The sequence below is a fragment of the Planococcus alkaliphilus genome (genome assembly GCF_057031095.1).
In genome coordinates this window covers 2,708,543-2,766,213 of the sequence record NZ_CM168060.1, presented here as the reverse complement: position 1 = coordinate 2,766,213, position 57,671 = coordinate 2,708,543, and the positions used below count along the sequence as shown (strand labels likewise).

57 protein-coding genes and 1 pseudogene (2 of these 58 running past the window's edge) are annotated in these 57,671 nt (G+C 43.7%); 51 read left to right on the top strand and 7 right to left on the bottom strand.

Going from position 1 to position 57,671, the window contains the following annotated elements:
• Nucleotides 1–1,376: the 5' portion of a YifB family Mg chelatase-like AAA ATPase gene (locus AC2EXB_RS14620; protein ID WP_483604758.1), read on the bottom strand. It extends 121 nt beyond the left edge of the window; only the first 1,376 of its 1,497 coding nucleotides appear in the window; the start codon lies at nucleotides 1,374–1,376; its stop codon lies off the left edge, out of view.
• A gap of 173 nt (nucleotides 1,377–1,549) precedes the next feature.
• On the opposite strand from AC2EXB_RS14620, the gene AC2EXB_RS14615 reads away from it, so the two are divergent.
• From AC2EXB_RS14615 to AC2EXB_RS14595, 5 genes are all read left to right on the top strand, one after another.
• On the top strand, nucleotides 1,550–2,023 hold the full coding sequence (locus AC2EXB_RS14615; RefSeq protein WP_251475451.1) for a ParB N-terminal domain-containing protein: 474 nt from the start codon (nucleotides 1,550–1,552) through the stop codon (nucleotides 2,021–2,023).
• A 38-nt stretch (nucleotides 2,024–2,061) separates the two neighbouring features.
• Nucleotides 2,062–2,598, top strand: coding sequence for a DUF7713 domain-containing protein (locus AC2EXB_RS14610; protein WP_483602123.1), 537 nt, complete (start codon nucleotides 2,062–2,064; stop codon nucleotides 2,596–2,598).
• A 246-nt stretch (nucleotides 2,599–2,844) separates the two neighbouring features.
• Nucleotides 2,845–3,138 (top strand): type II toxin-antitoxin system RelB/DinJ family antitoxin, encoded by a 294-nt coding sequence (locus tag AC2EXB_RS14605; protein WP_251475447.1) that lies wholly within the window; start codon nucleotides 2,845–2,847, stop codon nucleotides 3,136–3,138.
• Nucleotides 3,138–3,428, top strand: coding sequence for a type II toxin-antitoxin system RelE/ParE family toxin (locus tag AC2EXB_RS14600; protein ID WP_483602122.1), 291 nt, complete (start codon nucleotides 3,138–3,140; stop codon nucleotides 3,426–3,428). Before AC2EXB_RS14605 ends, AC2EXB_RS14600 begins: the two co-directional genes overlap by 1 nt.
• Before the next feature lie 285 nt (nucleotides 3,429–3,713).
• Nucleotides 3,714–3,863, top strand: a complete 150-nt coding sequence (locus AC2EXB_RS14595; protein WP_483602121.1) for a hypothetical protein — start codon at nucleotides 3,714–3,716, stop codon at nucleotides 3,861–3,863.
• A 178-nt stretch (nucleotides 3,864–4,041) separates the two neighbouring features.
• Here the strand turns inward: AC2EXB_RS14595 and AC2EXB_RS14590 are convergent, their stop codons facing one another.
• On the bottom strand, nucleotides 4,042–4,677 hold the full coding sequence (locus AC2EXB_RS14590; protein ID WP_483602120.1) for a hypothetical protein: 636 nt from the start codon (nucleotides 4,675–4,677) through the stop codon (nucleotides 4,042–4,044).
• A gap of 265 nt (nucleotides 4,678–4,942) precedes the next feature.
• Here AC2EXB_RS14590 and solA point away from each other — a divergent pair, with 265 nt between their 5' ends.
• The 30 genes and pseudogenes from solA to AC2EXB_RS14440 all read left to right on the top strand — a co-directional run bounded on the left by solA (nucleotide 4,943) and on the right by AC2EXB_RS14440 (nucleotide 37,371).
• Nucleotides 4,943–6,094 carry an N-methyl-L-tryptophan oxidase gene (gene solA / locus AC2EXB_RS14585; RefSeq protein WP_483602119.1) on the top strand — a complete coding sequence of 384 codons (1,152 nt, stop codon included), beginning with the start codon at nucleotides 4,943–4,945 and terminating at the stop codon, nucleotides 6,092–6,094.
• 40 nt (nucleotides 6,095–6,134) lie between these two features.
• A complete protein-coding gene (gene nhaC / locus AC2EXB_RS14580; RefSeq protein WP_483602118.1) occupies nucleotides 6,135–7,637 on the top strand; it encodes a Na+/H+ antiporter NhaC in 1,503 nt (500 codons plus the stop codon).
• 343 nt (nucleotides 7,638–7,980) lie between these two features.
• Nucleotides 7,981–9,618 (top strand): ABC transporter substrate-binding protein, encoded by a 1,638-nt coding sequence (locus AC2EXB_RS14575; RefSeq protein ID WP_483602117.1) that lies wholly within the window; start codon nucleotides 7,981–7,983, stop codon nucleotides 9,616–9,618.
• A 17-nt stretch (nucleotides 9,619–9,635) separates the two neighbouring features.
• Complete coding sequence (locus AC2EXB_RS14570) at nucleotides 9,636–10,706, top strand: M42 family metallopeptidase (RefSeq protein WP_483602116.1); 1,071 nt, start codon at nucleotides 9,636–9,638, stop codon at nucleotides 10,704–10,706.
• 642 nt (nucleotides 10,707–11,348) lie between these two features.
• Nucleotides 11,349–11,555 (top strand): hypothetical protein, encoded by a 207-nt coding sequence (locus AC2EXB_RS14565; protein ID WP_483602115.1) that lies wholly within the window; start codon nucleotides 11,349–11,351, stop codon nucleotides 11,553–11,555.
• 510 nt (nucleotides 11,556–12,065) lie between these two features.
• Nucleotides 12,066–12,671: a competence protein ComK gene (locus AC2EXB_RS14560; RefSeq protein ID WP_483602114.1), complete on the top strand. Its 606-nt coding sequence runs from the start codon at nucleotides 12,066–12,068 to the stop codon at nucleotides 12,669–12,671.
• A gap of 78 nt (nucleotides 12,672–12,749) precedes the next feature.
• Nucleotides 12,750–13,783, top strand: a pseudogene (locus tag AC2EXB_RS14555) (SDR family oxidoreductase).
• A 282-nt stretch (nucleotides 13,784–14,065) separates the two neighbouring features.
• Nucleotides 14,066–15,658 carry a PucR family transcriptional regulator gene (locus AC2EXB_RS14550; RefSeq protein WP_483602113.1) on the top strand — a complete coding sequence of 531 codons (1,593 nt, stop codon included), beginning with the start codon at nucleotides 14,066–14,068 and terminating at the stop codon, nucleotides 15,656–15,658.
• A gap of 125 nt (nucleotides 15,659–15,783) precedes the next feature.
• Nucleotides 15,784–16,431 carry an aspartate/glutamate racemase family protein gene (locus AC2EXB_RS14545; RefSeq protein WP_483602112.1) on the top strand — a complete coding sequence of 216 codons (648 nt, stop codon included), beginning with the start codon at nucleotides 15,784–15,786 and terminating at the stop codon, nucleotides 16,429–16,431.
• Entirely contained in the window at nucleotides 16,428–17,990 is a 1,563-nt protein-coding gene (locus tag AC2EXB_RS14540; protein ID WP_483602111.1) for an OPT/YSL family transporter, read from the top strand. The genes AC2EXB_RS14545 and AC2EXB_RS14540 overlap by 4 nt, the downstream gene beginning before the upstream one ends.
• Nucleotides 17,991–18,002: 12 nt before the next feature.
• Nucleotides 18,003–19,052 (top strand): DUF917 domain-containing protein, encoded by a 1,050-nt coding sequence (locus tag AC2EXB_RS14535; protein WP_483602110.1) that lies wholly within the window; start codon nucleotides 18,003–18,005, stop codon nucleotides 19,050–19,052.
• A 13-nt stretch (nucleotides 19,053–19,065) separates the two neighbouring features.
• The gene (locus tag AC2EXB_RS14530; protein ID WP_251475423.1) at nucleotides 19,066–20,007 is read left to right on the top strand and encodes a DUF1177 domain-containing protein; all 942 of its coding nucleotides are present in this window, start codon (nucleotides 19,066–19,068) and stop codon (nucleotides 20,005–20,007) included.
• Nucleotides 20,004–20,672 carry an AroM family protein gene (locus AC2EXB_RS14525; RefSeq protein ID WP_251475421.1) on the top strand — a complete coding sequence of 223 codons (669 nt, stop codon included), beginning with the start codon at nucleotides 20,004–20,006 and terminating at the stop codon, nucleotides 20,670–20,672. Before AC2EXB_RS14530 ends, AC2EXB_RS14525 begins: the two co-directional genes overlap by 4 nt.
• A gap of 41 nt (nucleotides 20,673–20,713) precedes the next feature.
• Nucleotides 20,714–21,574: a DMT family transporter gene (locus tag AC2EXB_RS14520; RefSeq protein WP_251475419.1), complete on the top strand. Its 861-nt coding sequence runs from the start codon at nucleotides 20,714–20,716 to the stop codon at nucleotides 21,572–21,574.
• Nucleotides 21,571–22,482 carry an aminopeptidase gene (locus tag AC2EXB_RS14515; protein WP_483602109.1) on the top strand — a complete coding sequence of 304 codons (912 nt, stop codon included), beginning with the start codon at nucleotides 21,571–21,573 and terminating at the stop codon, nucleotides 22,480–22,482. Before AC2EXB_RS14520 ends, AC2EXB_RS14515 begins: the two co-directional genes overlap by 4 nt.
• A gap of 225 nt (nucleotides 22,483–22,707) precedes the next feature.
• Nucleotides 22,708–23,769: an S-layer homology domain-containing protein gene (locus tag AC2EXB_RS14510; RefSeq protein WP_483602108.1), complete on the top strand. Its 1,062-nt coding sequence runs from the start codon at nucleotides 22,708–22,710 to the stop codon at nucleotides 23,767–23,769.
• 91 nt (nucleotides 23,770–23,860) lie between these two features.
• The gene (locus AC2EXB_RS14505) at nucleotides 23,861–24,238 is read left to right on the top strand and encodes a PLC family EF-hand domain-containing protein (RefSeq protein ID WP_251475412.1); all 378 of its coding nucleotides are present in this window, start codon (nucleotides 23,861–23,863) and stop codon (nucleotides 24,236–24,238) included.
• 453 nt (nucleotides 24,239–24,691) lie between these two features.
• Nucleotides 24,692–25,786, top strand: a complete 1,095-nt coding sequence (locus AC2EXB_RS14500; protein ID WP_483602107.1) for an NAD/NADP octopine/nopaline dehydrogenase family protein — start codon at nucleotides 24,692–24,694, stop codon at nucleotides 25,784–25,786.
• 93 nt (nucleotides 25,787–25,879) lie between these two features.
• Nucleotides 25,880–26,089 (top strand): hypothetical protein, encoded by a 210-nt coding sequence (locus tag AC2EXB_RS14495; RefSeq protein ID WP_235196964.1) that lies wholly within the window; start codon nucleotides 25,880–25,882, stop codon nucleotides 26,087–26,089.
• 291 nt (nucleotides 26,090–26,380) lie between these two features.
• Entirely contained in the window at nucleotides 26,381–27,199 is an 819-nt protein-coding gene (locus tag AC2EXB_RS14490; RefSeq protein ID WP_251475405.1) for a transporter substrate-binding domain-containing protein, read from the top strand.
• A gap of 110 nt (nucleotides 27,200–27,309) precedes the next feature.
• Nucleotides 27,310–27,966 (top strand): amino acid ABC transporter permease, encoded by a 657-nt coding sequence (locus AC2EXB_RS14485; protein WP_251475403.1) that lies wholly within the window; start codon nucleotides 27,310–27,312, stop codon nucleotides 27,964–27,966.
• Entirely contained in the window at nucleotides 27,963–28,685 is a 723-nt protein-coding gene (locus AC2EXB_RS14480) for an amino acid ABC transporter ATP-binding protein (protein ID WP_235196961.1), read from the top strand. Before AC2EXB_RS14485 ends, AC2EXB_RS14480 begins: the two co-directional genes overlap by 4 nt.
• Before the next feature lie 166 nt (nucleotides 28,686–28,851).
• Nucleotides 28,852–29,187, top strand: a complete 336-nt coding sequence (locus tag AC2EXB_RS14475; protein ID WP_251475400.1) for a hypothetical protein — start codon at nucleotides 28,852–28,854, stop codon at nucleotides 29,185–29,187.
• A gap of 185 nt (nucleotides 29,188–29,372) precedes the next feature.
• Nucleotides 29,373–29,915, top strand: coding sequence for a DUF2179 domain-containing protein (locus AC2EXB_RS14470; RefSeq protein ID WP_235196959.1), 543 nt, complete (start codon nucleotides 29,373–29,375; stop codon nucleotides 29,913–29,915).
• A 277-nt stretch (nucleotides 29,916–30,192) separates the two neighbouring features.
• Entirely contained in the window at nucleotides 30,193–30,618 is a 426-nt protein-coding gene (locus tag AC2EXB_RS14465) for a hypothetical protein (RefSeq protein ID WP_483602106.1), read from the top strand.
• Between the two features lie 70 nt (nucleotides 30,619–30,688).
• Nucleotides 30,689–31,477, top strand: coding sequence for a hypothetical protein (locus AC2EXB_RS14460; RefSeq protein ID WP_483602105.1), 789 nt, complete (start codon nucleotides 30,689–30,691; stop codon nucleotides 31,475–31,477).
• Between the two features lie 64 nt (nucleotides 31,478–31,541).
• Nucleotides 31,542–32,204 carry a hypothetical protein gene (locus AC2EXB_RS14455; RefSeq protein ID WP_483602104.1) on the top strand — a complete coding sequence of 221 codons (663 nt, stop codon included), beginning with the start codon at nucleotides 31,542–31,544 and terminating at the stop codon, nucleotides 32,202–32,204.
• Nucleotides 32,201–32,740: a signal peptidase I gene (gene lepB / locus AC2EXB_RS14450; protein WP_483602103.1), complete on the top strand. Its 540-nt coding sequence runs from the start codon at nucleotides 32,201–32,203 to the stop codon at nucleotides 32,738–32,740. Before AC2EXB_RS14455 ends, lepB begins: the two co-directional genes overlap by 4 nt.
• A gap of 449 nt (nucleotides 32,741–33,189) precedes the next feature.
• Nucleotides 33,190–35,631 carry a transcriptional repressor LexA gene (lexA, locus tag AC2EXB_RS14445; protein ID WP_483602102.1) on the top strand — a complete coding sequence of 814 codons (2,442 nt, stop codon included), beginning with the start codon at nucleotides 33,190–33,192 and terminating at the stop codon, nucleotides 35,629–35,631.
• A gap of 288 nt (nucleotides 35,632–35,919) precedes the next feature.
• Nucleotides 35,920–37,371 (top strand): amidase family protein, encoded by a 1,452-nt coding sequence (locus AC2EXB_RS14440; protein WP_483602101.1) that lies wholly within the window; start codon nucleotides 35,920–35,922, stop codon nucleotides 37,369–37,371.
• A 52-nt stretch (nucleotides 37,372–37,423) separates the two neighbouring features.
• On the opposite strand, the gene AC2EXB_RS14435 is transcribed toward AC2EXB_RS14440, so the two are convergent.
• From AC2EXB_RS14435 to AC2EXB_RS14420, 4 genes are all read right to left on the bottom strand, one after another.
• Nucleotides 37,424–38,248: an aldo/keto reductase gene (locus tag AC2EXB_RS14435; RefSeq protein ID WP_483602100.1), complete on the bottom strand. Its 825-nt coding sequence runs from the start codon at nucleotides 38,246–38,248 to the stop codon at nucleotides 37,424–37,426.
• 250 nt (nucleotides 38,249–38,498) lie between these two features.
• The gene (locus AC2EXB_RS14430; RefSeq protein ID WP_483602099.1) at nucleotides 38,499–38,897 is read right to left on the bottom strand and encodes a DUF2512 family protein; all 399 of its coding nucleotides are present in this window, start codon (nucleotides 38,895–38,897) and stop codon (nucleotides 38,499–38,501) included.
• Between the two features lie 97 nt (nucleotides 38,898–38,994).
• A complete protein-coding gene (locus tag AC2EXB_RS14425) occupies nucleotides 38,995–39,837 on the bottom strand; it encodes an ABC transporter permease (RefSeq protein WP_235196937.1) in 843 nt (280 codons plus the stop codon).
• A 15-nt stretch (nucleotides 39,838–39,852) separates the two neighbouring features.
• On the bottom strand, nucleotides 39,853–40,830 hold the full coding sequence (locus AC2EXB_RS14420) for an ATP-binding cassette domain-containing protein (protein ID WP_483602098.1): 978 nt from the start codon (nucleotides 40,828–40,830) through the stop codon (nucleotides 39,853–39,855).
• A 372-nt stretch (nucleotides 40,831–41,202) separates the two neighbouring features.
• Between AC2EXB_RS14420 and abc-f the strand changes: the two genes are divergently transcribed.
• The 16 genes from abc-f (at nucleotide 41,203) to AC2EXB_RS14340 (ending at nucleotide 57,443) form a co-directional block, all read left to right on the top strand.
• Nucleotides 41,203–42,831, top strand: coding sequence for a ribosomal protection-like ABC-F family protein (gene abc-f, locus AC2EXB_RS14415; RefSeq protein WP_483602097.1), 1,629 nt, complete (start codon nucleotides 41,203–41,205; stop codon nucleotides 42,829–42,831).
• Nucleotides 42,832–43,111: 280 nt separating this feature from the next.
• Nucleotides 43,112–44,107, top strand: a complete 996-nt coding sequence (locus AC2EXB_RS14410) for a GNAT family N-acetyltransferase (RefSeq protein ID WP_483602096.1) — start codon at nucleotides 43,112–43,114, stop codon at nucleotides 44,105–44,107.
• A 139-nt stretch (nucleotides 44,108–44,246) separates the two neighbouring features.
• Nucleotides 44,247–44,408: a hypothetical protein gene (locus AC2EXB_RS14405; RefSeq protein ID WP_235196933.1), complete on the top strand. Its 162-nt coding sequence runs from the start codon at nucleotides 44,247–44,249 to the stop codon at nucleotides 44,406–44,408.
• Nucleotides 44,409–44,589: 181 nt separating this feature from the next.
• Nucleotides 44,590–45,414: a sugar phosphate isomerase/epimerase family protein gene (locus AC2EXB_RS14400; RefSeq protein ID WP_235196932.1), complete on the top strand. Its 825-nt coding sequence runs from the start codon at nucleotides 44,590–44,592 to the stop codon at nucleotides 45,412–45,414.
• A 1-nt stretch (nucleotide 45,415) separates the two neighbouring features.
• Nucleotides 45,416–46,318, top strand: a complete 903-nt coding sequence (locus tag AC2EXB_RS14395) for a sugar phosphate isomerase/epimerase family protein (RefSeq protein ID WP_483602095.1) — start codon at nucleotides 45,416–45,418, stop codon at nucleotides 46,316–46,318.
• A 92-nt stretch (nucleotides 46,319–46,410) separates the two neighbouring features.
• A complete protein-coding gene (locus AC2EXB_RS14390) occupies nucleotides 46,411–47,175 on the top strand; it encodes an IclR family transcriptional regulator (protein WP_483602094.1) in 765 nt (254 codons plus the stop codon).
• Between the two features lie 153 nt (nucleotides 47,176–47,328).
• A complete protein-coding gene (locus AC2EXB_RS14385) occupies nucleotides 47,329–47,976 on the top strand; it encodes a bifunctional 4-hydroxy-2-oxoglutarate aldolase/2-dehydro-3-deoxy-phosphogluconate aldolase (RefSeq protein ID WP_483602093.1) in 648 nt (215 codons plus the stop codon).
• 15 nt (nucleotides 47,977–47,991) lie between these two features.
• Nucleotides 47,992–49,014: a 2-dehydro-3-deoxygalactonokinase gene (locus tag AC2EXB_RS14380; RefSeq protein ID WP_483602092.1), complete on the top strand. Its 1,023-nt coding sequence runs from the start codon at nucleotides 47,992–47,994 to the stop codon at nucleotides 49,012–49,014.
• Between the two features lie 21 nt (nucleotides 49,015–49,035).
• Nucleotides 49,036–50,019 (top strand): tripartite tricarboxylate transporter substrate binding protein, encoded by a 984-nt coding sequence (locus AC2EXB_RS14375; protein WP_483602091.1) that lies wholly within the window; start codon nucleotides 49,036–49,038, stop codon nucleotides 50,017–50,019.
• Between the two features lie 92 nt (nucleotides 50,020–50,111).
• Entirely contained in the window at nucleotides 50,112–50,555 is a 444-nt protein-coding gene (locus tag AC2EXB_RS14370) for a tripartite tricarboxylate transporter TctB family protein (protein ID WP_052650813.1), read from the top strand.
• 15 nt (nucleotides 50,556–50,570) lie between these two features.
• Entirely contained in the window at nucleotides 50,571–52,061 is a 1,491-nt protein-coding gene (locus tag AC2EXB_RS14365) for a tripartite tricarboxylate transporter permease (protein ID WP_235196926.1), read from the top strand.
• On the top strand, nucleotides 52,062–53,210 hold the full coding sequence (dgoD, locus tag AC2EXB_RS14360) for a galactonate dehydratase (protein WP_483602090.1): 1,149 nt from the start codon (nucleotides 52,062–52,064) through the stop codon (nucleotides 53,208–53,210). It begins immediately after the preceding gene.
• A 15-nt stretch (nucleotides 53,211–53,225) separates the two neighbouring features.
• Nucleotides 53,226–54,212 (top strand): 2-hydroxyacid dehydrogenase, encoded by a 987-nt coding sequence (locus tag AC2EXB_RS14355; RefSeq protein WP_483602089.1) that lies wholly within the window; start codon nucleotides 53,226–53,228, stop codon nucleotides 54,210–54,212.
• Between the two features lie 24 nt (nucleotides 54,213–54,236).
• Nucleotides 54,237–55,067, top strand: a complete 831-nt coding sequence (locus tag AC2EXB_RS14350; RefSeq protein ID WP_483602088.1) for an aldo/keto reductase — start codon at nucleotides 54,237–54,239, stop codon at nucleotides 55,065–55,067.
• Nucleotides 55,068–55,269: 202 nt separating this feature from the next.
• Nucleotides 55,270–56,493 (top strand): MalY/PatB family protein, encoded by a 1,224-nt coding sequence (locus AC2EXB_RS14345; RefSeq protein WP_483602087.1) that lies wholly within the window; start codon nucleotides 55,270–55,272, stop codon nucleotides 56,491–56,493.
• A gap of 527 nt (nucleotides 56,494–57,020) precedes the next feature.
• On the top strand, nucleotides 57,021–57,443 hold the full coding sequence (locus AC2EXB_RS14340) for a hypothetical protein (RefSeq protein ID WP_483602086.1): 423 nt from the start codon (nucleotides 57,021–57,023) through the stop codon (nucleotides 57,441–57,443).
• A gap of 77 nt (nucleotides 57,444–57,520) precedes the next feature.
• On the opposite strand, the gene AC2EXB_RS14335 is transcribed toward AC2EXB_RS14340, so the two are convergent.
• Nucleotides 57,521–57,671 carry the final stretch of a GNAT family N-acetyltransferase gene (locus tag AC2EXB_RS14335; RefSeq protein ID WP_483602085.1) on the bottom strand. 812 nt of this gene lie beyond the right edge of the window, so the window shows 151 of its 963 coding nt (coding positions 813–963); its start codon lies beyond the right edge, outside the window; the stop codon is at nucleotides 57,521–57,523.

Below are 57,671 nucleotides of genomic sequence, written 5' to 3'. Positions count from 1 at the left end.
CTCAAATTCTCCTGAAAACTGGCGGCTTCGATGCGTTCCAGTTGAGTCGCGCTGAACTGGACTTTCTCCTCAAATAACTTAACTGGCACAATGGCGTTCGTGTAATTCGCACCGTAGCGCAGCCGTTGCCGGGCTCGTGCCGTTGTTACGGTTTGCCGCAAGTCAACGGATGTCGCGGCAGTAGTTTGGTCTAAGACGCTTTGGCTTTTCATCGCTAGCACAAAATCGATGCGGTCGATGATCGGCCCCGTGATTTTCTGCATATACTTCAATCGTACTTTGTCGCCGCAGACGCAATAATTCTCCCGGGCACCGTAATAGCCGCAGGGACACGGATTCGTCGCTGCGATTAAATTGATGCTTGCAGGGAACTGGTCAGATCCTTCCACGCGATTGACCACCGCAAAACCGGATTCCAGCGGCTGCCGTAGCGTATCGATGACGCGGCGCGGGAAATGGCCCAGTTCATCGAGAAATAAAACGCCGCGATGCGCAAGCGACATTTCACCCGGTTTCGGATAGCGGCCGCCGCCGATGATCGCCCCTTCAGAAGAAGAGTGGTGCGGCGCGCGGAACGGCGGACGTTCGGACAGAGAGCGCGGCTGCTTCGCCAGCTGGTAGATGCTATAGACCTCGAGCACCTCGTCATGCGTCAAATCCGGCAAAAGCGTATGGAATGCATTCGCCAGCAGGCTTTTGCCGCAGCCCGGAGGTCCGCTCATCAATAGGTGATGGCCGCCAGCTGCCGCCAACAAAAGTGCGCGTTTTGCTTCAACATGTCCACGGATTGCTGAAAAACAGACATGAGGGATCTTCTCGGTTTCTTCGTAAACGGGTTCATTTTCAAGTAAAGACAGGTCATCATCAAAAAGGGAAGGTTTGCCTGCTAAATGGGCAAGTATCGAAGGCATGTCCGGCATGCGGATCAATTCAATATCCGCAGCTTTCGCAAAAAGGGAGATTTCAATAGGTGGAATGTAGATGCGTTTAAAGCCCAACAGAATCGCTTGGTGGATTGTCGGGATCATGCTGTGGAACGTCGTCAGCTGGCCTTTCAGTGTCAATGCGCCGATGAAACAGGTTTTATCCGGAATCTTCACAGGGTGTTTCGCCATTGCCTGCAGAACAGCCAGCAGCATCGCCGCATCATATGACGTGCCTTGTTTGCGGACATCCGCCGGCGACAAATGGATCGTGATTTTCTTCATATCGATATCTTCTTTGAGCGCATGCAGGCAATTCAAAATCCGCTCACGTGACTCCTTGATTGATGCATCCGGCAGACCGATAATAATGCACGACTCCTTATCTTCCCACACCGTCGCCTCAACTTGGATCACTTGTCCGGTAAGTCCGGACATTCCGACACTGTAAATGTAATTGCTTATGGGAATCCCTTCTTTCCTTTTGAACTGGCTTACTTTTTCATTGTAGGTGAAGTGAGAAGAATTGTCTAAATATTCTTTTGTTAAAATCGTGTTGTTCCCAGGGAACGAAAAAAGAAGATATGATATCCTATAGAAAACATAATGTGAAGTGAGGAGAAGTAATGAGGAAACTAAAAGAGAATCCGAATTTCAAACCGTGCGAACCGGTTGTGGGCGATGAAACTTTGGGCGGCTATCCATTCAGGTGGAATATCACACGAGCAGCAAGCTGGATTGAAGAAAATCTCGATCAAGTGGAACTGTCCGTTGTGCAGATCGGACCGCCGGGGCAAGGTGCAGACTCAGCGCATTTGGATGAAGACTTTATTCCGCAGGCGGATCTTTCGAAGCCGGTCATTATGGCTTGGATGCGCCCGGAGTTTTTCCGGTTGATCGACGGCAATCACCGCGTCGCAAAAGCGAGGCGACTCGGCATTAGTGGACTGCCCGCTTATTACCTGACCGAAGAGCAGCACCGTCAGTTCTTCACTTTAGCAGAAGCGGACCGTATCTACGTCGATTATTGGAATGATAAACTGAAGACGATGAAGAAAGACCGTGGAAGCTGGGGAGTCGTTGGGGAATCTAGAGTTTAAGTGGTTCGAGATTCAGAGGGTGAAAGGGGAAACTTGGGATGATGGTATGTGAAAGTTGCCATAAAGCGGAAGTCTCAATCCGGTTTGGAGAGGCGCAGATGTGCCTGGATTGCTATAACGGCGAGATGGCGGAAGAGTTGGCTGTGCAAGCGGAGAGCTACCCGGAAACGGTGTCTATCCGGGACAGCGAAGGGGAGCCCCATGTATTCTATTTGAAGAAGCGTTTGGATCCGGAAGGCATTTTCATGGAAGCAGTAGAGAAGGGAACCGGTCATTGCGCGTTTGAGATCGAGGGCGATTTGCACGGGAACCAAGGCGAGCTGCTGCTGGGATTGCTTGCGAAGATTGAGCGCGGGCTAGCCGAACGATTCATCCTGGGCGAGGAATTAGTGAGCGATCGCTTAGCAGAGACGATCGCCTATGATAAAGACCGGGAAGAGATTCCGCTCGTGGTAGTGGACGGCAAAACGTACAAGTGGGAAGAAATCGGCCAGATGCTTGCGAGGTTTGAAGGGTTTCAGCTGAAGCTGGAAATGGTCGATCCGCTGGATGAGATCCATTGGGAAGAAGACTGATGGGTGTCCTTTTTGGGAAAGAAGCAATTTCAAAGAATTCTAATCATACATAACAATTGCCTAAAATAACGCCCTTCCAGTGAACACAAGATTCACTGGAAGGGCGTTTTACTTTTTATGCAGCAACCGAGATTGGCATGAATTGTGCCTTTGCTTGAAAAAACAAAAAGCTTTTGTATTGCAGATGTATTGTAATTGTCATTACAAATAATTATAATTTAGTATAGGGAAAAGGAGGCGAGTGTCTTGTTAACGAAGACAAAAAAAGCCACTATTCAAGTGCGGATTGATGAAGATGTTAAAAGCCAAGCAGTAGAAGTTTTGAATGATCTCGGAATGGATGCAAGCACTGCCATTAACGTATTCCTGCGTCAAGTGATTGCAGAAAATGGCTTACCTTTCCAGCCGACGAAAGCTCGTTTTAATGAAGTGACATTAAAGGCGATAGAGGAATCAGATGCGCTGGTTAAAAGCGGTTTATCAAATCGCCAAAAATCAGTAGATGATCTTTTCGACGAAGTCCTTGAGGACCTGGAGTAATGCTAATTGCAAATTGGACAAGTCAGTTTAAGAAAGATTTAAAACGATTAAACAAACTCGGTAATGACTTGGAAGAATTAAAAAAAGTCATGAAGATGATTGAAGAAGAAGTTGAGCTGCCGGAAGAAATCTACCGTGCCCATAAACTGCGGCCTACAAAAGATTATAACGACTGTTGGGAGTGTCATATTGGCGGGCGCAATAGCGATTGGCTGTTAGTTTACAAATTTTACTCTTCAGAAGATTTAGTCGTATTCATTCGAACAGGAACACATGCTGATTTGTTTTGAAATGTTCAATTATTTGAAAAACAGTTCCTTTTAAAATTCACTTCCCTTGGAAAGAAACAATGCTCAAGAACGCTAACTATATATGGCAATTATTAAAAGATTCCCTTCCGGTGAACACAAAGTTCAATGGAAGGGAGTTTTCCTTTTCAAGCAGCAGCTGGGATTGTCGTAGGTTACGTAGATTCCTGGAAACAAAAATAGAACATGTTTAACAACTCATATACTGGGAATAGAGAATATACAAGCGAAAGCGCAAAAGAAATTTTAAATAATGGAGGCAGAACAATGAATCATGCAAATCAAGTGAAAGTGATGGAAAGCCGCAACACTGAGGTCATCTTTTTTAAAAGCCAGGAAGAATTCGCAAAAGCCTTAAGAGAAGGCACTGGATCAGCTGAAGAAAATGGTTTTGTAGTCGAATTGACAGAAGAATAATCAAGTGATGCAGCTCCTATAGGGAGCGCTTTTTTATTTTACGGAAAATTTACTTTAGGAAAGAACCGGTTCAAGAGAACATTAACTATACACGTCATTTTTATGAAAAAACTCCCTTCCTGTGGATGCTAGGTTCAAAGGAAGGGAGTTTGAGTTGTGCCGTTCCCTGGGACGAACTTTATAGATCACTCTCTATTCTGGCAGCTAATCCGTCCAGGTCGATCATAGTCAAATGTGAAATCACCCCATCAGGCGTACACAATGCCCAGCCGGTAAAATCATAAGAGCCGCCTTCTCTTCGCGTAGAATATTCTACTTCAGCAGTGAATTCAACCGCGCTGAATTCCTGATCTGTTTCTTCTACCGCCACTTTCTCCACATAAATAGAAACGGGATCCATCCAATAATCAAGATTATGTTGATGAAACTTGAAAACATCCGGAATCTCCCGATTGATGAACTCTACATATCCCTTTTCCGTAAAATAAGACCTGTAGGTTTCCCTGGCATATGCAAAAAATGCATCCACTTCAGGTCCGCTTTCCGTGTAGCCTGGATGGTCCACGCGTCCTTGGTTTTCTTTATCAAACTCTGCCATCATATCGTCAACTTCCTGTTTCATACGGGTCACTTCTCTGTCGGGGCCTGTAAGCTCCGATTCCACAACTTCATTCACAGCTGCTTCACAGCGGTCACTGCCGGATGCCGCTTTCGGCTCTGGCTCCTTCGGGTTGTTTGGGTTGCATGCGCTTACCATGAGACAAAGCATCATAAGTCCAGCCAGTTTCAACAAATGCCTAACTTGCTGACCCATCCTGTTTCCTCCTCCGTTACGTTCTTTCCCCGGTGTATACCCGATATAGAGAATCCATAGTGCGTGTGAAAAAAGAACAGTCTTTAGATTTCATGCAAAAGGTGGAATAATCGCGAATGTTGCCGTTTTATTATGGTGGCTGTTCTAAAATGACTATAGGTACAATTTTGAAAATTCATATTAAATTGACAATATTTTATTTTTCCGATAACGTTAAATAAATCATTGGAGTGATTTAGATTTGTAAAAAACGGAGGGGATGGAGATGGATGCAGAGGTCGGGATTATTGGATTAGGCACCATGGGCAGTATGGCTGCTTGGCAGTTGGCGAAAGAAGGGGTTTCGGTAATCGGCTTTGAACAATTTGGAATCGGCCATGACCGGTCGGCTGCAGGCGGCGAAACGCGCTTGTTCCGCACCGCTTATAAAGAAGGCGCAAAATATATTCCGTTGTTGAAGGATGCTTATCAGATGTGGAAACAGCTCGAAGCGGAATCGGGGAATTCCTTATTTCACGAAACGACCGGATTGATCATTGGCCATCCGCAGTTGGAGACGATGAAAAATGTGTTGAGAAGCATTCAAGCTTTTGACTTGGAACATGAAGTGCTTAGTCCAGACGAAGCGCAAAAGCGATTTCCCCAGCACGTAATCGGTACTGACGAAATCGTCATTGTGGATAAGAAGTCAGGCTTTTTGCGCCCACAATACGCCATTCAGTCTGCAGTTGAAATCGCAGAAAAGTTGGGTGCGAAAATTCATAGCCGTACATATGCGAAAGCGATTTTCCCAGATGGCGAAGGGGTGGTCATTCAAACGGAAGCGAAAGAATACAAAGTGAAAAAGCTGTTGATTACAGCGGGTCCTTGGACCGCCCAGTTCATTCCAGGAATTGAATCCAATCTGGAAGTTCGCCGCTTGGTAAATGCTTGGTTCTTGCCAAGAAACAAAGAGGCATTCACTGAACCCCATTTTCCAGTCTTTACGCGAGAAAGAAATGAAGATACATACTACGGGTTTCCGGCAGTGGACGGAGACATGGTGAAAATCGGTATTTTAAGTACGAAGAAACACAAGATTGAGCATGCGGGTTTATTGGATAAGAATGTCGGGGTGGAAGAGCTCGCGACGCTGCAAGCAATTCTTCGGAATGAAATGCCCGGCTTGTATAATGATCCGTCCCGGACGAGTGCTTATATGGAAGTTTACACAGATGACTACGATCCCATCGTCGGGGAAGTACCAGGGCATCCGAACGTCGTGGTGCTAACCGGATTTTCAGGGCATGGCTTTAAAATGGCGCCAACGATGGGCAAGATTGCGAAAGAGCTGCTGATGACCGGGGCATCCAATTTTGAGATTGGAGATTTTTCGCCTGAACGGTTTCCATCAGGACAGAAAGTAAAAGAAGAGTAACAGAAAGAAGGAAGAGAATTTTAAAAAGGGGAGATTTCGATTGGAGAAAAAACGGGAGATTAGGCAACCGACTTTTGCAGAATCCGTATTTGCATTTCTGCTTATGTTCTTTTTCGTCTTAGTGGGTTATTTGATAATGGGGATGCGCATTGAACTGATGATGGTGGCGGCTGCGGCTGGAGCTGGAGTCATGGCTTGGCGGCTCGGGTATACGTGGAGTGATTTGGAAGGGGCTATTTCACAGCGAATTGTCAGTGCGACGCCAGCCATCCTGATTATTTGGGTGATCGGGATCGTTATTGCCACCTTCATCTTCAGTGGTTCGATTCCGATGATGATTTATTACGGGATCCAATTGGTCAACCCGAAGTACTTGCTGATTTCCGCATTTTTAATGTGCTTGATTTTCTCGGTCGTCACGGGAACATCCTGGGGATCTGCCGGAACGGTCGGTGTGGCTTTTATGAGCATCTCGGAAGGGCTTGGCATTCCACTCCATATTACAGCGGGAGCCGTCATTTCAGGTGCGGTGTTCGGCGATAAGATGTCGCCTCTTTCTGAAACGACCAATCTAGCAGCTGCAACGGCTGGGGCCAATCTTTACGATCACATCAAGTCGATGATGTGGACGACAATCCCGGCAGGCCTCATCACGTTTGTCTTTTTCCTGATTGTCGGCAATGTAATCGGAGCGGGTGGAGGCGAATCTTCGGCGTCCAGTATTCAAATGCTCGACGGGCTCGACAGCATTTTTAATTGGAACCTCCTATTGATTCTTCCGCTCGTCATTATTTTAATCGGGGCCATACTGAAGAAACCGCCTGTACCGACGATGCTGTTGGGAGCGTTATCTGCGGTCATTCTAGGAGTGGTCTTTCAAGGATTTTCACTTCAGAACGGAACCAATGCCGCATTTAGCGGTTTTAATGTCTCGATGATTCCAGGTGCGGCAGAAGGCTCGATTTCGGATGGGGTCATGACGCTGCTGAACCGCGGCGGCATCATGTCGATGGTGAGTGTCGTCATCATCATCTACTGCGGCTATGCTTACACGGCGATCGTCAGTAAAGCAGGATTTTTGGAAACTGCACTCAATCCTCTATATAGCCGGGTGCAGAAGCGCGGTCCGCTTATGGTGACGACCTTGTTCACGGAACTTCTGATTTTATTGGTTTCCGGAACTTCCTATGCAGTCGCCATCCTCATTCCTGAAATGTTCAAGAAAGCTTTCTTGAAAGCAGGGATGCCGCCAAAAGTCTTGTCCCGCAGCATTGAAGATGTCGGTACGATGATGGCACCTTTTATCCCGTGGGGAACATCGGGGGCCTTTTACATTGCGACTCTCGGCGTTGCGCCGTTCGGATCTGGCGGTTACGCTATCTGGACGGTCTTGTCCTACACCACTCCGCTCATCGCGATCATCCTGGCATTCACAGGAGTAGGAATTTACAAGATGACGAAAGAGGAATCGAGCAAAGCGTTGGAGCTGTATAAGCGTTCGGATTCCGTGATTTCTCAACCTGCTGGGGATTCGACTGCTTGATTGTGGGTTACTGAATATCTTTATATTTTATGGGCCTCTTCTTCTCCTTTTTGCATCAAAGGAGGGGAGAGGCTTTTTTTATTCTTTGATGATTTTTATACATGGTTTTTGTATTTTACAAATAAATTGAACTTGTCATGAATAATTTCACAAAAGGAAATTATCTTCCGTTATTGGTTAATACAGGAGGAAAAGATAGAAAAGTAAGGAAAAGAATCCAGATTTTATTAGATTAATAAAATAAAATACTTCGGAAATCGTATTAATTTTCAAAATAATATGGATAATTATTCAGTATAGTTGTATTATTATAAACATTCACAACGAGAAAGGGGCAGACAAGATGAAGAAAAGGCTACATAGTTCATGGTTAATCGGATTGATTCTGGTTTTATTGTTGGCAGCTTGTTCCGGAAATGACGGAGCGAGCGAAACGGAAAGCGGAGGGGAACCTGCGGAAGGCGATAAGCAAGGCGGCACGCTTGTCTACGGACGCGGAGCGGATTCGGTTGGACTCGATCCGATCAATGTGACGGACGGCGAATCGATCCGGGTGACGCATAATGTCTTTGAAACATTGCTTGAGTATGATCAGAATTTGGAATTGCAGCCGAAGCTTGCGACGGAATACGAGTCGAGTGAAGACGGCTTGACGTGGACGTTCCAACTTCGTGAAGGCGTGAAATTCCATGACGGCACGGATTTTAATGCAGATGCAGTGGTGTTCAACTTTGAACGCTGGATGGATCCGGAAAACCCGTACCACCAGGGGGATTTTGCTTACTATCCGTTCTTGTACGGTGGGTTTAAAGGCGATGAGAATCACTTGATCGAGCACGTGAAAGCAAATGGTGATTATGAGCTGGAAATCAAATTGAAGCGCAAAACCGCTCCTTTCTTGAGTTACCTAGCGATTTCGATGTTCGGGATTGCAAGCCCGGCAGCGATTGAGAAATACGGCGAGGCCTTAAACGAAAATCCGGTTGGAACGGGGCCGTTCAAGTTTGAAAACTGGAACCGCAACGATACGATTACCTTAGCGAAAAATGAGGATTACTGGATGGAAGGCAAACCGCATTTGGATAAAGTCATTTACCGCGTCATTCCGGAAAACTCCGCGCGCTTGAATGCTTTGCAGACAGGTGAAATTGATGTGCTGGACGGGATGAATGCAGGGGATACAACGGTTGTCGAAGATGCGGACGGGTTTGAGTTGTTGAAACGTCCAAGTTTCAATATTGGTTATATGGCCTTTAATATGGAGAAAGAACCGTTTGACGATCCATTGGTTCGACAAGCGATTAATATGGCGATTGATAAAGAGGAGATCGTTGAAGCGTTCTATAGCGGACTCGCGGATACGGCGACTAGCCCGTTGCCTCCGTCCCTTTGGAGCTATGACGATTCGTTAGAGAAGTACGATTACAACGTGGAAGAAGCGAAGAAATTATTGAAAGAAGCCGGCCTTGAAAATGGCTTCAAGACGAAATTGTATACGATGAGCAACCCGCGTCCGTATTTGCCGGAGCCGATGAAGATTGCGGAAGCGATTCAAGCGGATCTAGCGGAAGTGGGTATCGAAGCGGAAATCGTGTCGATGGAATGGGCGACGTATCTGGATGATACGAGTGCCGGCAAGCACGACATGGCGCTTTACGGCTGGACAGGCGTTATGGCGGATCCGGACAACTTCCTGTACCCGAACTTGAGCAACACGAATATCAAGAAACCGGCGCAGAACATTGCGTTCTACGACAGCGAAGAGTTTACCGCGTTGATTACCGAAGCGCGCGAAACGATCGACCAGGATAAGCGGACAGAGCTTTATAAACAAGCGCAGCAACTCTTCCAGAAAGACGCGCCGTGGATGATGCTTGCCTATACGACGCCGCCGCTTGCGCAGGCGGATTACGTGGAAGGCTATGAGCCGCATCCGATGAGCAATGATTTACTGATAGATGTGTACTTGACGAACAACTAAGAGCTTGGAGTGGTTTTGTGTATCAATTGTTGAAGGAATTATGCGAACTCGTTGGGCCGAGCGGCTTCGAGCAGGACGTCCAGCGCTACATTTGGAATAAAGTCAAAGATCAAGCGGATTCAGTGGAAGTCGACGCATTAGGCAATGTCATTGCGAAACTCAATGCGACGGATGAAAGTATGCCGTCCGTTTTGCTTGCGGCGCATGCCGATGAAATCGGGTTTATCGTCAAAAAGGTGGAGGCGAACGGCACGCTTCGTTTTGAATTGCTAGGCGGATTCGACCCGCGCATCTTGCATGCGCAGTCGGTGAAGATCAAAGGTGTGGATGGATATGTAGATGGGGTGATCGGGACTTTGTCGACCCATTACATGAAATGGGACGACCCGAAACGGATTGCGAATCACAGGGAACTCTATATTGATATCGGTGCAGCGAATGCCGAAGAAGTGCTGGAAATGGGTGTGCGAGTCGGGCAGCCGATCAGCTATGGCAGTGAATTGAAGCGAGTGGGGCGCAACCGGGTAGTTGGAAAAGCGTTGGATGACCGAGCGGGTTGTGCAACGTTGATCGAATTGATTTCTTTATTGAAGGGAAATCCGGATCGTTTGCACGGAGATGTTTACTGTGTCTTTACTGTACAAGAGGAAGTGGGACTTCGGGGAGCTTCCGTCTTATCGCCGGCCTTCAAACCGGACTTTGCGCTGGCGATCGATACGACGCCGACAAGCGATACGTATGATGTGCTGATGACCGGCACACGGACGCTTGGTGCAGGTCCATGCATCAAAATTGCGGATAAGTCGTTGATCGCCCATCCGCTTGTGACGGGTTTGTTGGAGCGCGTTGCAGAGGAGAAGGCGATTCCGGTTCAAACGGAAATCTTCATGGGCATTGGCACGGATGCAGGAGCGATCCATATGACATCAACTGGCGTTTCATCCGGCGTCATTTCGATTCCGTCCCGCTATACGCATTCGCCAGTGGAGATTGTGGATTTGGATGATTTGGAAAATGGCGTGAAGCTCGCAGCGGAATTTATTTTTCATGCGGGGGAATTGGTTGGGAAGAACTTTTTGGATACGTGAGTAAATGAGAGAGCCGTTTCTGGGATCCGTTTGGGTTCTGGGGTTGGTTTTTTTGTTGTTGGTTGGGGTTGCGGGTAACTCAAGCGATTTAGAGGGAAACTCATGACGAATTCAAAGAAACTCGAGCGACTTTGAGAGCAACTCGCCACAAAAACCAATTGCCCAAAACCGGCTTTCCGCTTCGCGAAAAGCGGAAAAAGCAGTGCAGGTTGATTTGGAGGCAGTAAAGGGTGATTTCGTCAGTAAAAGGGGTGATTTCGCAAGTTAAAAGGGTGAATTCAGTATGAAAGGGGTGAATTCAGCAATTGTAAGAGGGATTCAAAGCGAAGTGAGACATACATCTCGTTTAATTTTGAGCAATCTAAGAATAAGAAGAATTAGACAAGTGCAAGAAGAAAAGCAGGTAGTGTAAGAAGAAATCAAATTAGTGTAAGAAGAAATCGGCTTAGTGCAGGAAGAAAAGAAATAGTGTCGATAGAAATTAAGTTTATGTCGAAAGAAGCTTATACACATGAATCGGAAAATTGATTTTAATCATATACTTCAATTTTCCAAGAACTAAAGATAACTATTCTTTGTAAAAATCGTTAAACAAAAAAGTCATTCCTACCGATATTTCTTATGAATAGTAGGAGGGATATTATGGAATTGGATTTTAGTCCGATGCAGCCATTCGTGGATGAATTGTTGATGAATCTTTTATTGATCGTGGGCATGCCTTTAATTGCGGCTGTCATATTAAGATACATTTTAGTGAAGTTAAAGCTGCCTATTTATTTCGCAGGCGTTTTATCATCTCTTGCATTTTTATTTTTGGCTTATAAAATTTTTATGACCATTGCGGCATAATAAAACGGTTCGGCATTTCTATTTAATAGAGATGCTGAACCGTTTTATTTATAGAAGAATTTCTGGAAAAATGTTGAGATTTTGATGACAAGCTGATTGGATGAATTTATTCAAAAAAGCGGTATTTGTGAAAATAGGGTAGAAAAATAGATTGGAAAAGCGAGCTTTTTTACGTGATCTCGTATGTATTTTCGAACACTAAAGAGAGCAGAAAATAAAATAGTTCAAATAGAAAAAATAGTTTTACAATAGTTCAAGATGACTATATACTTATCTCAGAAATAGGAAAAGATAGGAAGCGATGAGAGTTAAATTCCGTCGCTTCCTTGTATTTCCAGTGAGGGGTGAAAAATGAGAAAGAGCAGAAAAACAATAAGAAACCTCCGGGTGTGAAAGTCTGAGCGGACCATCACCCGGAGGCTGTTAGCTGGAGTATACCAACTACCTGTTAGTATACTCCTTTTTTATTGGATTGATAAAGGGTTTAATTCAAAAGGGGGAAATTTAGAGATGAGAATGAATAAAAATTATGCAATCACGCCCGACACGCTGATGATTGTGCCGCATTATAATAATGGAGATTTGCATTCGTTGGTGTGCGGGAAGGATGGTTACCTCGAGGCGGATAAAAGCCCTTATCAATTAATCGATACGAATTTTCTCTACCGGGGGACGAGCCTGCGTGGTGCGATGGAAGGTGCGCACGATATTCTTGGGAAAATCAGCATGTATCCGATCATCTTGGACTATGAAAAAGAAATTATCCTGCTTCCCTGCAAATCGCCGGCGCGGAAAGACTGCATCTGGTTTTCACTGAGCCATATCCATGCGACGGACAATTTACAGGACAAACATACATTGGTGACGCTGAGCAACGGCAGCACGATTGACATTGACATCAGCAAAGAGATTTTCGATAAAAAGATGCGGAAGGCGTATGAGCTTCAGTTCAAAATGGCTGTGAGGCGAAAGCTTGAAGAACTCGACGAATTGGCATCGGAAACACCGTATCATTTGTTCAAGATGGTGAACGGTGTGAATTACGAAGAGCGGACGATGACGAACTTGTCTTTTACGGCGAAGCTGGATTATAAAAAGCCGGCTGCGAAGAAATGAAACGGAATACCCTTTAATGTGCTTACCCTCCTCGAAATCGGGTAATAGACGACCATACAATTTTTAGGAGGGATCAGCATGAATGGAAAAACTTCAGCTCTTGCAAGCAGCCAAAAGGGTCTATTCAAGAAGCTATCCTTAAAGAAATTAGAAGATCAGGTTATCGTTATTACGGGGGCCTCAAGCGGTATCGGGCTCGTGACGGCGCGAATGGCCGCAGCTAAAGGCGCAAAAGTCGTCGTTGTTGCACGGAACGAAGAAGCGCTGAGGCAATTGACAGACGAGCTGACGGGTGAAGGGCATTCGGCAGTTTGGGTGAAGGCAGATGTCGGCAAGGAAGAAGACGTCAACCGGATTGCAGAAACGGCGATTCGGGAATTTGGGCGTTTTGATACGTGGGTCAACAATGCCGGCGTGTCAATTTTCGGAAAAGCGATGGATGTCACGATTGGCGACATGAAACGGGATTTCGATACGAATTTTTGGGGTGTCGTTTACGGTTCAAAAGCGGCCGTCAATCATTTCAAGGAACGCGGCGAACCAGGTGCCTTGATCAATATCGGGACGGTTTACGACGACCGGGACGTTGTACTGCAATCAACATATTCGGCAAGCAAGTTCGCAGTGCACGGCTTTACAGAAAATTTGCGGATGGAGCTCGAGAAGGAAAAAGCGCCGGTTTCCGTTACGCTCGTTCGTCCAGGACGGATCGATACGCTTTAAATGAACACGCACGCAGCTATCTTGAAAAGCAGCCAGCCCATATCGGCATGATGTACGCACCGGAAGCGGTAGCGGATGCCATTCTTTTTGCGGCAGCGCATCCGAAACGTGATATGTTCGTCGGTTTCCAGGCGAAGTTCGGCGCATTCGTTGGAAATGTCGCACCGCGCTTCATGGATAAATTCATGGAGCTGACAATGTTCCGCACCCAGCAATCGGAACGTCCGTCGCGATCGGTTGAAGACAACGCCTTGTACGAAGCGGGCTACGGCATGCATGAAAGAGGCACGAATACCGGCTGGGTCCGCTCGAAAAGTTTGTATGCGACAGCTGAAAAGCATCCGGTGATTGCGGCAGCGGTCCTCGCCGGGGCTGGATCGATGATTTGAAATGCGGCTTTTAAGAAGCGGTATTGAAGGGGAATCTTTGTTTATTGGTTTACAAGCAAATAAGAAATCTTAAAGTCCATTTCCGGAGAAGAGAATTCTCTGGAAATGGATTTTTTATATAAATTGGAAGGTAGGTATTATTTGGATATAATTAACAATTATTCTGAATCTAAAAAAGAAACTTACTTCTTCATTTTACTGGTAGTAATATTTAATTGATTAACTATATATACTACTTTTTATATTCTGATAAAATTATATAAATATAGAGGAGGGGTTCCGATGATCATGGAAGAAGCCTTACGGATTGGGGAGCTAGCGAAAGGGGTTTTGATTGCTGGGAAAGCTGGAGGGTCCAGAGAAATAAGGTCGATTGAAGTGATGGAAGTGCCGGAAGTGGTTTCTTGGATTAATGAAGGGATTCTGGTGATGACTGCTTTTTACTCGATCAGTGAAAATCCGGACAAGCAGGTAGAGGTGCTTCGAACATTAATTGACAAGAAAGCAGCGGGAATTGTCATCAAAATAGGGAGATTCGTGAATGAATTGCCGGAAGAAATGATTCGGCTAGCTGATGAATCTTCGTTTCCGATTATTGCTTTGCCTAAAAATGTGTCTTATATCAATGTATTAACGCCATTATATGAGCGGCTGTACGAAGAAAAGAAAACGAAAATCGACCAGTCGGTCAACCCGTTCAGTGAGTTTGATGATACTGATTTTCCTACGGTAAAGAAAGCACTTAACTTTTTAGAGAAGCTGACAGACTCACCCGTATATATCGAAGACATGGAAGGAAAGTTATTATATATATCCAATGGATTCCAGCCAGATAAATGGCGTAATTCAGTGTTATTGTTTTCTGAGCCTCGCTATGAACAGTACCCTAAAGTACTGGAACAATGGCGAATTGAATTTCAGACGAAGAAAATTATTGAATTCAAAATGGAGGGGCAGCGAAGCCGTTATATAATTCCGTTGGTTTCAAAAAACAATGTCTTTGGAACCCTCCATTTATTGCACAAGGGACAGACTGCCTTTGAGGCATTAACTTCCCATCACATCGCTCAAGTGGGCGTAAGCATGGCTGAACTGATACTGAAAGAACAGTTGAATTTTCAAAAAGATCGGATGCAGGATTTAGAAGCTTTAGAGAAGTTTACGAATGGAGAAAACAGCATCCAGCCAGATGAACGGGCGTTGGTGCTTTGCTTTAGGGGCCGGACAATGGATGCCAGCAATTACCCGGTGATGTCGCTGCTGGATTATTCCTGCCTGTGCCGGCACTGGCTTCAATTCTGCAGCAGAAAAGCGGAGAATGCCTCGACTCTCATTTTTGAAAAATATCAGCAGTATTATGCATTAATCGTCTGTAAAGAAGAACACTACCAAAAAATCATCCAGCAATGGATTGAAATTGCAGTGAAGAGCAACGAAGCATTTCCAGATAACGGCTTTCGACTTGCTATCAGCCAGCCGTTTAACCATTCAAAGAAATTTAACGGCAATCTCCGTTCAGCTGTTAAAACCATGGAAATTGGATTGAAAATCCAGCCGAAAGAACTCGTTTATTCGCAAGACAAACTAGGCGTGTACGAAATACTTTTTCAATTGAATGAGGAACCTCAAGTGAGGAATTATATTGAATCGGTTCTTGGAGAAATCAGCCAGGCCGATAATGAATTGTTTATTTCCTTGAAGACATATTTAGAGGAAAACGGAAACGTATCACGCACGGCGGAAAAACTATTTATCCATAGGCGAACGATGACCTATCGCCTCCAAAAAATTCAGGAACTGCTGATGATGGATTTAGATAATGCAGAACATCGGTTTATTTTACAGTTTTGCATCAAATTGAAAGAGTTAAATTAAAGGCGGATGACTCCGCCTTTTTGATTTGGTGAAAAAGTGAGCAATGGATAGGTGAATAGTTTTCCTAGTTATTGCATATAAATAAGTAGTTTAACTATTTATAATTTTTCAAAAGGGGTGAAATCATGTTAGGGATTATACGTGTACTAACAACAGATAATGAAGAGGTCTTGCAAGAACATGGGAAAAAAATCGAAGAAAAATCCGTCGCCAAGACGGTGACCCACTGTATCAGAAGTCAGCCGAATGGCATTTTTGACGATGCTTCTGAACGGGAAGCGATACCGAAAATAGTAGAGCTTGCGAAGGAAATGAGCAGAAAGTATAAATTGGATGCCATTACCATAAGCTGTGCTGCCGACCCGGCGTTAGAGGAAACAAGAGCCCAAATCGATTTGCCGATACTTGGAGCGGGGGTCAGCGGTGCCCATGCAGCTGCAATGGTCGGCAGTAAAGTGGGGATCGTCGGCATCACAGATGAACCGCCGAGCAGGATGAAAGAAGAGCTTGGCCAGCGGTTTTTCAAGCATCGATTTTCATCAGAATTGCGGAAAACCACTGATTTATTTAATGACGGAGCGAAAGAAGAGTTATTGCGTGTTGTAAAAAGTTTAATAGATGAAGGTGCAGATGTTATTTTATTCGCTTGTACGGGATTTTCGACCATTCGCTTAAAGGATTATTTGACTCTGCATATCAAAATCCCGGTTATCGATTTAGTTGAAGCGCAGGCTATCGCCTATCAATTGATAGGCAAGGAGGATTCTAAATGAAAAAAACCTTTGATTTGCCATTTATCTTATTTTCAATTGTGATTGCCGCTTTCGGGGCCATCATCGGGATGCAGTTGATTACTTCGCTTGGGATTACGCCGAATACTTCGATCATTGGAGCATTAATTGCGATGATGATTGCTCGAATTCCAATGCAGATGTTTTATAAATATCGTTCACTGGAAAACCAGAACTTGGTTCAGACGACCATTTCAGCAGCGACGTTCGGTGCGGCAAATAGTTTACTGATACCGATTGGACTGCCTTATGTCATGGGAATGCCGGAACTAATGGTTCCGATGCTAATCGGTGCAGGAATTGCCTTATTCATTGATGTATTCATTCTTTACAAAGTTTTCGATTCGAAATTATTCGGTTCAAATGAGCCTTGGCCGCCTGGAATCGCGACAGCCGAAGCTTTGAAAGCCGGAGATGAAGGCGGAACAAAAGCAAAGTACTTGGGTCTCGGGATTCTAGGGGGAATGATTGGTTCTCATTTCGGGATTGCGATGTCCGCTTTCGGAGTAGCTTTTATCGGAAACATTTGGGCGTTGGCGATGTTCGGCATCGGGTTATTGCTGAGAGGCTATTCTGTGCAATTATTTGGAATCGATTTGAACGAATTGTATATTCCCCATGGCATGATGATTGGCGCTGGAATTGTTGCCCTTTTGCAGTTCGTCATGACGTTGGTGCGGTCAAACAAAGAAAAAGTGAAACAGCATGTCGAAGGAGACCATGTCTATACACGTTCTGAAGCAGATGCCAAAAGAGGTTTCGGCATCGGTTTTGTGCTTTATCTTGGCGGTGCCGCTTTGGTGGCGGTCCTGGGCGGCATCGTAGCGGATATGCCGTTATGGCAAACGCTTTTGTTTGTCCTATTCGCAGCATTCGCAGCGCTTATCAGTGAAATCATCGTCGGAATTGCGGCAATGCATTCAGGCTGGTTCCCGGCCTTTGCCGTGACTTTGATCGCTTTGCTGATCGGAATGATGTTAGGCTTCCCGCCAGTGGCTTTAGCATTGTTAACAGGATTTACAGCAGCCACAGGTCCAGCATTTGCTGATTTAGGCTATGACTTTAAATCCGGTGTCATCATCCGTAAAGGTGCTGACATCGCCGCCGAGCTGCACGGCCGACGCCAGCAATTGAAAAGTTCCCTGATCGGTTTTGCCGTCGCAGTAGCAATGGTCAGCATCTTTGCCCAATCATTTTTCGAGCAGGATCTTGTGCCGCCGGTCGACCGTGTATATGCGGCAACTATTGAAGTGGGGTTGACGGGTGATGTCGGCATGCTATTGCTCCTATGGGCTATTCCAGGTGCCATCATTCAATTAATTGGTGGACCGAAAAGGCAATTGGGAATCATGTTATCAACGGGTCTATTAATTGTCAATCCGATTGCCGGTTGGGCAGTAATAATCGGAATTCTTATCCGCATTACGATTTTGAAAGTCAAAGGGCCGGAAGCGGAAAATGCGATGTATACAACAGCAGCAGGATTTATCGCTGGAGATGCTATTTACAGCTTCTTTACATCGATTTGGAAAGCAAGATAAGGGGGAGAAGAAATGGCAGCCAGAATTTTAACGATTGAAGATGCAGTAAACGCGGTGTACGGAGGATGTATCCTTGGCGGTGGAGGTGGAGGCTGGATCAAAGACGGCCTTGAAAAAGCGGAACTGATTTTTGAATCGGGCTCTCCACGCTTAGTATCAGTAGAAGAGCTGAATGATGATGATTTCATCGCGTGCGTTTCTCTTGTCGGTGCACCTTCCGCTAAAGAGCAGTTTGTGAGTGCTGAGCAAATGGTGGATACGGTGCTCCGTATGCAAAAGGAATTCCCTAAACCATTAAAAGCCTTGATGACAAATGAAAATGGTGCGGCAACAACGATTAACGGATGGCTGCAAGCTGCCATGACTGGATTGCCTTTTCTGGATGCGCCATGCAATGGGCGCGCTCATCCAACAGGTTCGATGGGATCGTTGAACTTATCGGAACTGGAAGGTTATGAATCGATCCAAACCTTTTCAGGTGGTGCCGGAGCGAAAAAAGTGGAAGGGGTCGTTACAGCTTCCCTTGATTTATCATCGAGTGCTATCCGCTCGCTATCCGTTCAAGCGGGTGGAATGGTTGGTGTATGTCGCAATCCGGTTGATGTTGCTTACATTAAAGAAAATGCCGCCATTGGCGGGATTACACAAGCTATTGAATTAGGAGCCGCATTCTTGGGAGCTCCTGAAGGGCCGGAGCGAATTGAAACGGCAGCTTCCTATTTGAAAGGACGCATCATCCATTCGGGCAAAGTAAGTAAATTTGAACTGAAAGCAATTAACGGTTTTGATGTCGGTTTTGTCCAAATTGATGATTTAGAACTGACCTTCTGGAATGAATATATGACCGTTGAAATGAATGGTGAACGCAGAGGGACTTTCCCGGATTTGATCATGACGTTTAATGCGGATACGGGAATGCCGATCGTCAGTGCAGAAATTGAAGATAATATGAATATCGCTGTAATCTCAGTGCCTAAGGAAAATTTGAAGTTAAGCTCTACAATGTTCAACTTAAAATTATTGAAAGCAATCGAACCGATCGTCGAAAAGAAAATCATCTAAGGGAGTGGAGCTCATGGCTTTAAAAGACACAATGGACGTCTTGGAACTATTGGACGATTCAAAAGCAAGTGGAAAAAATGTAGTGGAATTATTCAAAGACTTCGAATTTGCCGAAGCAACATACCAGACAGTCACAGGAGAAAAAGGGAACACAGACTTTGTGAAAATTCTTATTAAAGGAACGGAAGGTAAAGCGGGTGGGGGAAATGCTCCTACTTTTGGAGTGGTCGGGAGATTAGGCGGGCTAGGTGCAAGGCCGGCACGAATCGGTTTTGTATCAGACGGCGATGGTGCAGCAGCCGCTGTAACCACTGCTTTGAAATTGGCGAAAATGTCTGTAAGAGGCGACCGGTTACCGGGAGATGTCTATATTACAACTCATATTTGTCCGGATGCGCCGACTCAGCCGCATGAACCTGTCGATTTCATGGGATCTCCCGTAGATATCTTAAGCATGAACAAGTACGAAGTATTGCCTGAAATGGAAGCTGTGCTTTCCATAGATACGACAAAAGGCAATAAAGTCATCAATCACCGGGGCATTGCCTTATCCCCGACTGTAAAATCGGGCTATATCCTGAAGTTCAATAATGAATTGCTGCGCATCATGGAAATGACAACCGGCGAACTGCCTGTAACTTTTGCAGTGACGATGCAGGATATAACGCCATACGGTAATGATGTCTATCATATTAATAGCATCCTTCAGCCAGCTGTCGCAACCCAGGCCCCAGTGGTCGGCCTTGCCATAACGGCAAAATCAGCGGTTCCAGGGTCAGGGACAGGGGCAACGCATGAAGTGGATATTGCTCAGGCAGTCCGTTTTGCAATTGAAACGGCAAAAGAATTTACCCAAGGCCAGATTGATTTCTATGATAGGAATGAATTTAATCATCTTGAAAGCTTATACGGTTCTATGCGCCATCTCCAAACATACGGAGAAGCTGAATCATGACACGCTCAAAAGTTGGTGTTTTGACGATTGGACAGTCACCGCGTACTGATGTAACGCCTTCTATTCAGCGTATTTTAGGTGAGGGAGTTGGCATCATCGAAGCAGGAGGATTGGACATTTTAAAGGACGATGAAATGCATTTGGTTTCCCCGGGAACTGTAGACACGATCTATATCTCTAAATTAAGAAACGGCGCATCGATTAAAATTGGGAAATCGAAACTGTTGCCTTTGCTGCAAGATGAACTGAGTCGATTAGAAGAGCAAACAGAGGTCACAATCATGCTGTGTACGGGCGATTTCCCGAGCCTTACAGCTGCTAAGCCGATTATTTATCCGGATAAAATTTTAAATGCGACCGTACAGTCTTTGATGGACAATGGTACGCTTGGACTGATTATCCCGTTGGAAGAACAACGGGGAAGCTTGCTGGAAAAATGGCATCAACCTAATATAGAACTGAAAACTGAAGTGGCTTCGCCCTATGAGGAAAGCGACATACGTGGAGCAGCTCAAAAACTGAAAGAACAGGGCGCTTCCGTCATTGTCATGGATTGCATGGGCTACAACGAATTTCATAAAGAAGAAGCGGTAAAAGGAAGCGGCTTGTCTGTCCTATTGCCGAGGACTTTAGTGGCTCGCATCGCTGCAGAATATTTAAGTTAGTAGATCCGGCGTGCCGGATCTTTTTTGGTAGGAGGAGTTAGATGCCAATAATCGCCTTGCTGAGTTTGAGCTTGTTGTGGGGTTCCACTTTCTATTTGACGAAGATGCTGCTGCCCGATTTCCATCCTGTATCAATTGTCTTTTTTAGATGTCTATTTGGCGGTCTTGCTTTGCTTCCTTTTTTCATATGGCAAAAAAGAAAAGATGAATTTAAAAGAGTTCCCCTGCTGATTTTTATTTCCCTTATCAGTGCAGGTGTTCCATGGACTTTCATGAGTATCAGTATGGGTGGACTTGATACCACCGTGAGTTCTGTGTTGAATGCTACTGGACCGATTTTTGGGATTTTGCTGAGCAGCCTGATTTTTAAAGTAAAGGTGAGCAGGCAAGAAGTTTTAAGTGTATTGATTGGCTTCGCCGGCATTGCCATTGCTTTTCTTATCGGTTCCGAAGAAGCAATCGATTTTCAAATGAGCAGTGCAATGCTCTTATTATTTTCGGTTAATATGTATGCGCTATCAGCCGTTTTGGCAGGGAAATATTTAAAGGGATACTCTGTTGTCACCATTTCCTTTGTTGCGATGGCGGTTGGAACCGTTTTTACTAGTTTTTTTATGCTTTCAATAGACCCATCAAGCTATAAAGGCCTGTTCAATTCGACAAATTTAATGCTCTTTTTCATATTAGGAGTTTTCAATTCAGGTCTCGGCAATATTCTTTTTTATTATTTAGTCAAAAATGGCGGGGCGGTTTTCGCTCTGCTGATTACTTATTTGATGCCTTTCACTACGTTGATTTTAGGCGTATTCTTGTTACATGAACCACTTGGCGGAGGAACGCTTATCGCATTGGTTTTTGTACTGGGTGGACTATATCTTTCAAAAAGGGGCAAACGAATATGACAGATTTTAATACGACAGTTAAAAAGTTGATGAGCGGTAATTTTTCATTGGACAAGAAAAGCTCAGTATTGGTGCTGGCTGACCAAAGCACGATGTCTTTAGGCATTAAATTTGCCGAGGCGTTGAAAAAAGATGAATGGAATATAGAAATTCATATTATGGAAGATCGAACGAAATCGGGTGAAGAACCTCCAGAGGAAACTGCAAATCTCATGTTGAATTTTGATGCAGTATTTTGTCTGACCAAATATTCCTTAACTCATACAGTTGCCAGAAAAACAGCGAATGCAAAAGGAATCAGCGTCATCACGATGCCAGGCATAACGGAAGATATGTTTTTAAACGGTGCGATGAGTGCCGATTACAGCAAGGTGGAAAAAGAGACGATAGATATGACGGAGAAATTAACAAAAGCTAGATCTCTGTCTATCCAGACAGGCAACGGACTGAGGCTGAAAATTGAAATGGATGGCCGCGATGGGGTGCCGAGTACCGGCGTATTTAAAGAAAAAGGCGCTTCCGGCAACCTTCCTTCAGGGGAGGCATATATTGCTCCAGTAGAAGGGAAGTCGGAAGGGGAAATTGAAATCAATGGCTCTATAGCTGGAATAGGCTTGGTGCAGGAACCTATCATACTGACCATTGACAAAGGACGTCTGATAAAAGCGACCGGTGAACAAGGAGGAAAGTTGTTGGAACTGCTGGGGGATGGCGACGGCCGTCTTCTTTGTGAACTTGGCATCGGAACGAATCATGCCGCCCGTGTCATTGGAAATATCCTCGAAGATGAAAAAGCCTATAATACGATTCATATCGCATTCGGCTCCAACCACACGTTTGGCGGAACGATTAAAACAAATGTCCATATTGATTGTGTGACTCGAAATCCTGAACTGGATTGGGAATAAGAATATTACTTCTATAATCAAAAAGAAATCCATGCCTCTGCACTAAGATTAAGCAGTCAGAGGCATGGATTTTTCCAGTTTATTTTCATTATATTTCTTAAAAGATTCTAAGAAAGAATTCTTCGTTTAATATTTTCTGAATATTTAATAAATAATATAGATTTTAATAACTTTCAACGGTAGAATGAAATTAACAACCAATCGAATCAGCAAAGGAGTGGCACTATGAAAAAGCTATTATCTCTCGTAATCGTCTTACTGTCTTTGTTTCTTGCGCTCCCAGCAGCGGCAGCGCCTCCCGATTTGCCGAAAAAGCATGCGTTTTATGATGAGATGACGTATTTAATGGAGAAGGGTGTCGTAAGCGGTTATTCAGATGGCACGGTGCGCCCGGATGTGGAAGTGACAAGGGCGCAAGCGGCTGTGATGATCGGCCGCTTGAAAGGTTTTGACGGGACGAAAGGGCCGACGCCGTTTAAAGATGTGTCGAGCGCCCATTATGCGAGCGGCTATATTGCAGAAGCGGCAGAGGCAGGCTATTTGAAAGGATACGGCGACGGGACGTTTCGTCCGAACGCCCCGATTATCCGCGGGGATATGGCCTTGATCGTTGAGCGGGTCTTTGATCTATCGTTCACGTTTAATTCTTCTTTCAAGGATGTTGGCCCGAATGCCGTCTATTCTGAAGCCATCAGCAAAATTCTCGCAGCGAACATCACCGTTGGTTATCCGGACAATACGTTCCGCCCGCGCCAAGCTGTCACGCGCGGCCAGTTCTCAGCGTTTCTCGCACGGGCACTTGAACCGAAATTTAAAAATGATGCGGTGATTCCCGATTCCTACTTGAAAGACAAGACGAAAACCTACACTTATCAAATGTCTGATGGAACGACAGCTGTCCATCGCTATCAGAATGTGCCGAACCGCGACGGACTCGTCTACGGATTTATGTGGACAGCGCAAGTCGACGGTGATTCCTACGAATACTTGGAGCTTGAAAACTATAGTATCTTTGCCTATGGCTATCCGTATTCCGAATACGACATCGCGCTCGCTTATCCGGTTCGTGTCGGCAGGACCTTTGATACCGGACTCGAAGATGAAATCATCAAAAACACCATCACCGGAGTCAATAAAACCGTAACGACCAAATATAAAACGTTTACGAATGCGACAGAAGTGATGACGCAAAGCGGCCTCAAATACTATATGGTGGAGGGCTATGCGACCGTCAAATCGGTCAATGCGCAAGGACGAGTGGAAATGGAATTGGTGAATGTACGATAAACGGGTTGAAGTTACTGCCAGCAAGAGTCCGTACCGTGTGCTTGCGCACAGTCGGACTCTTTTGTATGGTGAAAGTAGAGGAGGTGGGGAGATGTTCGGAAAGAATAATTTAGTACTCGTACTAGAGGATTATGACTTGTCTTTCAGTGTGCGATTGATGGACCGGGATGGGCTCGTTTACAGCGACAACCGCTTTATGGAAAAGCCATCGCTGTCAAAAATTCGTTCACTGGTCAGCGCACTCACCCAGATTTTCGGCAACTTCAACCGAGTCACCTACAGCAAAAACTTTCAAATGGTCTGGGACCACGAAGCGCGGCCGGACGCCTTCGGCAAATTCCTCGCTGAAATGTTCACATCCCATGAAGCAGCTGATCCCCGTTATTCGACGTGGGAGCATTTCAGCGAATTCCTGGCTGAACAGGAGAGGGAAGCGAAGGATAGCCGGCTCGGGGATTTGCCTTTTTGAGAGAGGGGATATTATAGGGATTTGGTTAACCTTAGGACAGTCAAATCAATTGAAAAGCCAAGCGGAAATCCTTTTGTTCTCTGCTTGGCTTCTTTAGAGTCTTTAATAATCGGATCAAATTGTATAAGCAATAAGATTTATTGGGCTAAATCCAGTCTGCTGAAATTAGTCTTTCTTTCTACACTGCTGGACGCGGATTTTACTCATGAACCGGAGCCAGACAATTGTGTAGAAACAATAGACAATAAAATTACTGTGATATACTAAAATTTAGGAAATCACGGAAATTTATGCTGTGATTTGAATCTGGGCATTTATAGTAAAAACGTGAATAGCCAGTCGAGTGAAAAATCGATTCCTTTAAGGGAATGGGTTTATTTTATTGGCCTGGATTTACAGATATCTACATCTATGGAAATATCAAATAGGTAGGTAAACAAGGGGGAATGCAAGATGAAAATTGCGGTATTGGGAGCAGGAAATGGCGGCTGTGCAGTAGCAGCGGATTTATCGCTAAAGGGGCATGAAGTGACATTGATCAAGACATCAAATTCGATGCACAATGAAAACTTCCAGCATTTATTGGATCACGACGGGGAAGTGCGGCTCCACGAGAAAGAGGAAATGAAGACGACTAAAATCGCGCACGTCACAAAAGAATTAGCCGATTTGTCTAGAGCTAAAATTGTAATCGTTTACATTCAAACGAATTATCACGAAGAGCTGATTGCTAAAATGTCGAAGCATTTAGTTGACGGCCAGATTGTGTTGATTAATCCGGGGTACTTGTCGACCGCTTACATGTTGAAATACAATTCCGGGAAAGCGATTACGATTGTAGAGGCGGAAAGTTCATTCCTTGATTGCCGCATTTTGGAGCCGGGGCTGATAAAAGTTGGATTCCGAAACGTGCGCAATCCGCTTGGCGTTTATCCAGCAGCGAATCTTCCGGCAGTGAAAGATGATTTGGAGGCGCTCGGATTCCCGTTCGTTTACTTGTCTTCCGTCGTAGAAGCGGCGCTTCATAATCCAAACTTAATCGTCCACACGGTCGGCGCCATCATGAGCATGCCGCGCATCGAAAAAACGAACGGCGATTACGTCATGTACCATGAAGTCTTCACGCCGAGTGTCTGGAACATTCTAGAGAAGCTGGATAGCGAAAAGATGGATGTCTTGGAAAAGCTCGGTTTTTCTCGGCTTTCGTATGTCGAAGCTTGCAAATACCGCAACACCTTGGACGATACGGAAGATGCAAAGGAAGTTTTCTTCTGGTATGCAGCGATGCCGACCCGTGCAAAAGGCCCGGTGAAAGTCGATTCCCGCTATATTACTGAAGATGTACCGGAAGGGCTTGTGATGCTCGAAGCACTCGGCAAACAACTGTCCGTTGGGACGCCGATCTGCACATCACTCATTGAAATGGCTTCAGCAGCACTCAATCGGGATATGCGGACGCAAGGACGGACGCCGACGCGTCTCGGCATTGAAAATATAGAGATGATTTTAGCCGACAGCTTTGTTCAAAAAGAAGTTGAAACGGTTTAAGGCATAATGCGCGCATCGGAGATTTTCTCTGATGCGTTTTTTAAATGGAGTGAACGGGAAAGGAGTAAATAAAGATTGAAGGAGGCGTTCACTATGGCTGAAAACGGAGAATCAGGAATTGATAAATTTGCGAAGAAAGCGAAGCAAATGGTTCAAGGCGATAAAGATCCGGATGCGCTGACGGATAAGAATTTCCAGAACGCGCCAGATGAAGGCTCTGAAGATGTTCCAACAGAAGATAAAATCATCAAAGACCACCGTACTGGTGAAAAGACTTTCGTGAAGAATGAAACAAAACGATAGGCTCTACAGAATAATAATTGACAGGCATGGACCGATTCGCGTTCATGCTTTTCTCTTGCCCAAAATGTTGCAAGCAAAAGATGTGCTTGACGGAAATTGATTCCATTGATAATATTTTAATAATTAAAAATTTTCATTTAATATAGTAATTTCGTCTTTGGTTTTAGTGTTTTTTCAAGGAATTAAGTAACGGGTTCTGAAATAATTTTAGTATTTATCTTAAGGGATGGATTTGCCGTGCTGTCTTCAGTACGTGGAGGAAATGCATAGAGACAAAGGGGGAAATGACAAATGAAGAAAAGGTCGTTAATCAGTTTAGTTTTGATGGGGACGCTTTCGCTTGCACTGGCTGCTTGCGGAGAAGAGGAGACGGCGGGCGGAAGTTCAGGGGATTCCGGCGGCGAGAAAGAAAAACTGCGCCTCGTAACAGACGGGGCTTATGCACCGATGGAATACCTGGACGGCGGTGAAGTCACAGGCTTCGGCGTTGATTTTGCGGAAGCGGTCGTTGAAGAAGCCGGCTACGAAGCGGATATCGAAGTCATCGGCTGGGAGCCGATCTTTGTTGAGATTGAAGGGAAAACGGCCGATCTTGCGGTATCGTCCATCACAATCAACGATGAGCGGAAAGAGACATATGATTTCTCCGTCCCTTATTATTTGTCGACGAATATGATCATGGTTCCGGAAGACAGTGATGTAGAGAGCGGCGAAGATTTGAAAGGAAAGAAAATCGCGGTATTGAACGGCTCAACAGGGCAGGAAGCGGCTGAAACGATTGCCGGTGAAAACAGCACCGACGTCTTGAAATTTGCCGATAATAACTTGGCGATCCAAGAACTTCTGGCAGGCGGAGCGGATGCGGTTATTGCGGATAATACCGTAGTTGAATACTATACGCAGATGAATCCGGAGCAGAACTTGAAAGTCGTGACGGATGAAGATTTTGCAGATGAATTCTACGGCATTCTTTTCCCGAAAGGAAGCGAGCTGAAAGCTGATTTTGACGAGGCGATCAAAGCCATTATCGATAACGGCACCTATACGGAAATCTACCAGGAATGGTTCGGCACCGAACCGGATCTTGAAACCTTAAAAGCGCAGCAATAATAAAACAGCTTGAATTGCGCAACTCCGATTCTAGGTGTTGCGCAATTTTTGTCAGGAGAATCCGGTTCTTCCGCTACACGCAAGCGGAATAAAGAAAGAGAGGGCAATTTATGGATTTTCGGATGGATTTGATCATCGACTACATGCCTTTTTTCCTGAAAGGCGCATTATATACCATCGGCGTTTCGCTCGTCGGGATCTTGCTTGGCACCATTCTTGGGTTACTGATCGGCATGGGGAAAATCATGCGCAACAAATTGCTGGCGCTGCCTTTTATTCTCTACATCACCTTTTTTAGGGGAACGCCTTTATTTGTCCAAATTCTATTGATCCACTTCGGATTGATTCCGCTAGTCATCGGACAGACCAATGCGATAGTAGCTGGGATTGTGGCGCTGACATTGAATGCCGCAGCGTATATTGCCGAAATTTTCCGGGCCGGCATCCAGTCAATCGACCGGGGGCAAATGGAAGCCGCGCGTTCACTTGGACAAACCCATGCCCAGGCGATGCGCTACGTCATCTTGCCGCAAGCGTTCAAGCGGATGGTACCGCCGCTTGGCAATGAATTCATCGTGCTATTGAAGGATTCTTCGCTGCTCGCCGTCATCACCGTGCCGGAATTGATGTACTGGGGACGTGCATTTCAAGGGCAATATTATAAAATTTGGGAGCCTTACTTGACGGCAGCGCTCATTTACCTCATCTTGACGCTGTCGATGAGCTATCTATTGGGCCGTTTAGAAAAGAGGTTGGCTACAGAATGATCAAAGTCGTAAATTTAAAGAAAACCTTCGGGGACAATGAAGTCTTGAAAGACATTTCTGTGGATATCCAGCCGAAAGAAGTGGTCGTCGTCATCGGCCCTTCAGGTTCCGGGAAGTCGACTTTCCTCCGCTGCATCAATTTGCTTGAGAGCATTACGGACGGACACGTCTACATTGAAGGCGTCGACATCACCGATAAAAAGACCAATATCAATAAAATCCGGACTGACGTCGGCATGGTGTTCCAGCAATTCAACCTGTTTCCGCACCGTACGGTTTTGGAGAATATCACCATGTCGCCGATGAAGGTGAAAAAGGAAAGCCCGAAAGTAGCAAAGGAGAAAGCCTTGGTTTTATTGAAGAAAGTCGGGCTTGTCGAAAAAGCCAATGCCTATCCGGATTCACTGTCCGGTGGCCAAAAGCAGCGCGTCGCGATTGCCCGGGCACTCGCGCTCGAACCGCGAATCATGCTGTTTGATGAACCGACGTCAGCGCTCGATCCGGAAATGGTCGGGGAAGTGCTGGAAGTTATGAAGCAACTTGCGCTTGAGGGCATGACGATGATCGTCGTCACGCATGAAATGGGCTTTGCCCGGGAAGTGGGCGACCGCGTCTTGTTCATGGACGGCGGCTATATTGTTGAAGAGAATGTGCCGTCCGAATTATTTGCCCGGCCGCAGCATGCGCGGACGAAATCGTTTTTGAGTAAAGTGCTTTAAGTGTAAGGAAGCTCTTGGAAAAATCCAGGAGCTTTTGTTCGTTGAACTGAAGAAAAAGTTTAGCGGCAGCAGAGGATGGGAACGATAATAGAGGATAGATAGTTTTAGACTGGTTTGGTAAGCCGCTAATTCTTCCGATACTTATAGATTAAAGGAGCTGGAATAGATGAGCATGCAGCATATTGTTGCTTCTGATTTAGTGCGCGACGAATACGGAAATTACTACGAAGTGGTCGGCACGCATCTTGAAGGGGACACCTTAAAAGCACTTGAAGTGTCCAATCTATATTTTGAAAAATCATTCCAAGTTCAAATGAACGATGCCTATAAGGACAAGCCGGTTGGGGTTTTAGTCCAAGAGCATATGAATGCCTACATCGAAGCGATTGAAAAGAATAACCGTCCGATTTACGGAATCCGTGATTTGATGGTCAATAAGATCAAAGTCTATGCAGTCGATGTGACAAAACCACATCCGAAACGCAACGTCACAGTTGAATGAAATCGAGCCGCCTTCCTTTTATGGGAAGGCGGTTTTTATTGGTTAAAGGCAGTGGAAGTTATTTTGCCAATGTATTTAGTTCGGGTTTTTGCAATTTCACGTTTAAGGGGAAGATGAACGGGAAAAGGTACATAAATCAAAATAGCATATGGAAAATATAAACTATTAGGAAGAAGGGTTTCTATTTGGGCTTAAATCCTATTGTATTAGTTATTGTCATTTTCATGATCAGTATCGTCTATGTGACTTTGTCGACGGTCCGCATGATATTGATGATGAAAGGCTATCGGTATTTAGCAGCTGGATTATCTGTTATCGAGGTCATTATTAATATTCTCGGCCTCGGATTGGTGCTGGAAAACATTTCGCAAATTCAAAACTTGATTTCGTATGCAGTCGGTTTCGGGGCTGGGGTTGTGGTCGGTTCCATTATCGAAGACAAATTGACCTTAGGTTATGTAACGGCTACAGTAGTTTCACCGGATAATTCCGATCACTTGGCGAAGCAATTGCGTGAACAGGGATACGGGGTTACGGATTGGGAAACGAATGGGCATGAAGGTCCGCGCCGTTCCTTGCAGATATTGACTCCGAAAAAGCGAGAGCTGAAATTATACCAGTCGATTAAAGAATTGGAACCGCAAGCGTTTGTTGTAGCGAATGATTCCAAAACGATTCATGGCGGTTTCTGGATCCGCACGGTCCGCCGCGGTAGATTGTTTAATTAAAAAAACATTCTCGGTTTTAAATCGAGAATGTTTTTTTGCGTTCTCTAGTGAATAATTGCTTTTGCGATTTATACTGTCCTGAGCAGAAATAAAAAAATTTTCGGTTCAAAACATTGTCGTATCAATAGAACTATCTAAATTAAATAAAATATTCAGAAAAATTTAAAAATAGTGCTTGCATTACAATTATTTCTTTGATAAGGTAATTCTTGTAAGGATGACAGGTCAATATGTCCCATAAAAAATAAATAAAATAGTTCAAAAGAGAGGTGAGTGGGTGAAAAGGTTCACGACTATGGTGTTGGTTTTAGGTTTAGCACTATTTTCTCTAACTGCCTATGGAAACTCAGACAGTGGGTTGAAACTGAAGAACTGGTACGACCAGGCATTTGGTTTTGCGGTTGATGAGGTAGTAGGCGACTATTTCGCTGGAGTGATCCAACTGAAGAAAGCCGTCAGCAAAGATAAAAAAGAGCAGGCGGTGTTAGCGGAGGATGAATTGACCAGTTTCTCGAATTTATTATCTGAAAATTCAGGTAAAGGAGTAGAGAACTACCAAAAGCGCTATATCGACATAGCCAATGCCACAGAGCAGCGGCTCAAACAGCAAGACTTTTCCGAAGTGGAAAACGAACAAAAGAAATCAATGGAAGCGGAACTGGAATCTGAGATCGATGAGATTTTAGAAGATGCACTGCGATAATCGGTTTTAATGAAATCCTATATAAATTTTTATTAAGACAAAAAACTAAAATCAAAGGGGAGAAATGAAAATGAAAAAAATCAAACTAAACACAGTAAAAAGCAAAATGGTAGCAGGAGTTGCAGCAGTCACGTTGTTCTCAGGAGTCGGATTTGTAGCGGCGAATACGGATGCTGGCGGGGCTTTGCAGGGTTGGTATAATAAAGCGTTTGGAACAGCTTCTACAGAAATGTTAGCTGAGACAGCGAAGTATGGGGTTGTAGAACAAGGGAAGTTTGCAGCTCATTCAATAGCAGAAACAGCGGACGCTGTTAACTCTATCACTGCTACAAAAAATGAAGAGAAAAAAGCTAAGACAGAAAGCATCCACGCAGCTAAACAAAGTTATATTGATTCTGTGAGTACAAGAGAAGCTGAAATTGCAGCTTATATGGATGATCAATTCGATTTATTATCTGAAAAAAGTATTGATACTTTTAACTTCACTAGTAATAAAGCATATAATTTGGCTGAATTTGGATTAACGGTAGCCGCCAACTCTACTGGAGGCTTAGCGCTCAAAGCATTGGAAAAAGATTTGAATGCTGAAAAAGCAAAAGCGGTTTCCGAATTAGACAAACGGATCGTAGATGCTAAAACGACTTTACTCGCACAACTAAAAGGTGAAAAAGATGCAACAACTGTTGAAATTAAATTGGCCATTGATGAAAAGATCGAGCAGTTGAAAGCAGACATTACAGCTAAGAAAAAAGAACTAGTAGAGGCTCACCAGTTGAAGCTAGTAACTAAAGCAAATGAAATCGAAGCAGCAGCAAAAGCAGAACTTGATGCACAAATTATGCTATCTATCAACAAATAATCTATATCCACAAACTCATTAGGGCCTCATAGCGGGGTCCTAATATTTTAGTAGGAGGGGCGAAATGTTAAATAGAAAAGACACCTACCGAAAAAAGAAAAAGACGGCTTTTGCTAAAGTATTGATTGCGATGATGACCGTGCTGGTGATCATGGGAGGAACTTTAACGGTTTCATTTGCCAATGAAGATTTGAATGCAGTGTTGACGAAATGGTTTGATGACAAACGAGAGAACGCAATTGTTCATATAAAAGAAGCAGTTTCGAGCGAGAAAGAGATTCAAAAAGAACGCTTGAAAGCGGCTTTAAAAGAAGAGATGGATGCTGCGGAAGGCGAAATGAATCAATTCACAGCGGCTGAGAAAGAACGCCGTGTCCAAAATATCCGCAATTACGCCGATCAACTGATTCAAGGAATCGATATTGACAATTCTGCGAAGGAACAAGAATTGAAGCGCCAATTGGATTCCATTTACGCTGAGGCACAAAAAGCGATGCAGACGGCAAATGCTAACTGGAAAAGCAGCATCGTCCCTGTAGAAAAAGCGGAACCGGAAAAGCCGAAAGAAGAGGAAGCGAAGCCCGAAGAGCCAAAAGCAGAAACTCCGGCACCTGAAGCGGAAGCACCACCTGCGCCTGCTCCGACGCCAACGGCTCCTCCGGCCGAACAGCCAGCAGCGCCAGAAAGTGAAACACCAGTTGAGCAACCGGCAGGTGATGGTGAATGACAGGAACGACCTTAGTCGAACAACCTTCAAAAGTGAAAACAAAAAAGAAAAGCGAAGTGTTCGGCTGGATCCGCTTCGGGCTTTTGCTGATCAGCATCTATGTTTTCTTTAATTACGTGATCGGCTTATCGATCATCAGCGGTGATTCGATGAATCCGACATTTGAAACAAATGACGTCATTCTCTCGAGCAAGGTGTTTAACGAATACCAGCTTGATGATGTGGTGATCTTCAACAACGAATACGGCTTTTCAGTCGTAAAGCGCGTGATCGGAGTTCCAGGAGATACGGTAGCGATTCAAAACGGCCAAGTTCTTTTGAATGGCAGCGTACTGGAAGAGGCTTATACAACGGGAACGCCAGATGACATGGCTGCGGTGGAAGTGACGGAAAATGCCTACTTCGTGATGGGGGATAACCGCACACCGGGCGAAAGCCTTGATAGTCGAAGTGCAGAAGTCGGCCTGGTGCCAGCGGATATGGTTGAAGGAAAAGTGCTCATATCGTTAATGCCTTTCCAGCTTTCAGTTAAATAGAAGGAACCCGATGGACTGCCGAATTGGCGGTCCATTTTTTATGGGTTGTACTTGAATTGTGTCGAGTTCTTCCTGAATTGTGTCAGACTATACATGAATTGTGACGTCTTCTTCATGAGTTATACCGATTTCTTCTTGAATTGTGTCAGTTTTCACCGACTTTCGTTGATTTTTGGTTTCTTTTTTATACTAATTCCATTTCTATCGACATTAATTCTACCCTTATCGACACTAACTTCATCTTTATCGACACTATTCCACTTTCTTCTTACATTAAGCCACTCCAACTAGTTCGAATAAGGATTAGGCTATATAAATAAAGAACTTCCTTACTGCCTATTCAGCGATTCCTTATTTTATTCCTTCGCTAGCCTTTAGAATTATTCAAAACCTTGCTATTTTATGACAATATTCATAAAATATAGGGAGAAGTTGTAAATGACAAGGGGGTGCGAAGATTGAAGCTAAATGTAGAACAACGCAGGATTGTAGAACTTGAACCGTCTGGGCCGATGCTTGTAAAAGGGGTGGCAGGGTCTGGGAAAACCACGGTTGCAATCCGCCGGATCAATTTTTTAAAAGAACATTATTGCCATGAATCTGATGATAAGATTTTGATGGTTACTTATAATAAAACTTTGCTCAATTACATACGTCATCAATATGCCCGTATGGCTGATTCTGATGATGTTTCAGGTATGCAGCTTTTCGCTTCGGACGCAGAAGTGGACATTTCAACAATTGATAGTTTGATGTACAAAGAATTTATGCGCTTTCAAAATCGGACGGGTAAAAAAATAGAGATGGCGGCACCGGATCAAATGCATAAGACGATGGTTCAAGCCGTACACTTGGCAAAGAAATCCTATCCAGATGTGAAGCTGTTGTCACCGAAAAACAGCAAGTTTTTATTGGAAGAAGAAGAATGGATTCAAGCTTGTTCCATCAAGGAACTGGAGACGTATCAATCAGCTGACCGGATTGGACGAGCTTCTGGCGATGGAAGCACTCCGCAAAAGCTGTTAAAGAATTCGAAGCTTCGAGAAGCTATATTTGAAGTGTGCACGTTATATAAAAATCTATTAGAAAAAGACAATTTAATCAGCTACAAACAGATGAATCTATTGGCATTAGAAGAAATTCGGCGCGGACAAACAGGCAAGTACACGCATATCCTCATTGATGAAAGCCAAGACTTGACGCGTGTCCAACTGGAATTTCTGAAGGAGCTGTATAAGGAAAAGGAATATTCTTCACTGATGTTTGTGGCGGATAATACGCAGAGTATCTACACGCAATCATGGCTTGGAAAAGGTAGGCCTTATACGACCATCGGTTATGATATGAGCGGAAAATCGCGGACGTTAAGTAAGAACTACCGGACCACAACGGAAATTTCGACCGCTGCTTTTCATTTAATCGAAGCGGATGAACATATCCGATCGAATGTCGATTTCGTCAAGCCGGCTTTGATTGATCGGCATGGCCATCCACCGATTTACCGTTTTTTCCTTACCCCGGATCAACAATTGCAGTTTTTAATAAATGAAATCAATATCTTGAAGAATGATTATGCGTTATCGGAAATTTGCATTGTGGCAAAAGGGAATCGCTATATCGAAAATGTCGCAATCGGTTTGGAGCGAGCTGGCATTCCAAATACGGTTCTTCAACGCAGCGAGCCAGATTTCGAAAGCGATAACGTCAAACTTGTCACAATGCATTCGATCAAAGGGCTTGAGTTCAAAGTCATTTTCTTAATTGATTTGAACAGTGGATTGATCCCGATGGAAGTATACGCGGATGAAGAGGATCAAAAAACGGTGGATTCGGATGAACGGAAGCTGATGTACGTCGGCATGACGCGTGCAAATGAATTGCTGTATATGTCCTCGGTTAAAAAGCCCTCGAAATTTATCAAGGAGATTGACCGAAAGCACTTGCGGATGAAAAAAGACGCTGCTCTTCGGCCATTTGAATCGATTAGCATAGCAGAATATCAATTAACAAATCAGTTAGTGGATCTCCATTCCAAAGAAGAAGTCATCAGACAATGGCTGATCCGTGAATTGAAAGACACTTATGGCTATCCATTGGAGTTACTGGAACTGGAGTTTCCAGTACAACAGTTCTCGAAAAAAGGCTATTGTGATATTGCTGTATTGGTTTATTCCGACGGGGAAGCAAATCCCTACATCATTGCAGAAGTGAAGCGTTTCGGCAGTGGAATCGATGAAGCGCTGAACCAATTAAAATCCTATCTTGAAGCTGATGGAAGAGCGTTTTACGGCATTGCCACAGATGGCCTCGAACTTAAAATCATCGACCGAAATGGTGAAGAAGTTCAAGACTTGCCGAAGTGCCGCGCACAGTTCTTACCGGAAACGAAGAATAAACAACAGTATTTGAATCTAAAGAATAATCGTCAATACGACTATGCTGTGGACCATGACGAAGCAGATCAAATCGAAGTGAAAGAATCAGGGCAGGACGTCCTCATGCAAGTGCACGAGAAAGTGAAAGTGCCTTTACTCGGCAACGTGGCTGCCGGTATACCGATTCTTGCAGCCGAATCCTTCGAGGCCGAAATCTATTTGCCGCGTGATTGGGTGGTTTCGCCGAATGAAACCTTTGCTCTTACAGTCACAGGCGACAGCATGACCGGTGCAGGCATCGAAAAAGGCGATCAAGTCATCGTCCATCAGCAAATGACAGCATCCAGCGGTGACATCGTCATCGCCGTCATTGATCAAGAAGCCACCATGAAAAAATACATGCCGATGGGGAGCAATATCCTTTTAATGTCTGAGAATCCTGCGTACGAACCCATTATGATGCGCAGCGAAGATGTCCATATTAACGGTCGGGTGATTGGGGTCTTAAAGAAGTAGACGAGAGGCGGACTGTGAAAAGGCAGTCCGTCTTTTTGTTGTTTGGGGGAGTTCTTCTTAAATTGTGTCGGGCTCTACATTAATTGTGACGAGTTCTTCTTGAATTGTGTCGGCTTCTACATGAGTTATGCCGGATTCTACTTGAATTGTGTCAGTTCTCTCCAGCATTTGCTTCCTTTCACCAAAACAAAAAATCTTCCAATTCATTCGAATAATTGGTTTAATCCAATGAGATATTTATATAATAGAAGAAGATTGACGATTTTATTAGCCAAAGGGGATAGCAGCATGGAAAAAACAGCTTTTGAAATAGAAGATACGACGATATATGAGATCCAGCAGGCGTTTGAAAACGGCCAGCTGACATCGGTGGAACTCGTGCAGGCCTACCTGGACCGCATCGAACAATTCGACAAGAACGGCCCGAAGATCAATTCGGTTTTATCGATCAATCCGGACGCGCTTAAAATTGCAGCGGAATTGGATGAAATGCGCGGACAGGATGGGCAAGGGCCGCTTTATGGCATTCCGGTCTTATTGAAAGACAATATTGACACAGTCGACGACATGCCGACGACGGCTGGAACCGTAGCGCTTAAAGAAAACTTTGCGCGGAAAGATGCATTTGTTGCGGCGCAGCTTCGAAATGCCGGCGCAATTATTCTGGGGAAAGTGAATATGAGCGAATGGGCGTATTTCATGACGAATGATGTGCCGAGCGGCTTCAGCAATCTCGGCGGCCAAGTGTTGAATCCTTACGGCATTGATGTGTTTGAAGCGGGGAGTGTCGGCGGTTCGAGTTCAGGGACCGGGGCGAGCATTGCTTCGAATTTCGCGGTGGTCGGCATCGGGACGGAAACTTCGGGTTCGATTTTAAGTCCGTCTAGCGCCAATTCACTTGTCGGCATCAAACCGACTGTGGGATTGATCAGCCGAACAGGCATTATCCCGATTGCCGAAAGCCAGGATACTGCAGGACCGATGGCGCGCACAGTCGCAGATGCGGCGATTACGCTTGGTGTTTTAACAGGCGTTGACGAAGAAGATCCAGCGACAGCCCAAAATGAAACCCATGCGCTATCAGATTACACACCGCATTTAAAAGTGGACGGCCTGAATGGAGCGCGGATCGGTGTCGACCGGGCATTCCTGAGCGAAATTGGAAAAGAAGAGCGGGACTTGATGGAGCGCGTGATTATCGAAGTGGTGGAACTCGGGGCAACCGTTGTAGATGTAGAGATTCCGCAGTCCGACGCAAGATCCGAAGTGCTTTGGTACGAGTTCAAGCGGGGAGTCAACGACTACTTGAGCAAAGTCTCAAGCGATGTTCCCGTTAAATCTTTGGAAGACGTCATTGCGTTCAACAAAGAAAATCCGGAAGAGCGGATGAAGTTCGGCCAAGTGGAACTCGAAAAAGCACAAGCGCTGAGCGACGATCCAAAAGATCCGACTTACGTTTTCCACCGCGAAACGGACATCCGGATTTCCCGCAGCGAAGGCATCGATGCCGTAATGGACGAACACCGTCTGGATGCTTTGCTGTTTCAAAATAACAACGGTGCGGCACTCCCGGCAAAAGCGGGCTATCCGTCCATTACAGTCCCCGCTGGATACATCAGCACCGGTTTGCCGGTTGGCGTGACGTTCTCAGCGAAAGCGTACAGCGAACCGAGATTGATTGAACTTGCCTATTCCTATGAGCAGGCAACGAAAAAGCGCCAAGCGCCGATATTCGAATAAAACACAAAAACAGCCGCTAGTGGAGAATGATTCCACTAGCGGCTGTTTCATATTAACGTACGTTCATCTCGTTTGGATGAGAACCTTTGCGACGGTTTTTATTCAACGCATGGATCTGTTCCATTTCATCAGAAGACAATTCAAAATCAAAGACTTGGAAGTTTTCTTCGATGCGTGAAGGCGTCACGGATTTTGGAATAACGATTGTTTGGTTCTGCAAGTGCCAGCGCAATACGATTTGAGCCGGCGATTTTTGGTGAGCTTCTGCAATTTTCTTGACGGTTTCGTCTTGCAGCACTTCGCCGCCTTGGTCAAGCGGGCTCCACGCTTCTACAAAAATATCGTGTTTTGCACAGAATTCTTTCAATTCCGTTTGAGCCAAGTACGGATGGCATTCCACTTGGTTCAAGACTGGCGTCACTTCACATTCAGAAAGCAAGCGCTCCAAATGTTCGATTTCAAAGTTGCAGACGCCGATCGCTTTCACGCGTCCGTCGTGGTACAGCTTTTCCAAAGCTTTGTATGTATCCACGTAGTCGTCAAATTGCGGAGTCGGCCAATGGATCAAATACAAATCCACATAATCCAATCCTAAACGTTCCAAACTTTCATCAAATGCACGCAACGTATTTTCATAGCCTTGGTCGCTGTTCCAGACTTTTGTCGTGATGAACAATTCTTCACGCGGAAGGCCAGCATCTTTGATTGCTTTGCCGACACCTTTTTCGTTTTGGTAAATCATTGCTGTATCGATCGAGCGGTAACCTGCTTTTAATGCATTTGCTACTGCTGCAGTTGCTTCATCGTCAGGAACCTGCCACACACCGAAGCCAAGCTGCGGCATTTTCAAGCCGTTGTTTAACGTTACGTAATCCATTATCCATTACCCCTTTTCAAAATAAATTCAAGCGCTTCATTTGATACCCTTTTAGTTTAAATAATAATCCTTCAAAACGCATTTACTTTGACTCACGAAGGAATAACTTTGTGAATACGCACGGTAGTTTTAAAAATACGCCCAGTAGTTGAAGAAATACGCAAGGTAAAGTTGAAAATACGCCCCATAACGCAAAAGTATCAAAAAATGCACTTGCTCCAGCCGTTTAAAGGCAGAGCAAGTGCATTTTTTATTTTGCAGCTTTGTAATTGTTGTACCAAGGCATCACGCCGCGGTCCATGTAAATATGGAAGAACCATTCTCCGGCAGCAAGCACCAGTGCGGATACGAGAGCAGGTGCCACCATTTCGGCCATGGTGCCGCTGATCAATTGGCCAACGTACCAGATTACGAGAAAGGCTAGAACAAAATCGCAGACGGTCGCAATCGTATTGCGCGTCGACTGGTCATCCGCTTTGCCGGCATTTAGGAAAATCAGCAAATCGCCCATCAAGTAGGCAATCGCGGTCAGTCCCAAACTGATAATCAAGGTGTCGACAAAGGATACATCGAAGATCCACGTCAATACGATCAGTAAAACAGCAGTAATCATCACGAATTTAATGAAGAACGCAATCACATGATTCATTTTCCACTCTCCTTTGAAAAAGTTTTACTTAGAGAAACTGTACCCGATTTTTCAGGAATATAAGCAATCTCTCACATAAAGCGATTCCAAAAAGAGCTCATTTCTTATTCCGATAGAGATACATGGTCAGTGGTGCAAAAATTGCAACAAATAGCAACGAGACAATCAACACCCACATCACTTGTTCGAATGTTGCCGTGCCGTGCATGAATCCGCGGACGGCCGTAGCCAGAATGGAAATAGGATTGATTTCTACAAATCCTTGAAGCCATGAAGGCAAAGTGCTCGGATCCACAAAAACATTGCTGACGAAAGTCAGTGGCATCATGACCAAGAAACTGAGCATCATTAAAGATTTCTCCGAACGGACGATTAATCCTAAAGTTGTCCAAATCCAAGAAAGGCTGAATGAAAAGATTAAGATCATCCCAATGGCCATCAGTACACCAGAAAGTCCGCCTTCCGGACGGAAGCCAAGCGCGAGTCCCAGTCCAATCATGATGAAAGAAGCCATGGAATAGCGGATGACGTCGACCAAAAGAGCGCCGATCAATGCGGACGGCAGCCAGATTGGCAAGGTCCGGAAACGGTCGAAAATGCCTTTGCGGATATCATTATTCAAATCGATCCCCGTATACATCGTAATCTGTGCAACGGTCATGACCAAAATTCCGGGCAGCAGGAACTGGAGATAATCCGCAGTCGATCCGGCAATCGCACCGCCGAACAAATAAGTGAACATTAATAAAAAGATGATCGGGAAAAGCGTCACATCGAACATTTGCTCAGGGACATGGCGGATGCGCAATAAGGCGCGGGTGGCAAATACCATAGTTGACGAAACCGCGCTCGGGCGCTTCGGCCGGCTAGTGGAAGAAATCGCGTCTTGCAAACGCTCATCTACCGTAATTTGCTTACGAAGTTCCGTGGAGTCAATCATATGTTTTCCTCCTCGTTAAACGTTTTCTGTTTCTGCGGCTTGTCCAGTAAGAGTCAAAAAGACTTCGTCTAGGCTTGGGCGTCCGAGTGAAAAGTCACTGATGGCAATCCGTTCTTGTGTGATGGCACCTAAAGCCTCTGCAACTAATGAAGGGTCGCTTACTTGAGCTGTCAGCGTTGTTGGGTCGGTCCCGATATGGATGCCAACTGAAAGTTTTTGCTTCAGCAATTCGATTGTACGGTCACGGTCTTCGGCGTTTACCAATTGGACCGTAAGCGTTCCGGTGTCGACAGATGCTTTCAATTCACTGCTCGTGCCTTCTGCGATGATTTTCCCTTGGTTGATTACGGCGATGCGGTCTGCGAGTTGATCAGCTTCCTCTAAATATTGCGTTGTCAAAAGGACAGTCGTTCCTGTAGAAACGAGTGTACGCACGATATCCCAAACTTGGTTGCGGCTCCGCGGATCCAGTCCCGCGGTAGGTTCATCCAAAAATAGCAGATCCGGCGTGACCACTAGGCTTGCGGCAATATCGATGCGTCTTCGCATCCCTCCCGAATAATTCTTCACTTGGCGTTTGGCCGCATCTTCTAAGCCGAAAGCGGTGAGCAATTCTTTTGCGCGTGTTTTGGCTTCTTTTCGTCCATAGCCCATTAAGCCAGCCATCATCACTAAATTCTCGAGGCCAGTCAAATCTTCATCTAAAGAAGCATATTGTCCAGTCAACGAGATGCGGCTTCGAATACGGTCTCCTTCAGTTGCGAGGTCGTATCCGAAGATCCGTGCAGTTCCGGCATCAGGCTTTGACAATGTCGCAAGCATGCGGATCGTTGTCGTTTTGCCCGCGCCATTTGGTCCTAAAAATCCATAGACAGTCCCTTCTTGAATGGTTAGATCCACACCATCGACGGCCCGGTGCTTTCCAAATGTCTTCACGAGCCCTTTTGCTTCAATAGCCCATGATGTTGTTTCCCTCGTCCGATTTGCATCCACTAAAATCCTCACCTTTCGTTTGGATTATTGTGCAGCTCTTGAAAAGAGTATACTCCCATTTGAAGAAAAATAAAAGAACAAATGTTCTAATTTTTCAATTTTCTTTTATTTAATTATCCTTCTATGCTATAATCATCTCAACTAAGCGACAGAAAGGCTGATGGGTGGACAATGCGTAACTAATCTTATTTTCTTCATTTGAAATGGATATTTCAAATCACGTGAAATAGGATTAGTCTGCCCACTTATAAAACTGTCGAGCTATTCATTTATCGAAATGGCTTATTTAAGTTAGGCAAATACCGGCTAATCCTTCCAAGAAATTTTTGGGAGGATTTTTTAATTCTCCCTTATTCAGAAGGGAATGGTTAGATGAAAGAATTAATGAAATTGCAGCAAGTCGGTTATGAAATAGAAGATACGGTGATTTTTGAAGAGGTGAATGCAAGTGTCCGACAAAAGGAGATTATCGGGATCATCGGCAAGAACGGCGCTGGAAAATCGACTTTGCTTGAATTGATAGCCGGCAAATTGGCACCAAGCAAAGGGCAGATTCACCGCATAGCGGATCGCCTGGAAATCGCATATGTCGAACAGGAAGCGGAATCGCATGAAGTGGATCAAATTGATTCAGTGGAAAAGGTTTTATTGAAGAAATGGCAGGTACCGGTACACGATTATTCTTCTTTGAGCGGTGGCGAGAAATTGAAGGCCCGGCTTTCGGCGGGAATTGCTAGAGGGGCACATTTGCTATTGCTAGATGAACCGACCAACCATCTTGACCAGCCAGGCATCGAATTATTGCTGGAGCAGCTCAAACACTACCCAGGAACGATCATTTTAGTTTCGCATAACCGGACATTCCTGGATGCGATTGTGACAAAAATTTGGTCGATTGAACACGAAAAACTGATTGAGCATATTGGGAATTACACGAGTTATGTAGAAGAAAGAAAGCAAAAGCGGTTATCGCAGCAGCGCGATTACGAAAAGCAGCAGAAGATGGTGGAGCGGATCGAAGGCCATATGGAAGAACTTAAATCCTGGTCCCATAAAGCGCATGCGGAGTCCACAAAGCAAGAAGGAGCGAAAGAATATTACCGCAAGAAAGCGAAGCGCATGGACAAGCAAGTCAAATCGAAGCAGAAGCGCCTCGAAAAAGAATTGGAGAAGCATCAAGCAGCGCCGCCGGAAGCGGAATACGAAGTCTCATTTTCTATGAAAGCCAATGAAAAAATGGGCAAGCGGTTTTTGGAAGCGAAAAATCTGTCGAAGGCATTTGGCAGCCGCATTCTTTTTGAAAAGGCTAATTTCACAGTGCAGCACGGAGAAAAGATATCAATTGAAGGGCCCAATGGCAGCGGAAAAACGACTTTACTGAAAATAATCATGGGAGAAGAGGAAACGGAAGGCGAGATTTGGCTTTCTCCTTCAGCAGATATCGGCTATCTGACTCAAGAAGTATTCGACCTGCCGCTAGAGAAGACACCGGAGGAATTGTTCTATAAAGAGACATTCGCAGCGCGAGGCAAAGTTCAAAACTTAATGAAGCATCTCGGGTTTACCGCAGCGCAGTGGGCGGAGCCGATCGGATTGATGAGCATGGGTGAACGCATCAAATGCAAATTGATGGTATATATATTGGATGAAAAAGACGTCTTGATTTTGGATGAACCGACCAATCATCTGGATTTGCAATCGCGTGAGCAATTGGAAGCGACGCTAGCGGAATACCCAGGAACGATGTTAGTGGTATCGCACGACAAAACCTTTATCGAAGAAACAACGTCTGCCAAACTGGTCATCAAAGACGGCGCGATCCATAAACAATTGGAGCAAATGGCGCCGGAGCGGGAAGCTATCGACGACTTGCGGCTGAAACTAGAAACAGAACGCCAAGCGGTGCTGGGGAAATTGAGTTTCATGACGCCGAACGATAAGGAGTATGCCTTGTTGGATGGCCGATTCAATGAGTTGACGAGAGAAATTAAAAGTTTGTAACAATGGAATAACATTTGATGGTCTGAAATCCTGTTAAGTCAGGATTTCAGGTTTTTTATATAGAGGAACGTTTTTAATTTTATTTCCATCAAATTTACATTTTATGCGAGAAACCACTAGACGCCTTGTATATTAACAGCTAAAATAAATAATTATAATCTGAATTATTAGAATAATTTAATTCAGGTACAACCGTACTGCATTTATTAACGAAATACACGGCAAAAATTTAAAAATGCTTTCTAAAGGACGCTCCAGTTTACGAAAAGAGGTTTTCCAGTTGAGTGATATCTATTTTGAAACAGCTTACGGCCAGTTATACGAGAAAATTGAAAATGGCAAATGTGAAGTCTTTCATTATATAGGAGAAGAAGGGGAAGTTCGGCATCTGTATATCAAAAAGGAAATTCCATATCGGTTGGAGGGTGAAGTTTACTATGATTTGGTAACTCCCTACGGGTATGGCGGGCCGCTGATCATCCGAGTAAAAGAAGCGGGAAAAGCACGTCTTGTGGAGGCTTTTCAACGTGCCTTCCAGGAGCATTGCTTGGAACAGAACATCATTTGTGAGTTCGTCCGTTTCCATCCGATTTTAATGAATGCCGAGGATTTTTGCGATTGTTATGAGTTGACCCTGCAGCGCTATACGACCGGCACCAATTTACGGGATTTTGAGAATCCGATTCAAGCAGAGTTTTCGAAATCCAAGCAGAAAAGCATTCAGAAAGCCTTAAATGCAGGTGTGGAATACCGGATTACTCAAAACCCGGCAAGTTTGAAGGGTTTTAAAGACATATACGAACGGACGATGAACCGGAAAGAAGCGGATGCTATCTATTATTTTGATGATGGATATTTCGATCAACTGCTTCGGAATTTGGGGCAATACATCTTGCTCGTGGAAGTTTTCTATGAAGGCCGGGTGATTGGAATGAGTTTGAACTTTGCCTATGGAAAGTTGATCCACATTCATCTATCGGGGACGTATTTTGAATATCGCCATCTTTCGCCTGCGTTTGTTATGCGCTATGCACTCGTGCTCTGGGGGAAAGGGCAGGGATGTGAAATGATCCACGAAGGCGGGGGAAAAGGAAGAGGCTTGGATGATCCGTTATATCTCTTGAAAAAGCAATTTGGAAAGAACACGGATTTCAATTACTATGTCAGCCATAAAATCTGGAACCCTGAAATCTACAGCCGCTTATGCCATATGCAGCGAGTGGGGGAAACGGTTCAAGCCTTTCCGGCATACCGCTATGCCCACACAATAAGTTAATTTTCATTAGTAAAGCTGCCGTTAAATGCCGGGCTTTTTGCGCTATTCAGCTAGAAGAAACGCCTGGTTTATACGATTAGAGCAAATCGTTGTGAAATCAGATCCATTCCTGTAAGATGAGCAAAACGGGGTGAAGCATATGGCATTTCTTGATAAGCTCAACGAATTGAAAGACAAGTCAATCGAAAAAGGCAAAGCCCATTGGGAAGAAAATAAGGACGATTACAAAGAGAAAGCAGCAGACTATAAAGACAAAGCAGTGAACTTGAAGAATAACCTCAAGGACAAAGTTTCTAAATAACAGAAAAGCTAAGCGGCCAGGCACTTTGTGTCTGGTTTTTTATTTGTCTAAAGAAAGGATTAAACAAATTAAACTCAAACTAAATTGACAACGCTTTCTTTTTTTTCTACAATTGATGAAAGATTCAATTAATGAAACAAGGTTCCGTATAAAGGAACAAAAAGTTCAAGGAGGAAAATAAATGACTATAAAATATGGATGTCATGGATCGACTTGGGAGCTGGATTACGATAAAAAATCAGATTATTTTCCAGAAATAGCAGATGTAGTGGAATATGCTGGATTTCAGGGAGTGGATATTCAAGTCTCTTTACTAGGAAGATTTAAAGGCGATCCACAAGCATTAAAAAAAGAACTAGATCAGCGAAGTCTTCAATTGGCTGCTCTGACGATCCCATTCAATTGGTTAGAACCACAAGAAACGGAGGAGGAAAAAGCTTTAGCTGACTATTATATTGAATACATAAAGCATTTTCCTAATGCCTTATTAAATGTAGCTCCAAGAACCGGAAACTTACGGGAAAACTTGGTGAACCGCCAGCAAAACATCATTCGTTGTGCTAATCAATTAGCGAAGAGAGCGCACGAACAAGGGGTGCTCTGTTCATTTCATCCTAATTCACCAGCAGGGTCTGTATTCCGTTTAAAGGAAGATTATGAAATTCTTTTTGAGGGGTTAGATACGAATTATATTAGCTATACTCCAGATGCCGGCCACATTGTATTTGGTGGGATGGATGCATTGGAGATTTTCAAAAAATATTTGCCTTTCATCAAGCATGTCCACTTCAAAGATGCTACTAAAGATTTTCAGTGGAGAAAGATGGGAACCGGGGATATTGATTTCCCTGCAATTGTCCAATTGCTGACTGATTCAGGATATGACGGATGGATCATGGTTGAAGAAGAAACTGAGGAATCTACAGCTAACCCGAAACAAGCGGTAGTCGATATCAGCAAATACGTGAATTCGAATCTTAAACCAATCAGTCAAGGGGTTAACTAATATGGAAAAACCGATTGAGTTTTTGCCCACCATTCTTATGCCTGAAATTTATCGCCCATTTACGGGAGATGAAAGCTTTTTTGTTTCAAAAATAGAGGAGATTGCAGAAGAAGGTTTTTACCGAGGAATTGAAATTGCGAACATTCATGACAAAGAAAAAAGAAAAAGGATTCAGGAGGTTACTTCTGCCTCAGAGTTAATCGTAACGCAATGGATGACTGCGATTATTACGGAGCATGGATTGAACTTATCTGCTATTGATGAAAAAGCAAGACAGCATGCCGTGGACGAAATCTTAAGGAATATTGAATGGGCTAATGAAGCGGGAGCTTCAAATATCGCATTGATAACCGGACAGGATCCAGGAGAAGAACTGCGGATAAAAGCCGGAGAAAACCTGGTAAAGAGCCTTTCGTCAATTTGTGCAGAAGCGGAGCCTTATGGCATAGAAGTGCTTGTAGAACCTTTAGACCGACATGCCCATAAAAAAATGTTTCTTGGCCCTACAGAAGACACCTGCAAAATCTTATCAACCGTTAAAAACAATCATCCCAATATTGGCTTTGCATTTGATACAGCACATGCTGCTTTGAATGAAGAAGAAATTGAAACTGCAATAGAATTGGCTGGTCCCCTTATGGGTCAATTGCATCTTTCAAATGCTGTTTTAAATCCGGTAGATCCGCTTTATGGAGATCATCATATCCCTCTAGGTGCACCTGGATTTTTGACATATGAAAAAGCGCTAAGCATTATGCAGAAAGTAAAATCTCAGGGGCTTTTTGCTGCAAAGCCATTCCGAATCTCTGTAGAAGTACGGACAAACGAGAATGAAAATGCCCATTCCACCGAGCTGCAAACTAAGCAATTTTTAAAGAGATTACTTACTGAAGTCAGAGGATAGAGTGAGTTTATTGTATGAATCTAGGAGACTATCCTATAGAATTTAGGGAGAATCTTTATTAGATGATTGTTATACTGCCAGGAGGAAAGTATATGAAAAAAGAAGCCATTACCGTTCAGTCTGTTGATCGGGCTTTACAAATTATTGAGATTTTGCAGCAAATTCCCCAAGGGCTAGGGGTAACCGAATTATCGAATCGTCTTGACGTTTCTAAGAGCACAGCACATCGCCTCCTTATGTCTTTGTACAATAAGGGGTTTGTCCAACAAGATCACCAGACAGAAAAGTATATGCTGGGTTTAAAGTTTATTGAAGTCGGACAAGTCGTTACAGATAATTTGGATATTCGAAAGATTGCTTCTCCGTATTTGCATCAATTGACTGAAATAACGGGAGAAACTGCCCATTTGGCAATCATGGACAAATACGAAATCGTTTATATTGATAAGTTGGAAAGCAACGCAACGATTCGCATGTTTTCAAATATTGGCAAGCGAGCCCCGATTCATTGCACGGGGATTGGCAAATCGATTTTTGCATTTCTGCAGGACGAGAAAATAGAAGAAGTAATCACTGAAGCTGGCCTTCGCAAATACACCGAGAAAACTTTAATTACAAAAGAAGCAATGCTGGAAAATATTCAGCTGATTCGCAAAAGAGGCTATTCAATTGATGATGAAGAGCACGAAGCAGGCATTAAATGTGCTGCAGCTCCAATCTTTAATCATCAAGGAGAAGTAATTGCTGGGATTAGCGTAGCAGGTCCAATAATGCGGGTCACTGAAGAGAAGCTAGAGATGATGGCTAAAGAAGTACTACGGGTTTCTAATGAACTTTCAAAATTACTGGGCGCTTAAAGAAAATTCAAAATATTCGTTGACAGCGCTTTCTTTATTAAATATACTAAAAAAGAATCTACTAAACAAAACGGCGTTCCGTAGTAAGGAACGCCAAAAATAAAAATTATTTATGAAACGACGTTCCTTATTAAGGAACGAAGGGGGCAGGAAATGATAAATGTGATTAGCCAAGTCAATCAGCATAAAATTGTAGCCATTATCCGGACAGATTCAATTAATGAATTGGAACAAACAGTCCAAAGTTTGTATCGAGGAGGCATACGGATTGTTGAAATAACATTGAACACACCCGGAGCGCTAGAAGGAATCGCTTCACTTCAAGGAAAGTATCCTGACTTGGCCATTGGAGCCGGAACAGTTTTGGATCCTGAAAGTGCCCGTCAGGCCATATTGGCAGGAGCCACTTTTTTACTAGCTCCAACTTTGAAAGAAAGTTCAATTGCAATGGCCAATCGATATAACACTTTTATCGTGCCAGGAGTTTTAACACCGACAGAAGCATTAACAGCCTATGAATATGGTGCTCGCATGATTAAAATCTTTCCTGCTAGATCAGTTGGATCTAAATATATCACCGATCTCAAAGGGCCTTTATCACATCTTGATATTATGGCTGTTGGTGGAATTTCTCTTGAAAATGCAGAAGAGTTTTTGGAAGCTGGCAGTTCCGCTTTAGGTATCGGCAGCGCTCTCGTTGATAATAAGTTAGTTAAACAAGGAGATTTTGATGAAATTGAGAAACGTGCTAGAGAATTTGTCGAGTTAGCCAATCGATTTGAATTGTCTAAGAAATTATAAAAAGTGGTGGATTTGATGAAAACGATATTAATAGATTCAGGGACAACGAATTCACGGCTTCGTCTCGTAGATAGAGGCAGCAGTGAAATCTTAGATCAACTAAAAATAAATATCGGCGTAAGAAACACGGCAATAGATGGCCATAATGAACAGTTAAAGAGTGGCTTGAAAGATGCTATTGAAAAAATTCTGGAAAGAAATTCGCTGGCGTCGAAAGATATTCGGTACATGGTTGCTTCGGGAATGATTACTTCTGATTTAGGCGTCCATGAGGTTCCTCACATTACCAGTCCAGCCAGCTTCGATGATTTTGCCCGAAAATCCGTAGTTATCAAACTTGAAGAATTCTTCTCGATTCCTTGTATTTTCGTACCGGGCATGAAGAATAATACTGAGGATATTTCAGACTCTCTGGCATTTATCAATGACTATGATGTGATGAGGGGAGAAGAAGTTGAAACAATCGGCTTATTAAAACAGATTGAGGTCCAAGGGAATGGGATTATGGTTTTGCCGGGTTCTCACACAAAATACGTCGCAGTCGATAACCAAAAAAATCTGCAGTCGTGCCTTTCGACTCTAGGAGGAGAAATTCTTCACGCTATCCAGAAAGAGACAATTTTATCAAAATCTCTTACAACAAGCCTTGTGGAGGAAATTGATATAGAAATGTTAGAAAAAGGATACGAAGCATCAAAAAAATATGGATTTACAAGAAGTTTCTATCATATTCGGCTATTACAGATGTTTTCAACTTTAAATGAGAATCAGCGTGCTAATTATTTTGTCGGAGCAGTCATTCACGACGATATTAAAGCCCTGATGCAGACAACTGAACACAATGAAGTGGATTGGGTTATCGTCGGGGGGTCAGATCCTTTGCGAAAAGTGTTTGTGCATTTATTAAAGTATTTAGGAAATGGTTGGCGTATTATCGAAGCAAATGATCAGCAGGTGGCTGCTTCCATGGTCTTCGGAGCACAAGAAGTCGTATCAGTTTATCTGACAGGCAATGAACTGAATGTAAGCGATTACTAAAACAAAACAGGGGGTTTTATGATGAAGAAATTTTTATGGGCTGTTACATTATCCGCGTTAGCTTTGACAATCGGTGGGTGTGGTGAAGAAAGTTCGGGGGCTTCTTCCGGTGATGGCGGGAATTTCCCAGAGAAATCTATTGAAATTATTGTTCCAGCAGCTGCTGGAGGCGGGACGGATGCCACTGCTCGTGCGCTGGCAAATGAAGCGGAAGACGTATTTGGACAATCTATCGGTGTATTAAATAAAACAGGCGGGAGCGGTTCAGTCGGCATGTCTGAAGGTGCCAATGCAAAAGCTGATGGCTATAAAGTGACGATGGTTTTCGTAGAACTGACAATGTTCAAGCATTTAGGCTTATCTCCACTTACTTATGACCAATTCAAGCCTATCGGGATGATTAATTTTGATCCAGCGGCTTTGACTGTAGCAGCTGATGCTCCATACGATACACTTGAAGAATTTATCGCTTATGCAAAAGATCATCCAGGTGAAGTAAGTGTTGGTAACTCAGGGACAGGATCGATTTGGCATATTGCTGCCGCGAGCCTTGAAAAAGCGGCGGATATTAAATTGAACCATGTTCCACATGAAGGTGCAGCTCCAGCAGTAACGGCTCTAGTAGGCGGCCATATTGATGCAGTTACTGTCAGCCCGGCAGAAGTTAAAACACAGCTTGAAGCTGGAAATGTGAAAACTCTTGCGGTAATGGCAGACACAAGATCCGATATTATCCCGGATGTTCCGACATTCGCTGAAGCGGGAGTTGAAATCAATCCAACAGGTACTTGGAGAGGATTGACTGTTCCAAAAGATACGCCGGATGATGTGGTAGCGAAGCTTGAAGAAGGTTTCATGAAAGCTGCAGAAGATGAAGATTTTGCAGAATTCATGAAAACGAACGGCTTAGGAATTGAATTGAAAAGTTCTGAAGAATTTGGAGCTTACATGAAGCAGAATGAACAGGATTTCGGTGAAATCATCGGTGAATTAGGGCTTAACTAAAATCCGCTGAAAAATTTAAAGAACATTACCCAGACGATTGTCATGAAAGGGGCTTGACATTTGTCAAGCCCCTTCTTTAAGGAGTGAAATGCGTGAAGAAACCCAATTACATTAGTGGACTGATCATCATCATTATTGCTGGCTTTTTCTATTCGTTAACTTTCAATTTTCCAAAATTGGAAAACCAATTAATCGGCGCAGAATTTATGCCGCGTGTATATTCCGTTATGTTGATTATTTTAGGTTCCATTCTTCTGATTCAGACATTTCGGAACAAGGAAGAATCGGATGAACAAGAGAATACAATGAAATATTCAATCGGAGCCATGTTGTTCGTTATTTTGTATGTTGTTGTCATTCCATATATCGGATTTTATATCTCGACTTTCTTGCTGGTGTTAGGATTATTGCTGTTCTCTAAAGTTAAGAACAAAATCCTGCTTATTACGATACCGGTTGGAACCAGTCTCTTCATTTTCGTTTTCTTCCAGATTCTGCTGAAAGTATCGATACCGATGGGTACGTTATTTTCTTAATTAGGGGTGAATAGTTTGGACTTATTATTAGAAGGTTTAACAGGTGTATTTCAATTAAATGTACTGCTCATCCTTTTAATGGGCATTATTGCTGGTATCACAATTGGATCACTTCCAGGGCTGACAGCTACGATGGGAGTGGCGCTGATTTTGCCAGTCACTTTTGGAATGGAGCCGGTTACCGGAATTCTCTTATTGATTGGAGTCTATTTCGGAGCCGTATACGGCGGGTCCATCACAGCCATTCTGATCAACACGCCAGGAACCCCATCTTCTGCTGCTACTGCAATAGATGGCTATGCGATGTCAAAGAAAGGTTTAGCGCATAAAGCATTAACCGTATCAACAGTTTCTTCGGCTATTGGCGGTATATTAAGTGTCATTGTTTTAATTTTTATCGCACCACAGCTGGCTACGTTCGCTTTGAAATTCAGTGCTCCGGAAACATTTGCATTGGCAGTCTTCGGAATTTCCATTATTTCAAGCATTGCTGGTAAGTCTATGGTCAAAGGCCTGATTGCAGGTTTTATCGGATTATTAATTGCCACTATCGGTATCGATCCAATTGGTGGCTTCCCACGTTTTACTTTTGATAATGTCAATCTCTCAAGCGGCATTAATTTGATACCAGTAATGATTGGGCTTTTCGCTGCTTCGGAAGCTTTCAGGGCGATGGGGAGTATTTTCTCGACACGAAAACTTACAATTGTAGTTGAAAAAGTAAAGTTGAAATGGATTGAATTTAAAATTTTAATTGGTACAATCCTTCGTTCAGGGGCTATCGGAACATTTATCGGAATGATTCCAGGAGCGGGCGGAGACATTGCCGCTTTTGTTGCCTATAACGAAGCAAAACGTTTTTCGAAAAATAAAGACGGCTTCGGCAAAGGGGAAATGAAAGGTGTGGCAGCTCCAGAAGCAGCAAATAATGGTGTGACTGGCGGCGCAATGATTCCTTTGCTGACTTTGGGCATTCCAGGTGATGCCGTTACCGCAGTTCTATTAGGTGCTTTAATGGTACAAGGAATTCAGCCGGGTCCGATGTTGTTCGAAAATAACGGTCCGATCGTCTATACATTATTTGTCGGGATGTTGGTTGCAAATTTAATGATTCTGATTGTCGGGTTATTTGGAATCCGGCTTTTCACAAAAATATTACTGGTGCCAACGACTGTATTAACACCGATTATTTTAGTACTTTGTGTAGTTGGAGCGTATTCTCTTGGAAATAATTATTTTGATGTTCTCGTCATGTTGATTTCAGGAATTGCGGGATACTTCTTAATGCGCTACGGCTTCCCTGCCTCTCCAATAATTTTAGGGATTATACTGGGGCCATTAATGGAGAGTAATTTCAGAAGGGCTTTAGTAATGTCTCAAGGAAGCTTTGACATCTTTATCACTAGACCTATTACAGTGGTCTTGCTCATCTTGGCGGTTATAACATTATTTTCTCCGCTGTTGACTAGAAAAGTGAAAAAACCGACGACGGAAGGAGAATCATAAATGAAAATCATCAGCTATGAATTGTTTCAAGTTCCACCGAGGTGGCTGTTTTTAAAAATTGAAACAGATGAAGGAATTATCGGATGGGGAGAGCCGGTAATTGAAGGTCGAGCATCTACGGTCAAAGCTTGCGTCCATGAATTGATGGAGTACTTGATTGGAAAAGATCCTTTACGAATTGAAGATCATTGGAATATGTTATACCGTTCAGGTTTTTACCGGGGAGGTCCAATTCTGATGAGTGCAATTGCCGGTATTGATCAAGCGTTATGGGACATTAAAGGGAAGTATTTTGATGCCCCTGTCTACCAATTGCTCGGTGGGGCTTGCCGCGATTCGATTAAAGTGTATTCATGGATTGGCGGCGATCGTCCAGCTGATGTTGGGTTAGCTGCACAAAAAGTTGTGGATGCTGGATTTACAGCGATTAAAATGAACGGCACCGAAGAGCTCCAATACATTGACTCTTATGAGAAAATTGATCAAACGCTTGCGAGAGTTGCGGCGGTCAGAGAATCAGTTGGCCCTTATGTTGGCATCGGCATCGATTTTCATGGGCGTGTACATAAACCGATGGCAAAAATTTTAGCCAAAGAACTTGAGCAATTCCGGCCGATGTTCATCGAAGAACCGGTACTAGCAGAAAATAATGAAGCGTTGAGAGAAATTGCGAAACATACGACAATTCCGATTGCGACAGGAGAACGAATGTTCTCGCGCTGGGATTTTAAGCAGATTCTTACAGAAGGCTATGTGGATATTATCCAGCCAGATCTGTCTCATGCTGGAGGCATCACTGAATGCAAAAAAATCGCTACTATGGCAGAAGCATTTGATGTGGCCCTCGCCCCGCACTGTCCACTTGGCCCTATTGCTTTAGCTGCTTGTTTGCAAGTAGATGCGACCGCGCACAACGCTTTTATTCAAGAACAAAGTCTGGGCATCCATTACAATCAAGGGAACGATCTCCTGGACTATATTAAAGACCCTTCTGTATTTGAATATACCGAGGGTTATGTGAAAATTCCACAAGGTGCAGGTCTTGGAATCGAGATAAACGAAGCTTACGTGAGACAGCAAAGTGAAATCGGCCATAACTGGAAAAATCCAGTTTGGCGTCATCAAGATGGCAGCATTGCCGAGTGGTAAATGGGAGGGGAAAAGATGAAGCCTAAAGTATATATTGCTAAACCGATTCCGCTTGAAGTAGAAGAATATATTGCCCAGTACTGCGAGTATAAAATTTGGGATAAAAAAGAAGCGATTCCCCAAGACGTTCTATATGAAGAGATTGCTGATGTCGACGGATTAATGATTTCGAAATGGAAAGTCTCAGAAGAATTCTTGGATCATGCACCAAAATTGAAGATTCTCAGCAATGTCGCAGCCGGTTATGAAAACTTCGATTATGAACTGATGAAAAAACGAAATGTGTTAGGCACCAATACTCCTCATGTTCTGGATGACAGTGTTGCCGATTTGGCATTGGGACTAATCTTGATGACGGCTAGAAAGTTAGGGCGGTTGAATCAATACGTAAAAGACGGAAGCTGGTCCCGTTTAGACGACGAAGATTTCTTAGGGCAAGATGTTCACCATGCCACTTTAGGAATTATTGGGATGGGCAATATTGGTGAAAAGATCGCTAAACGGGCAGCCTTAGGATTTGATATGCACGTACTTTATAACAATCGTTCGAAGCGTCCAGATGCTGAAGAAAAATATGGAGCAGTTTACGCAGAATTGGATGATCTCCTACAAAAAGCTGATTTTGTTTTAGTTATGCTCCCACTTAGTTCTGCGACGGAAGGGCTGATTGGCAAAAGAGAATTCGATTTAATGAAGCCGTCATCTTTCTTTTTCAATTGCTCCCGCGGAAAAATTGTGAAAGAAGCAGAATTGATCGAAGCGTTGCAGACCGGTTCAATCAAAGGAGCTGGCCTTGATGTATATGAAACAGAGCCTGTGGATAAAGACAATCCTTTGCTGAAAATGGACAATGTGGTGACTATGCCGCACATGGGTTCCGCTACAGAAGCGACACGATTCAAAATGGCTATGACGGCAGCGCATAATTTAGTAGCAGGAGTTACAGGGCAAAATCCGCCAAATCTAGTCAAAGAATTAAAAGACATGGCAAAACAAAAATAAACTAATAAAATTGGAGGCTACAAAATGTATAAAAGTTTACAAGATGCAGTAACACTTAATAACGGAGTTAAGATGCCGATTATGGGGCTTGGAGTTTTTAAGGTGGAAGACGGAAATGTTGTAACAGAGGCAGTTAAAGCGGCTATTCAAAATGGCTATCGAAGCATCGATACAGCCTCGTTTTATGATAACGAAGCAGGAGTAGGAAAGGGAATTAAAGACTCTGGCGTTCCTCGAGAAGATTTATTCATTACCACAAAAGTTTGGAATAGCGACCATGGTTATGAAAACACCTTAAAAGCTTTTGATATCAGCTTAGAGAAACTAGGATTGGAATATTTGGACCTTTACCTGATTCATTGGCCAGTTAGAGGCAAATATGTTGAGACATGGAAAGCACTAGAAAAGCTGTATCATGAGGGGAAAGTCAAAGCGATTGGCGTCAGCAACTTTAATATTCATCATTTAGAAGATATTCTGAGAGAAGGCGAAGTTAAGCCAGTGATCAACCAAGTTGAATACCATCCACATCTGACGCAAGTGGAGCTACGAGAATTCTGTGAACGTGAAGGCATTCAGTTAGAAGCGTGGTCTCCATTGAAAAAAGGCGAATTGCTAGGGGACCCGGTTATTCAACGGCTTGCTGAAAAGCATCAAAAAACCCCCGCGCAAATTATTTTACGCTGGGATATCCAAAATAATGTCTTAACCATTCCCAAATCAATTAAAGAACATCGAATCATTGAAAATGCAGATATCTTCGATTTTTCATTGGAAGAAGAAGATATGCAAGAAATCAACGGCTTAAATATCAACAGCCGTAGCGGTGCAGATCCTGAAACGTTTAATTTCTAAGCTGTACCCAAATGCTGTATCCTTCTTAAAGACGGATACAGCATTTTCTTTTGTTAATTTTCAAACAAATAATGTGAGGCGGACTTATCTCAGCAGGATTTCACCTTATGCTTCAAGAATAGCTTAAGTGGAAATGTATATGATTAGACGAGCCGCGCGTACATATGCCAAACTAGAAATAGAATAGAAAGGGAGTAGTGAAATGAAGTATAATTTCGATGAATTTGTAAATAGAAGAGGGACCTATTCGATGAAATGGGACGGCGGCGATATGATCAAGGAATTTGGATTGACGGAACGCTATGACGCGGACACCATTCCTTTATTTACAGCGGATATGGATTTGCCGGTGCCGCAGCCGCTTGTCGATGCACTCCATAAAACAGTGGAACACCGCATTTTCGGCTACTCCGTTTTTCCGGAAGAATATTACGAAGCGATCCAGCGCTGGTTCGAAACGCGCCATGGCTGGAAGATTGAAAAAAAGGAAATCGTCTACAGCCCGGGAACTGTGCATGCTCTCAACGTAGCGGTTAAAGCGTTGACAAGTGAGGGCGACGGCATCATCATCCAGCGACCGGTTTATCCGCCGTTTACTTCAGCGATTGAAGGCAACGGACGAAAAGTTGTCAACAATGCGATGGTCAAAAGGGAAGACGGGCAATACGCAATCGACTTTGAGGATTTTGAAGAAAAGGCGAAAGAGGAGAGAACGACGATGTTCGTCCTTTGCCATCCGCATAATCCGACTGGCCGCGTCTTCACGAAAGAAGAGCTTGCGCGCATGGCGGAAATTTGCCATCGCCACGACGTCGTGATTGTCGCAGATGAAATCCACGGCGATTTGATCCGTAAAGGTGAAGTATTCATCCCAATGGCGAAAGCCACTGAGTTTACCGATAAGCTCATCACTTTCACAGCCATCAATAAAACTTTTAATGTGGCCGGACTGCATTGTACGAATGTCATTATCACAAACGAAGATTTGCGGGCAACTTTCGCAACTGAAATGGGGGTGCAGCTGCCATCGCCATTTGCAGTGTCTGCGTTGATCTCGGTTTACAACGATGGCGAAGATTGGCTTGATCAGCTAAAAGATTATGTTGATGGCACGATGCAAATGGTCAAAGATTATCTGGCTCTGCATATGCCGGAAGTGAAAGTGATTATTCCTGAAGGTACCTATGTGATGTGGCTCGATTTCAGCGGCTACAACATCAGCGCAAAAGAAATCCATGACCGGATTTTCAATAAAGCCAATGTCTTGCTTGAAGACGGCAATATGTTCGGGGAAGAAGGGGAGATGTACCAGCGGATCTGCATTCCATCTCCGCGTCCATTGATACAAGAAGCACTTGAGCGGATTTCCCGGGAGTTTGAAGATCTTTCAAAAAAACAGTCCGTTGAAAAAAAGGCGGCAAAATAAGAACGATTACGAGAAAACCATCCCCGATTATAAAATGGGGATGGTTTTTTATTGATATAGCAAAAAGTTTAAAGGTGAAAAATAATTTCCTAACTCGTAAATCTTGAATTGCGAGTATTACTAACTACCTCTATGGAAATTCTCTCCTTTGAGAAACTGTTCATTTAGTAGAAGACAACAGATCATACTAACTATTGAAAATTATAAAATAAAAAAAGGTTCTTCTATTAAATATTAATAAAATGATTTTTATATTAAATATTAATAAAAAATAAAACTAGTAAGAATTTTTAGGAATAATAATTTATGAGTATATAAGTCTATTCTAAAAAAATAATTAAAAGGTATATAATACCTAGTAAAGATAAAAAATAAAAGTATAAAGAGATATTTTATTGTATATTAATTCAAGTTAATTTTATAAAAAAGTTAAAGGGAACATTCAGCAATAAAAGCACGTGTTGATAGGTTGCTGCGGGTTTTCCAGAGAACATTAAAATACTTTATTACGTAGGAGAGAGGAATTCATGTTTATATTCAAAAGGGAACCAGTAGTAGAGGAATTTGATACAAGTAAATTTAAAAAAATTGTAGGGGAAACCGTAGAAGAAATGTTAAAAACGCGAGAGGAAACGGTGTATTTCCTAGATGAACATGACCTTGTCCTTATTTTCTCGTGGGAGTTTGATCATCTTGAAGGCTCCCTTTATAAATGGTCAGAGTTCCAGACGTCTTTGGAAGAGGGTTCTTCTATCTACAACGAATCTTTATTTACAGAAAAACGATATGTTTACCGAAAAGACGATAACCTCGTCACTTACATAGATGATGAAAAAATAAAAGATTTCTCGATGGAAAACTTAAAAGTATTTTATTGTATGTGCGAATTGATCCGCCTATATGACATCCAAGTGGATAAAAGAGGACGTTATCGATGCATTTGGTCATAATATGAATACGTAAACAAAAATAATGAAAAGACGATTTCAAAAGGCTTGTTTTGCCCTTTTAAATCGCCTTTTATTTTTTATTTGGCTTGAATGAGTTGCTCGGATTCCTTCAATTCATGATGGATTTTTTCATTCCAGATTTTGTTTCCGACATAGTAGGTGAATTCCGTATTTTTCCCAAACTGTTTTTTGAAAAGAAATAGGGAATCTTCAGGGTCGCTCGTTCTT

Excerpts from the sequence above, each read along its gene's own strand:
- AC2EXB_RS14615 (WP_251475451.1), top strand. The coding sequence starts at position 1,550 with ATGAGGAAACTAAAAGAGAATCCGAATTTCAAACCGTGCGAACCGGTT.
- AC2EXB_RS14610 (WP_483602123.1), top strand. The coding sequence starts at position 2,062 with ATGATGGTATGTGAAAGTTGCCATAAAGCGGAAGTCTCAATCCGGTTT.
- AC2EXB_RS14600 (WP_483602122.1), top strand. The coding sequence starts at position 3,138 with ATGCTAATTGCAAATTGGACAAGTCAGTTTAAGAAAGATTTAAAACGA.
- AC2EXB_RS14595 (WP_483602121.1), top strand. The coding sequence starts at position 3,714 with ATGAATCATGCAAATCAAGTGAAAGTGATGGAAAGCCGCAACACTGAG.
- AC2EXB_RS14590 (WP_483602120.1), bottom strand. The coding sequence starts at position 4,677 with ATGGGTCAGCAAGTTAGGCATTTGTTGAAACTGGCTGGACTTATGATG.
- solA (WP_483602119.1), top strand. The coding sequence starts at position 4,943 with ATGGATGCAGAGGTCGGGATTATTGGATTAGGCACCATGGGCAGTATG.
- AC2EXB_RS14575 (WP_483602117.1), top strand. The coding sequence starts at position 7,981 with ATGAAGAAAAGGCTACATAGTTCATGGTTAATCGGATTGATTCTGGTT.
- AC2EXB_RS14565 (WP_483602115.1), top strand. The coding sequence starts at position 11,349 with ATGGAATTGGATTTTAGTCCGATGCAGCCATTCGTGGATGAATTGTTG.
- AC2EXB_RS14560 (WP_483602114.1), top strand. The coding sequence starts at position 12,066 with ATGAGAATGAATAAAAATTATGCAATCACGCCCGACACGCTGATGATT.
- AC2EXB_RS14550 (WP_483602113.1), top strand. The coding sequence starts at position 14,066 with ATGATCATGGAAGAAGCCTTACGGATTGGGGAGCTAGCGAAAGGGGTT.
- AC2EXB_RS14545 (WP_483602112.1), top strand. The coding sequence starts at position 15,784 with ATGTTAGGGATTATACGTGTACTAACAACAGATAATGAAGAGGTCTTG.
- AC2EXB_RS14540 (WP_483602111.1), top strand. The coding sequence starts at position 16,428 with ATGAAAAAAACCTTTGATTTGCCATTTATCTTATTTTCAATTGTGATT.
- AC2EXB_RS14535 (WP_483602110.1), top strand. The coding sequence starts at position 18,003 with ATGGCAGCCAGAATTTTAACGATTGAAGATGCAGTAAACGCGGTGTAC.
- AC2EXB_RS14530 (WP_251475423.1), top strand. The coding sequence starts at position 19,066 with ATGGCTTTAAAAGACACAATGGACGTCTTGGAACTATTGGACGATTCA.
- AC2EXB_RS14525 (WP_251475421.1), top strand. The coding sequence starts at position 20,004 with ATGACACGCTCAAAAGTTGGTGTTTTGACGATTGGACAGTCACCGCGT.
- AC2EXB_RS14520 (WP_251475419.1), top strand. The coding sequence starts at position 20,714 with ATGCCAATAATCGCCTTGCTGAGTTTGAGCTTGTTGTGGGGTTCCACT.
- AC2EXB_RS14515 (WP_483602109.1), top strand. The coding sequence starts at position 21,571 with ATGACAGATTTTAATACGACAGTTAAAAAGTTGATGAGCGGTAATTTT.
- AC2EXB_RS14510 (WP_483602108.1), top strand. The coding sequence starts at position 22,708 with ATGAAAAAGCTATTATCTCTCGTAATCGTCTTACTGTCTTTGTTTCTT.
- AC2EXB_RS14505 (WP_251475412.1), top strand. The coding sequence starts at position 23,861 with ATGTTCGGAAAGAATAATTTAGTACTCGTACTAGAGGATTATGACTTG.
- AC2EXB_RS14500 (WP_483602107.1), top strand. The coding sequence starts at position 24,692 with ATGAAAATTGCGGTATTGGGAGCAGGAAATGGCGGCTGTGCAGTAGCA.
- AC2EXB_RS14495 (WP_235196964.1), top strand. The coding sequence starts at position 25,880 with ATGGCTGAAAACGGAGAATCAGGAATTGATAAATTTGCGAAGAAAGCG.
- AC2EXB_RS14490 (WP_251475405.1), top strand. The coding sequence starts at position 26,381 with ATGAAGAAAAGGTCGTTAATCAGTTTAGTTTTGATGGGGACGCTTTCG.
- AC2EXB_RS14485 (WP_251475403.1), top strand. The coding sequence starts at position 27,310 with ATGGATTTTCGGATGGATTTGATCATCGACTACATGCCTTTTTTCCTG.
- AC2EXB_RS14480 (WP_235196961.1), top strand. The coding sequence starts at position 27,963 with ATGATCAAAGTCGTAAATTTAAAGAAAACCTTCGGGGACAATGAAGTC.
- AC2EXB_RS14475 (WP_251475400.1), top strand. The coding sequence starts at position 28,852 with ATGAGCATGCAGCATATTGTTGCTTCTGATTTAGTGCGCGACGAATAC.
- AC2EXB_RS14460 (WP_483602105.1), top strand. The coding sequence starts at position 30,689 with ATGAAAAAAATCAAACTAAACACAGTAAAAAGCAAAATGGTAGCAGGA.
- AC2EXB_RS14455 (WP_483602104.1), top strand. The coding sequence starts at position 31,542 with ATGTTAAATAGAAAAGACACCTACCGAAAAAAGAAAAAGACGGCTTTT.
- lepB (WP_483602103.1), top strand. The coding sequence starts at position 32,201 with ATGACAGGAACGACCTTAGTCGAACAACCTTCAAAAGTGAAAACAAAA.
- AC2EXB_RS14440 (WP_483602101.1), top strand. The coding sequence starts at position 35,920 with ATGGAAAAAACAGCTTTTGAAATAGAAGATACGACGATATATGAGATC.
- AC2EXB_RS14435 (WP_483602100.1), bottom strand. The coding sequence starts at position 38,248 with ATGGATTACGTAACGTTAAACAACGGCTTGAAAATGCCGCAGCTTGGC.
- AC2EXB_RS14430 (WP_483602099.1), bottom strand. The coding sequence starts at position 38,897 with ATGAATCATGTGATTGCGTTCTTCATTAAATTCGTGATGATTACTGCT.
- AC2EXB_RS14425 (WP_235196937.1), bottom strand. The coding sequence starts at position 39,837 with ATGATTGACTCCACGGAACTTCGTAAGCAAATTACGGTAGATGAGCGT.
- abc-f (WP_483602097.1), top strand. The coding sequence starts at position 41,203 with ATGAAAGAATTAATGAAATTGCAGCAAGTCGGTTATGAAATAGAAGAT.
- AC2EXB_RS14405 (WP_235196933.1), top strand. The coding sequence starts at position 44,247 with ATGGCATTTCTTGATAAGCTCAACGAATTGAAAGACAAGTCAATCGAA.
- AC2EXB_RS14400 (WP_235196932.1), top strand. The coding sequence starts at position 44,590 with ATGACTATAAAATATGGATGTCATGGATCGACTTGGGAGCTGGATTAC.
- AC2EXB_RS14395 (WP_483602095.1), top strand. The coding sequence starts at position 45,416 with ATGGAAAAACCGATTGAGTTTTTGCCCACCATTCTTATGCCTGAAATT.
- AC2EXB_RS14390 (WP_483602094.1), top strand. The coding sequence starts at position 46,411 with ATGAAAAAAGAAGCCATTACCGTTCAGTCTGTTGATCGGGCTTTACAA.
- AC2EXB_RS14385 (WP_483602093.1), top strand. The coding sequence starts at position 47,329 with ATGATAAATGTGATTAGCCAAGTCAATCAGCATAAAATTGTAGCCATT.
- AC2EXB_RS14380 (WP_483602092.1), top strand. The coding sequence starts at position 47,992 with ATGAAAACGATATTAATAGATTCAGGGACAACGAATTCACGGCTTCGT.
- AC2EXB_RS14375 (WP_483602091.1), top strand. The coding sequence starts at position 49,036 with ATGAAGAAATTTTTATGGGCTGTTACATTATCCGCGTTAGCTTTGACA.
- dgoD (WP_483602090.1), top strand. The coding sequence starts at position 52,062 with ATGAAAATCATCAGCTATGAATTGTTTCAAGTTCCACCGAGGTGGCTG.
- AC2EXB_RS14355 (WP_483602089.1), top strand. The coding sequence starts at position 53,226 with ATGAAGCCTAAAGTATATATTGCTAAACCGATTCCGCTTGAAGTAGAA.
- AC2EXB_RS14350 (WP_483602088.1), top strand. The coding sequence starts at position 54,237 with ATGTATAAAAGTTTACAAGATGCAGTAACACTTAATAACGGAGTTAAG.
- AC2EXB_RS14345 (WP_483602087.1), top strand. The coding sequence starts at position 55,270 with ATGAAGTATAATTTCGATGAATTTGTAAATAGAAGAGGGACCTATTCG.
- AC2EXB_RS14340 (WP_483602086.1), top strand. The coding sequence starts at position 57,021 with ATGTTTATATTCAAAAGGGAACCAGTAGTAGAGGAATTTGATACAAGT.